Origin of the sequence: Pseudomonas sp. BBP2017 (genome assembly GCF_003024385.1) — a bacterium.
GTDB lineage: Bacteria > Pseudomonadota > Gammaproteobacteria > Pseudomonadales > Pseudomonadaceae > Aquipseudomonas.
In genome coordinates this window covers 1-56,383 of sequence record NZ_PVZN01000006.1, presented here as the reverse complement: position 1 = coordinate 56,383, position 56,383 = coordinate 1, and the positions used below count along the sequence as shown (strand labels likewise).

Annotated in this window: 56 protein-coding genes and 1 pseudogene (1 of these 57 cut by a window edge); 24 read left to right on the top strand and 33 right to left on the bottom strand. The window is 60.4% G+C overall.

Annotated features, from left to right (window positions below):
* Positions 1–427 carry the final stretch of a SulP family inorganic anion transporter gene (locus C6382_RS10075; RefSeq protein WP_107024355.1) on the top strand. The gene continues 1,106 nt to the left of window position 1, outside the view, so only the last 427 of its 1,533 coding nucleotides appear in the window; its start codon lies beyond the left edge, outside the window; it ends in the stop codon at positions 425–427.
* Between the two features lie 3 nt (positions 428–430).
* Here the strand turns inward: C6382_RS10075 and C6382_RS10070 are convergent, their stop codons facing one another.
* Complete coding sequence (locus C6382_RS10070) at positions 431–1,072, bottom strand: hypothetical protein (RefSeq protein WP_107024354.1); 642 nt, start codon at positions 1,070–1,072, stop codon at positions 431–433.
* Between the two features lie 369 nt (positions 1,073–1,441).
* On the opposite strand from C6382_RS10070, the gene coxB reads away from it, so the two are divergent.
* The 4 genes from coxB to C6382_RS10050 are packed head-to-tail and all read left to right on the top strand — an operon-like array spanning position 1,442 to position 5,705.
* Complete coding sequence (gene coxB, locus C6382_RS10065; protein ID WP_107024353.1) at positions 1,442–2,569, top strand: cytochrome c oxidase subunit II; 1,128 nt, start codon at positions 1,442–1,444, stop codon at positions 2,567–2,569.
* Positions 2,570–2,621: 52 nt separating this feature from the next.
* Complete coding sequence (gene ctaD, locus C6382_RS10060) at positions 2,622–4,211, top strand: cytochrome c oxidase subunit I (protein ID WP_107024352.1); 1,590 nt, start codon at positions 2,622–2,624, stop codon at positions 4,209–4,211.
* A gap of 24 nt (positions 4,212–4,235) precedes the next feature.
* On the top strand, positions 4,236–4,805 hold the full coding sequence (locus tag C6382_RS10055; RefSeq protein ID WP_107024351.1) for a cytochrome c oxidase assembly protein: 570 nt from the start codon (positions 4,236–4,238) through the stop codon (positions 4,803–4,805).
* A gap of 12 nt (positions 4,806–4,817) precedes the next feature.
* Complete coding sequence (locus C6382_RS10050) at positions 4,818–5,705, top strand: cytochrome c oxidase subunit 3 (protein ID WP_107024350.1); 888 nt, start codon at positions 4,818–4,820, stop codon at positions 5,703–5,705.
* A 6-nt stretch (positions 5,706–5,711) separates the two neighbouring features.
* Here the strand turns inward: C6382_RS10050 and C6382_RS10045 are convergent, their stop codons facing one another.
* A complete protein-coding gene (locus C6382_RS10045) occupies positions 5,712–5,915 on the bottom strand; it encodes a twin transmembrane helix small protein (RefSeq protein ID WP_028942629.1) in 204 nt (67 codons plus the stop codon).
* A 63-nt stretch (positions 5,916–5,978) separates the two neighbouring features.
* Here C6382_RS10045 and C6382_RS10040 point away from each other — a divergent pair, with 63 nt between their 5' ends.
* Genes C6382_RS10040 through C6382_RS10020 form a run of 5 tightly spaced genes read left to right on the top strand, consistent with a single transcriptional unit; the run spans position 5,979 to position 9,877 of the window.
* Entirely contained in the window at positions 5,979–6,719 is a 741-nt protein-coding gene (locus tag C6382_RS10040; protein ID WP_107024349.1) for an SURF1 family protein, read from the top strand.
* Positions 6,685–7,278 (top strand): hypothetical protein, encoded by a 594-nt coding sequence (locus C6382_RS10035; protein WP_107024348.1) that lies wholly within the window; start codon positions 6,685–6,687, stop codon positions 7,276–7,278. Before C6382_RS10040 ends, C6382_RS10035 begins: the two co-directional genes overlap by 35 nt.
* A 9-nt stretch (positions 7,279–7,287) precedes the next feature.
* Positions 7,288–8,364, top strand: coding sequence for a heme A synthase (locus C6382_RS10030; protein WP_107024347.1), 1,077 nt, complete (start codon positions 7,288–7,290; stop codon positions 8,362–8,364).
* The gene (gene cyoE / locus C6382_RS10025; protein WP_107024346.1) at positions 8,349–9,248 is read left to right on the top strand and encodes a heme o synthase; all 900 of its coding nucleotides are present in this window, start codon (positions 8,349–8,351) and stop codon (positions 9,246–9,248) included. Before C6382_RS10030 ends, cyoE begins: the two co-directional genes overlap by 16 nt.
* Positions 9,245–9,877 (top strand): SCO family protein, encoded by a 633-nt coding sequence (locus C6382_RS10020; RefSeq protein ID WP_107024345.1) that lies wholly within the window; start codon positions 9,245–9,247, stop codon positions 9,875–9,877. Before cyoE ends, C6382_RS10020 begins: the two co-directional genes overlap by 4 nt.
* A 64-nt stretch (positions 9,878–9,941) precedes the next feature.
* Here C6382_RS10020 and C6382_RS10015 read toward each other — a convergent pair whose 3' ends face one another.
* The 7 genes from C6382_RS10015 to zur all read right to left on the bottom strand — a co-directional run bounded on the left by C6382_RS10015 (position 9,942) and on the right by zur (position 15,540).
* On the bottom strand, positions 9,942–10,712 hold the full coding sequence (locus C6382_RS10015) for a MetQ/NlpA family ABC transporter substrate-binding protein (RefSeq protein ID WP_107024344.1): 771 nt from the start codon (positions 10,710–10,712) through the stop codon (positions 9,942–9,944).
* Positions 10,713–10,774: 62 nt separating this feature from the next.
* Positions 10,775–11,446, bottom strand: a complete 672-nt coding sequence (locus tag C6382_RS10010) for a methionine ABC transporter permease (RefSeq protein WP_038605236.1) — start codon at positions 11,444–11,446, stop codon at positions 10,775–10,777.
* Positions 11,446–12,453 carry a methionine ABC transporter ATP-binding protein gene (locus tag C6382_RS10005; RefSeq protein WP_107024343.1) on the bottom strand — a complete coding sequence of 336 codons (1,008 nt, stop codon included), beginning with the start codon at positions 12,451–12,453 and terminating at the stop codon, positions 11,446–11,448. Before C6382_RS10005 ends, C6382_RS10010 begins: the two co-directional genes overlap by 1 nt.
* 206 nt (positions 12,454–12,659) lie before the next feature.
* Positions 12,660–13,373, bottom strand: a complete 714-nt coding sequence (locus C6382_RS10000; protein ID WP_107024342.1) for a PA5502 family lipoprotein — start codon at positions 13,371–13,373, stop codon at positions 12,660–12,662.
* Positions 13,374–13,503: 130 nt separating this feature from the next.
* Positions 13,504–14,286 (bottom strand): zinc ABC transporter permease subunit ZnuB, encoded by a 783-nt coding sequence (gene znuB / locus C6382_RS09995; RefSeq protein WP_107024341.1) that lies wholly within the window; start codon positions 14,284–14,286, stop codon positions 13,504–13,506.
* On the bottom strand, positions 14,279–15,058 hold the full coding sequence (znuC, locus tag C6382_RS09990; protein WP_107024340.1) for a zinc ABC transporter ATP-binding protein ZnuC: 780 nt from the start codon (positions 15,056–15,058) through the stop codon (positions 14,279–14,281). The genes znuB and znuC overlap by 8 nt, the downstream gene beginning before the upstream one ends.
* Positions 15,058–15,540 carry a zinc uptake transcriptional repressor Zur gene (zur, locus tag C6382_RS09985; RefSeq protein WP_107024339.1) on the bottom strand — a complete coding sequence of 161 codons (483 nt, stop codon included), beginning with the start codon at positions 15,538–15,540 and terminating at the stop codon, positions 15,058–15,060. Before zur ends, znuC begins: the two co-directional genes overlap by 1 nt.
* Before the next feature lie 66 nt (positions 15,541–15,606).
* On the opposite strand from zur, the gene C6382_RS09980 reads away from it, so the two are divergent.
* Positions 15,607–16,524, top strand: coding sequence for a zinc ABC transporter substrate-binding protein (locus C6382_RS09980; protein ID WP_107024338.1), 918 nt, complete (start codon positions 15,607–15,609; stop codon positions 16,522–16,524).
* A gap of 89 nt (positions 16,525–16,613) precedes the next feature.
* Here C6382_RS09980 and C6382_RS09975 read toward each other — a convergent pair whose 3' ends face one another.
* Positions 16,614–17,564, bottom strand: coding sequence for a homoserine kinase (locus C6382_RS09975; RefSeq protein WP_107024337.1), 951 nt, complete (start codon positions 17,562–17,564; stop codon positions 16,614–16,616).
* 64 nt (positions 17,565–17,628) lie between these two features.
* Positions 17,629–17,916 carry a DUF2782 domain-containing protein gene (locus tag C6382_RS09970; RefSeq protein WP_107024336.1) on the bottom strand — a complete coding sequence of 96 codons (288 nt, stop codon included), beginning with the start codon at positions 17,914–17,916 and terminating at the stop codon, positions 17,629–17,631.
* 74 nt (positions 17,917–17,990) lie between these two features.
* Here C6382_RS09970 and polA point away from each other — a divergent pair, with 74 nt between their 5' ends.
* Complete coding sequence (gene polA, locus C6382_RS09965) at positions 17,991–20,753, top strand: DNA polymerase I (protein WP_107024335.1); 2,763 nt, start codon at positions 17,991–17,993, stop codon at positions 20,751–20,753.
* A gap of 301 nt (positions 20,754–21,054) precedes the next feature.
* Here the strand turns inward: polA and yihA are convergent, their stop codons facing one another.
* Positions 21,055–21,687 carry a ribosome biogenesis GTP-binding protein YihA/YsxC gene (gene yihA, locus C6382_RS09960; RefSeq protein ID WP_107024334.1) on the bottom strand — a complete coding sequence of 211 codons (633 nt, stop codon included), beginning with the start codon at positions 21,685–21,687 and terminating at the stop codon, positions 21,055–21,057.
* 192 nt (positions 21,688–21,879) lie between these two features.
* Here yihA and C6382_RS09955 point away from each other — a divergent pair, with 192 nt between their 5' ends.
* The 7 genes from C6382_RS09955 to C6382_RS09925 all read left to right on the top strand — a co-directional run bounded on the left by C6382_RS09955 (position 21,880) and on the right by C6382_RS09925 (position 29,074).
* On the top strand, positions 21,880–22,182 hold the full coding sequence (locus C6382_RS09955) for a cytochrome c5 family protein (RefSeq protein ID WP_038605254.1): 303 nt from the start codon (positions 21,880–21,882) through the stop codon (positions 22,180–22,182).
* A gap of 33 nt (positions 22,183–22,215) precedes the next feature.
* A complete protein-coding gene (locus tag C6382_RS09950; protein ID WP_107024333.1) occupies positions 22,216–22,833 on the top strand; it encodes a cytochrome c in 618 nt (205 codons plus the stop codon).
* Positions 22,834–23,000: 167 nt separating this feature from the next.
* Positions 23,001–23,630, top strand: coding sequence for a thiol:disulfide interchange protein DsbA (gene dsbA, locus C6382_RS09945; protein WP_107024332.1), 630 nt, complete (start codon positions 23,001–23,003; stop codon positions 23,628–23,630).
* Between the two features lie 12 nt (positions 23,631–23,642).
* Complete coding sequence (locus C6382_RS09940) at positions 23,643–24,497, top strand: endonuclease/exonuclease/phosphatase family protein (protein ID WP_107024331.1); 855 nt, start codon at positions 23,643–23,645, stop codon at positions 24,495–24,497.
* Between the two features lie 28 nt (positions 24,498–24,525).
* Positions 24,526–26,541, top strand: coding sequence for a GGDEF domain-containing protein (locus C6382_RS09935; RefSeq protein WP_107024330.1), 2,016 nt, complete (start codon positions 24,526–24,528; stop codon positions 26,539–26,541).
* A gap of 61 nt (positions 26,542–26,602) precedes the next feature.
* A complete protein-coding gene (locus C6382_RS09930) occupies positions 26,603–27,376 on the top strand; it encodes an N-acetylmuramoyl-L-alanine amidase (RefSeq protein WP_107024329.1) in 774 nt (257 codons plus the stop codon).
* A gap of 78 nt (positions 27,377–27,454) precedes the next feature.
* Complete coding sequence (locus C6382_RS09925) at positions 27,455–29,074, top strand: EAL domain-containing protein (RefSeq protein ID WP_107024328.1); 1,620 nt, start codon at positions 27,455–27,457, stop codon at positions 29,072–29,074.
* A gap of 12 nt (positions 29,075–29,086) precedes the next feature.
* Here the strand turns inward: C6382_RS09925 and C6382_RS09920 are convergent.
* Positions 29,087–29,260: pseudogene (locus C6382_RS09920) on the bottom strand (ATP-binding protein); the annotation flags it as partial.
* A 791-nt stretch (positions 29,261–30,051) separates the two neighbouring features.
* Between C6382_RS09920 and gltP the strand changes: the two are divergent.
* The gene (gltP, locus tag C6382_RS09915; protein ID WP_107024327.1) at positions 30,052–31,383 is read left to right on the top strand and encodes a glutamate/aspartate:proton symporter GltP; all 1,332 of its coding nucleotides are present in this window, start codon (positions 30,052–30,054) and stop codon (positions 31,381–31,383) included.
* A gap of 130 nt (positions 31,384–31,513) precedes the next feature.
* Complete coding sequence (locus C6382_RS09910) at positions 31,514–32,743, top strand: nucleoside recognition domain-containing protein (protein ID WP_107024326.1); 1,230 nt, start codon at positions 31,514–31,516, stop codon at positions 32,741–32,743.
* On the opposite strand, the gene C6382_RS09905 is transcribed toward C6382_RS09910, so the two are convergent.
* The 9 genes from C6382_RS09905 to C6382_RS09865 all read right to left on the bottom strand — a co-directional run bounded on the left by C6382_RS09905 (position 32,725) and on the right by C6382_RS09865 (position 42,829).
* Positions 32,725–33,360, bottom strand: a complete 636-nt coding sequence (locus tag C6382_RS09905) for an ABC-type transport auxiliary lipoprotein family protein (protein ID WP_107024325.1) — start codon at positions 33,358–33,360, stop codon at positions 32,725–32,727. The two genes, C6382_RS09910 and C6382_RS09905, sit on opposite strands and share 19 nt — an antisense overlap.
* Positions 33,357–34,295: an MlaD family protein gene (locus C6382_RS09900; RefSeq protein ID WP_107024324.1), complete on the bottom strand. Its 939-nt coding sequence runs from the start codon at positions 34,293–34,295 to the stop codon at positions 33,357–33,359. The genes C6382_RS09905 and C6382_RS09900 overlap by 4 nt, the downstream gene beginning before the upstream one ends.
* Before the next feature lies 1 nt (position 34,296).
* Entirely contained in the window at positions 34,297–35,067 is a 771-nt protein-coding gene (locus C6382_RS09895; RefSeq protein ID WP_371919593.1) for an ABC transporter ATP-binding protein, read from the bottom strand.
* 29 nt (positions 35,068–35,096) lie between these two features.
* Positions 35,097–36,239, bottom strand: coding sequence for an MlaE family lipid ABC transporter permease subunit (locus tag C6382_RS09890; protein WP_107024322.1), 1,143 nt, complete (start codon positions 36,237–36,239; stop codon positions 35,097–35,099).
* A gap of 38 nt (positions 36,240–36,277) precedes the next feature.
* Positions 36,278–37,297 carry a DUF5924 family protein gene (locus C6382_RS09885; protein ID WP_107024321.1) on the bottom strand — a complete coding sequence of 340 codons (1,020 nt, stop codon included), beginning with the start codon at positions 37,295–37,297 and terminating at the stop codon, positions 36,278–36,280.
* Between the two features lie 73 nt (positions 37,298–37,370).
* On the bottom strand, positions 37,371–38,762 hold the full coding sequence (locus C6382_RS09880; RefSeq protein WP_107024320.1) for a pitrilysin family protein: 1,392 nt from the start codon (positions 38,760–38,762) through the stop codon (positions 37,371–37,373).
* Positions 38,763–38,795: 33 nt separating this feature from the next.
* Positions 38,796–40,454, bottom strand: coding sequence for a Na/Pi cotransporter family protein (locus C6382_RS09875; protein ID WP_107024319.1), 1,659 nt, complete (start codon positions 40,452–40,454; stop codon positions 38,796–38,798).
* Positions 40,455–40,674: 220 nt separating this feature from the next.
* Positions 40,675–41,448 carry a TerC family protein gene (locus C6382_RS09870; protein ID WP_107024318.1) on the bottom strand — a complete coding sequence of 258 codons (774 nt, stop codon included), beginning with the start codon at positions 41,446–41,448 and terminating at the stop codon, positions 40,675–40,677.
* A gap of 73 nt (positions 41,449–41,521) precedes the next feature.
* Positions 41,522–42,829, bottom strand: coding sequence for a CitMHS family transporter (locus tag C6382_RS09865; protein ID WP_107024317.1), 1,308 nt, complete (start codon positions 42,827–42,829; stop codon positions 41,522–41,524).
* 303 nt (positions 42,830–43,132) lie between these two features.
* Between C6382_RS09865 and C6382_RS09860 the strand changes: the two genes are divergently transcribed.
* Positions 43,133–43,534, top strand: coding sequence for a GFA family protein (locus tag C6382_RS09860; RefSeq protein WP_107024316.1), 402 nt, complete (start codon positions 43,133–43,135; stop codon positions 43,532–43,534).
* Between the two features lie 9 nt (positions 43,535–43,543).
* Here C6382_RS09860 and C6382_RS09855 read toward each other — a convergent pair whose 3' ends face one another.
* The 10 genes from C6382_RS09855 to C6382_RS09810 all read right to left on the bottom strand — a co-directional run bounded on the left by C6382_RS09855 (position 43,544) and on the right by C6382_RS09810 (position 53,301).
* On the bottom strand, positions 43,544–45,502 hold the full coding sequence (locus C6382_RS09855; protein ID WP_107024315.1) for a DUF4105 domain-containing protein: 1,959 nt from the start codon (positions 45,500–45,502) through the stop codon (positions 43,544–43,546).
* On the bottom strand, positions 45,499–45,819 hold the full coding sequence (locus tag C6382_RS09850; RefSeq protein WP_107024314.1) for a DUF2388 domain-containing protein: 321 nt from the start codon (positions 45,817–45,819) through the stop codon (positions 45,499–45,501). Before C6382_RS09850 ends, C6382_RS09855 begins: the two co-directional genes overlap by 4 nt.
* 27 nt (positions 45,820–45,846) lie before the next feature.
* Positions 45,847–46,140 (bottom strand): DUF2388 domain-containing protein, encoded by a 294-nt coding sequence (locus tag C6382_RS09845; protein ID WP_107024313.1) that lies wholly within the window; start codon positions 46,138–46,140, stop codon positions 45,847–45,849.
* A 120-nt stretch (positions 46,141–46,260) separates the two neighbouring features.
* Complete coding sequence (locus C6382_RS09840; RefSeq protein WP_107024312.1) at positions 46,261–46,578, bottom strand: DUF2388 domain-containing protein; 318 nt, start codon at positions 46,576–46,578, stop codon at positions 46,261–46,263.
* Between the two features lie 294 nt (positions 46,579–46,872).
* A complete protein-coding gene (locus C6382_RS09835; protein WP_107024311.1) occupies positions 46,873–47,088 on the bottom strand; it encodes a DUF1127 domain-containing protein in 216 nt (71 codons plus the stop codon).
* Positions 47,089–47,406: 318 nt separating this feature from the next.
* Positions 47,407–48,900, bottom strand: coding sequence for an acetyl-CoA hydrolase/transferase family protein (locus tag C6382_RS09830; RefSeq protein ID WP_107024310.1), 1,494 nt, complete (start codon positions 48,898–48,900; stop codon positions 47,407–47,409).
* A 177-nt stretch (positions 48,901–49,077) separates the two neighbouring features.
* Positions 49,078–50,514: an NAD(P)(+) transhydrogenase (Re/Si-specific) subunit beta gene (locus C6382_RS09825; RefSeq protein ID WP_107024309.1), complete on the bottom strand. Its 1,437-nt coding sequence runs from the start codon at positions 50,512–50,514 to the stop codon at positions 49,078–49,080.
* A gap of 2 nt (positions 50,515–50,516) precedes the next feature.
* Positions 50,517–50,834, bottom strand: coding sequence for an NAD(P) transhydrogenase subunit alpha (locus tag C6382_RS09820; RefSeq protein ID WP_107024308.1), 318 nt, complete (start codon positions 50,832–50,834; stop codon positions 50,517–50,519).
* Between the two features lie 11 nt (positions 50,835–50,845).
* Entirely contained in the window at positions 50,846–51,967 is a 1,122-nt protein-coding gene (locus C6382_RS09815; RefSeq protein ID WP_107024307.1) for a Re/Si-specific NAD(P)(+) transhydrogenase subunit alpha, read from the bottom strand.
* 407 nt (positions 51,968–52,374) lie between these two features.
* Positions 52,375–53,301 (bottom strand): LysR substrate-binding domain-containing protein, encoded by a 927-nt coding sequence (locus tag C6382_RS09810; protein WP_107024306.1) that lies wholly within the window; start codon positions 53,299–53,301, stop codon positions 52,375–52,377.
* Between the two features lie 160 nt (positions 53,302–53,461).
* Here C6382_RS09810 and C6382_RS09805 point away from each other — a divergent pair, with 160 nt between their 5' ends.
* Both C6382_RS09805 and C6382_RS09800 read left to right on the top strand, forming a co-directional pair.
* Positions 53,462–54,643, top strand: a complete 1,182-nt coding sequence (locus C6382_RS09805; protein ID WP_107024305.1) for an acyl-CoA dehydrogenase — start codon at positions 53,462–53,464, stop codon at positions 54,641–54,643.
* 14 nt (positions 54,644–54,657) lie between these two features.
* A complete protein-coding gene (locus C6382_RS09800) occupies positions 54,658–55,878 on the top strand; it encodes a CaiB/BaiF CoA-transferase family protein (RefSeq protein ID WP_107024304.1) in 1,221 nt (406 codons plus the stop codon).
* A gap of 138 nt (positions 55,879–56,016) precedes the next feature.
* Here the strand turns inward: C6382_RS09800 and C6382_RS24195 are convergent.
* Positions 56,017–56,383 (bottom strand): hypothetical protein (locus C6382_RS24195; RefSeq protein WP_107024303.1); only part of this gene is annotated, 367 nt, incomplete at its 5' end.

The following is a 56,383-nucleotide window of genomic DNA, read 5'->3' as shown; positions in this document are numbered from 1 at the left end:
CCGCTATGGGCGGATGCCGATGTTTACCTATGCGGCGACAGCACTGGCGATCATCTTCACTGATCTGTTGACCGGTGTGCTGCTTGGCTTCGCCCTGACCTTGCTGAAGCTGGCGCTCAAGGCCGCACGCCTGAAGATCGGTGTGGTCAGCCTCGACGCGCCGGGGCACCTGGAGCTGCGGTTGAGCGGCGCGGCAACCTTTCTCAAGGTGCCGGCGCTGGCTCAGGTACTTGAAGGCATTCCCGCCGGTACCACGCTGCATGTGCCGCTGGCCAACCTGAGCTACATCGATCATTCCTGCCTGGAATTGCTCGAAGATTGGGGGCGGGCCAATGTCGGCAAGGGGTCGCGGTTGCTGATCGAGCAGCGTCGGCTCAAGCGCCGGGTCGAAGGGCGGGTGCGCACCACCGCTGGATTGGGCGCTTGAACCTCAAGCCGACTGATCCAGCCCCACACCCAACTGCCGCGACAGGCACGGCCAGCGCTTCCACGCGGCGCCTGTGTCCGGGCTGCTGAGTTTGTCGCGGTATTGCTCGACCGACTCCAGGGCAAAGCTCTCTTCATTGAGCATCCCATCCACCGAGTGGTGCACCACTTCATCCAGCTGGTTGGCGAATTCTTCGCCGATCAGTTGGTGGGCGATCAGGTTGGCCACGGTGGTGTCCAGCGGGATCAGCGGCTGATTGAAGTGCTTGATATACAGGTCGTTGACTTCCTCCACAAGACGGTGCGCCAGGTAGGCTTCGTCCAGCAGGCATCCCAGGCCCGGATGGGTGTTGGTGATGGCTGGCGGTTGCAGGAAATACTGTTCAGCGATTTTCAGCACCGGCTTGATCTGCGATTCGATACCGGCTTCGCGGGCCACTGCATTGGCGGCCTCGAGCATTTCCGGAACCTGTTCGATGTAGGCGGCGACGAAGCGGGTCAACGCACCTTGGGCATCGCTTTCCGGCAGTTGGATCGAGGGATGCAGGTGCGGCAGTTGTTTGATCAGTTGTTCTTTCAGTTGGCCGGTTTCGGTCTCATGTTGATGGGCACGGGTGATCTGCTCGCGCAAAGCGGCGATGTTCATGACAACTCCAGGGTAAAGACGTGACAAACGGAAGACATAAGGTAGCTCGGTTCTGCAAACCGCTAAGACGTATTTGGCATAACCCGTAACCACTTATAGTCAACGATTATATATAAATGCCATCATTGTGCTCTCACCGCAGATAAACCGGGGCCTGACGCGCAAACGTTCAACTGTGCCAGTTTGAATTCTGCTATCGCATTGCGTGGTCAAGGTCGCTGTCTATACTCCGCTTTGAAAGTGATTCGCTGATGAGGCCCGACTGCAGTTCGCAGGGGCTCGGTCGTCGAAGTTCGCAGTCTTGGCCACCGTACCCTTAGCCGTAGGTCCACGCCTCCGGGATAACAAGAACGATAAGGGGAACCCGCAATGATGCGACATCCACACGTCTGGATGGGCCTCCTGTTGTGGTCGGTATTCGGTCAGGCCAACGCCGCCTGGACCGTGAACATGGCGCCAGGGGCGACTGAAGTCAGCAACGCAGTGTTCGACTTGCACATGATCATCTTCTGGATCTGCGTGATCATCGGCCTGGTGGTCTTTGGCGCAATGTTCTGGTCGATGATCATCCACCGTCGCTCCACCGGCCAGCAGCCTGCGCATTTTCACGAGCACACCTGGGTCGAGATCATGTGGACGGTGGTGCCGTTCCTGATCCTGGTGGCGATGGCTATTCCGGCGACCAAGACCCTGATCGATATCTACGATGCCAGTGAGTCGGATGTGGATATTCAGGTCACCGGTTACCAGTGGAAGTGGCATTACAAATACCTGGGCCAGGACGTCGAGTTCTTCAGCAACCTGGCCACGCCCGCCGAGCAGATCCACAACAAAGCTCCCAAAGACGAGCATTACCTGCTCGAAGTCGATCAGCCACTGGTGTTGCCGGTGGGGGCCAAGGTGCGTTTTCTGGTGACCGCCGCCGACGTCATTCACTCCTGGTGGGTGCCGGCCTTCGCGGTCAAGCGCGATGCCATTCCCGGCTTCGTCAACGAGGCCTGGACCCGGGTCGAGAAGCCCGGCATCTACCGCGGCCAGTGCACTGAACTGTGCGGCAAGGACCATGGCTTCATGCCGGTGGTGGTCGAGGTCAAGTCCAAGGCCGATTACGACACCTGGCTTGCCGAGCGCAAGGCCGAGGCGGCCAAGCTCAAGGAACTGACCAGCAAGGACTGGACCCTGCAAGAGTTGGTCGAGCGTGGTGACAAGGTTTACCACACCGCTTGCGTAGCCTGTCACCAGGCCGAGGGCCAGGGCCTGCCACCGATGTTCCCGGCACTCAAGGGTTCGAAGATCGCCACCGGTCCCAAGGAAGATCACCTGAGCATTGTCTTCCACGGCAAGCCCGGCACGGCCATGGCCGCGTTCGGCAAGCAGCTGTCGGAAGTGGATATCGCCGCCGTGGTGACCTACGAGCGTAACGCCTGGGGCAACAACAAGGGCGACATGGTCACGCCAAAAGACGTGCTGGCGATCAAACAGGCAGAAAGCCAATGAGCCGGCCTGACAGGTATTCCCGCACCAGCCACCGGACTGCAGGAGACAGGACATGAGCGCAGTGATCGACGACCACAGCCACGGTCATGAGCACGCCCACGGACCGGCCAAGGGCCTGATGCGCTGGGTGCTGACCACCAACCACAAAGACATCGGCACTATGTACCTGTGGTTCAGCTTCATGATGTTTTTGCTCGGCGGCTCGTTCGCCATGGTGATCCGCGCCGAGCTGTTCCAGCCTGGCTTGCAGATCGTCCAGCCAGAGTTCTTCAACCAGATGACCACCATGCACGGTTTGGTGATGGTCTTTGGTGCGGTGATGCCGGCCTTCGTCGGCTTGGCCAACTGGATGATCCCGCTGATGATCGGCGCGCCGGACATGGCCTTGCCGCGAATGAACAACTTCAGCTTCTGGCTGTTACCGGCGGCCTTCCTGCTGCTGGTGTCGACCCTGTTCATGCCCGGCGGCGGACCGAACTTCGGCTGGACCTTCTATGCGCCACTGTCGACCACCTACGCGTCGGAAAGCGTGACCTTCTTTATCTTCGCCATCCACCTGATGGGTATCAGTTCGATCATGGGCGCGATCAACGTCATCGCCACCATCCTCAACCTGCGTGCCCCCGGCATGACCCTGATGAAAATGCCGCTGTTCGTCTGGACCTGGCTGATCACCGCCTTCTTGTTGATTGCGGTAATGCCGGTGCTGGCCGGTGTGGTGACCATGATGCTGATGGACATTCACTTCGGCGCCAGCTTCTTCAGTGCTGCCGGTGGCGGTGACCCGGTGTTGTTCCAGCATGTGTTCTGGTTCTTCGGTCACCCCGAGGTGTACATCATGATCCTGCCGGCGTTCGGCGCGGTCAGCTCGATCATCCCGGCGTTCTCGCGCAAACCGTTGTTCGGCTACACCTCAATGGTTTACGCCACCGGCGCAATTGCCTTCCTGTCCTTTATTGTCTGGGCGCACCACATGTTCGTGGTCGGCATTCCAGTGGTCGGCGAGCTGTTCTTCATGTACGCCACCATGCTGATCGCGGTGCCGACCGGGGTGAAGGTGTTCAACTGGGTCAGCACTATGTGGGAAGGCTCGCTGACCTTCGAGACGCCGATGCTGTTCGCTATCGCCTTCGTCATTCTTTTCACCATTGGTGGCTTCTCCGGGTTGATGCTGGCCATCGCCCCGGCGGACTTCCAGTATCACGATACCTACTTCGTGGTTGCCCACTTCCATTACGTGTTGGTGCCTGGCGCAATCTTCGGGATTTTTGCCTCAGCCTATTACTGGCTGCCAAAGTGGACCGGGCACATGTACGACGAAACCCTGGGCAAGCTGCATTTCTGGCTGTCGTTCGTCGGCATGAACATGGCCTTCTTCCCCATGCACTTCGTCGGCCTGGCCGGCATGCCGCGCAGGATTCCGGACTACAACCTGCAGTTCGCCGACTTCAACATGGTCTCCTCGATCGGTGCCTTTACCTTCGGCGCCACGCAGATCTTCTTTCTGTTCATCGTCATCAAATGCATTCGCGGCGGTGCTCCGGCACCGGCCAAACCCTGGGATGGTGCCGAGGGGCTGGAGTGGTCGGTGCCGTCACCGGCGCCCTATCACACCTTCCAGACCCCACCGGAAGTGAAATGAACGGCCAACGCCGGAGGATAAGCCATGAGTGAAGGGACCTCGCTCAAACGCCTGGTGTTGCGGCTGATGCTGCTGACCGTGGTGATGTTCGCGTTCGGCTTTGCCCTGGTGCCGATCTACGACGTGATGTGCAAGGCGTTCGGCATCAATGGCAAGACCGGCGGGCAGTATGCAGGCAGCCAGGTCAGCGATATGAACCGCAGCGTCAAGGTGCAGTTCATGTCGACCAATGCCAGCGACATGGTCTGGGAGTTCTATTCCACTGCCGATCAGATCGACGTCAATCCCGGTGCGGTCAACCAGATGGTGTTCATCGCCCGAAATCCGACGGACAAGCCGATGAGCGCTCAGGCGATTCCGAGCATCACCCCGGCGCAGGCCGCGGCGTATTTCCACAAGACCGAATGCTTCTGCTTCACCCAGCAGGTGCTGCAACCGGGAGAGCGCATCGAAATGCCGGTGCGCTTCATCGTCGACCGCGACCTGCCCAAGGATGTGAAACACCTGACGCTGGCTTACACGCTGTTCGATATCACCGCTCGCCACCCGCCGGTTGCACACCTGGCGGGCCAGGTCACACAGGGCGCCCGATAAGGAGAACACTCAATGGCTTCGCATGAGCACTATTACGTACCGGCGCAAAGCAAGTGGCCGATCATTGCCACGATCGGCATGTTCATCACGGTGTTCGGCCTGGGTACCTGGTTCAACGACCTCAAGGCCGGGCGCCCCGAATCCCATGGGCCGTGGATCTTTTTCCTGGGGGCACTGTTCCTGGCCTACATGTTCTTCGGCTGGTTTGGCGCGGTGATCAAGGAGAGCCGTGCCGGGCTTTACAGCCCGCAGCTGGACCGCTCGTTCCGTTGGGGCATGTCCTGGTTCATCTTTTCCGAGGTGATGTTCTTCATCGCCTTCTTTGGTGCGCTGTTTTATGTGCGCAACCTGGCCGGGCCCTGGTTGGGCGGTGAAGGCGCCAAGGGTGTGACGCACATGCTCTGGCCGAATTTCGAGTTTGCCTGGCCGCTGCTTAACACGCCGGATCCCAAGCTGTTTCCGCCGCCCAGAGAAGTCATCGATCCGTGGCACCTGCCGCTGATCAACACCATTTTGCTGGTCAGCTCCAGCGTCACGGTAACCATTGCCCACCACGCGCTGCGCAAGGATCACCGCGGCGCACTCAAGTTCTGGTTGGGGCTGACCATTGCGCTTGGCATCGGCTTTCTGGTGCTACAGGCCTACGAGTATCACGAGGCCTATACCGAGTTGGGCCTGACCCTGGGCTCGGGTATCTACGGTGCGACTTTTTTCATTCTCACGGGCTTCCATGGCGCCCACGTGACCATGGGTACCCTGATTCTGTTCGTGATGCTGGTGCGGATCATGCGTGGGCACTTCAACCCGGACAAACACTTCGGCTTCGAGGCGGCCAGCTGGTACTGGCACTTTGTTGATGTGGTCTGGGTGGGGCTGTTTATCTTCGTTTACGTGCTGTAGCCATGTTCAGAACGGCGCGTGGGACACCAACTGGCCGCTATAGAAGCCCCAGGTGATCAGCGCCAGAGTCAGCGCAGCCAATGTGACCCGTACGGTCAGGGCTTTGAGCAGACGCGTGGAATGTCCGTCGTCCTTGACCAGAAAGAACAGGCCACTGAACAGGCTGGCGATGGTGGCCAGCAGCATCAGGACAATCGCGGCTTTAAGCATGGCGAAACTCCGGGGGGATGCATCGATGACCTTAAGTATAGCGACCGAGCATGGGGTGACCGGGTGAAGCCATTTCGCCCAGGTTGGGTGCCGACTCTGGTGGTGCTGATGCTGTTGCCCGGGCTGGTTGCGCTGGGCTGCTGGCAGTTGGCGCGGGCGCAGGAAAAGCACGAGTTGCTTGCCAGTTATGCCGATCGCCAGGCCGGTGAAGCCTTGGGCGCCGCACAGCTGCCTCAACTGAAGGACCCGGCTTATCGCCGGGTGCACCTGTTCGGTCAGTTCGATGCCGAGCACAGCCTGTTGCTGGACAACCGCATGCGCGATGGCCAGGTCGGCGTCGAACTGCTGCAACCCTTTCTCGATCAGGCCAGCGGGCTCTGGCTGCTGGTCAATCGTGGCTGGCTGCCGTGGCCGGACCGGCGTATCCCGGTGCAGTTCAGCACCCCGGCACAGGCATTGAGCCTGGATGCCTGGGTGTACGTCGCCCCCGGGGCCACCTTCCAATTGCATGCCGATCCGCAAGGCGGCAGTTGGCCGCGTCTGTTGACAGCCATTGATGCCAGCCATCTGTGGTCGCAGTTGTCGCGTGAAGGCTTCGCTTACGAATTGCGTCTGGAGCCGGGCCCGGCCAGCTACCGGCTGGACTGGCCGGTAGTCGCCACGGGCCCGGAAAAACACCTGGGCTACGCCGTGCAGTGGTTCGCCCTGGCGCTGGCGTTGGTCCTGCTTTACCTCTACTTCGGCTGGCATAACGACAAGGAGAAACAGCATGGGAGCCGTCACGAGTCCACTCAACATGTCTGAAGGCAAGGCGCCGACCGGGCGCGCTCGCGGGCGCCTGCAACTGATCCTGATCCTGCTGGTAGTCCTCGGCCCGATGCTGCTGGCCACCGCCATGTACAAGCTGCAATTCTGGGTGCCCGAGAGTCGTAGCTATCACGGTGAAATGCTCGGCAATGGCCAGAGCCGTGCCGACCTCGGAGTCAGCGCCGATGAGCAGCGCTGGCAGCTACTGGTCAGCACCCCCAGGGACTGCGGGCTGGATTGCCAACAACTGGTGTACCTGGCACGACAGATCCAGATTGGTCTGGGGCGTGATGCCAGTCGCGCCAGCCACGCCTTGGCCATGGCACAACCGCTGGGGGCTGACTACCAGGCCCGACTCGATCGTGAATACCCACAGCTGCAACGCTATCCGCTGGACCTGAGCAAGTACGGTGACGTGAGTCAGGGCAAGCAGGATGCGCAGCTGTGGATCGTCGACCCTCACGGCAACCTGGTGCTGCGCTACGACGCCAGGGTCAAGGGCAAGGATTTGCTCAATGACCTGCGCCACCTGCTGAAACTGTCCAACATTGGGTAGGACATCACCATGGCCAGACCTGGATTTCGCCTTGCTGTGTTTGCCACCCTGCTGGCACTGGTGGTTGTCCTGCTCGGTGCCTACACCCGCCTCACCCACGCTGGCCTTGGTTGTCCGGACTGGCCGGGCTGCTACGGCTTCATCAGCGTACCCAAGACCGAAGCGCAGTTGGCGCATGCCGAGCTGCACTTCCCCGATACGCCGGTAGAGGAGCACAAGGGCCGCAACGAAATGGTCCATCGCTACTTTGCGGGCACTTTGGCCCTGGTGATCACCCTGCTCGCCTGGCAGGCCTGGCGTCGCCATGGCCGCGACGGCCAGCCGTATCGCCTGCCCTTGCTGACGCTTGGTGTGGTGTTTGCCCAGGCGGCCTTTGGCATGTGGACGGTGACCCTAAAGTTGTGGCCGCAGGTGGTTACTGCACATCTATTAGGCGGCTTTGCCACCTTGAGCCTGTTGTTCTTGTTGAGCTTGCGCCTATCGCGGGCGTTTGCTCCGCTGCCCAAGCTGCCGTTGAGTGTGCGCCGGGTGGCGGCACTGGCATTGCTGGTGGTGATCGGCCAGATCGCCCTGGGCGGTTGGGTTAGCGCCAACTACGCGGCCGTGGCCTGTATCGATCTACCCACCTGTCATGGTCAGTGGTGGCCACAAGCGGATTTCGCCAACGGCTTTCACCTTACCCAGCACATTGGTCCCAACTACCTGGGCGGGCAGCTGGACAGTGATGCACGTACCGCAATTCATCTAAGCCACCGCATGGGCGCGTTGCTGGTGACCTGTGTGCTGTTGATGCTGAGCTGGAAGTTGCATCGTCATGGATTAAGCAAACTCGCCCGTCTGGTGCTTCTGGCACTGGCGGTACAGATCGGCTTGGGCATCAGCAATGTGCTGTTCCAGCTGCCATTGCCGGTGGCCGTGGCCCATAACGCTGGGGGCGCCATGTTGTTGCTGTGCATGGTGCTGGTCAATTACCGCATTCGCCTGGTGGCCAAGGTTCGCCGGGTTAGCCAGGGCTGGCGCTTGACCCCGCTGGGCAGTGGCGGTGTCGTTCATTATCTGGGAGATAACTCATGGCGACGCTTTTAAGCGGACGCAGGCTGCAGGCGGGTTGGCGCGACTATCTGGAGCTGACCAAGCCCAAGGTTGTGGTGCTGATGCTGATCACGTCCCTGGTTGGCATGTTTCTCGCCACCCGCGCAGGTGTGCCCTGGAGCGTCTTGCTGTTCGGCAACCTGGGTATTGCCTGCTGCGCCGGTGCCGCCGCAGTGGTCAATCATGTGGTGGACCGACGTATTGATGCATTGATGGCCCGCACGCACAAACGCCCCATCGCCGAAGGCCGGGTAGCGCCCGCTGCCGCCTTGATCTTTGCTCTGCTGCTGGCGCTGCTGGGCATGGCCTTGCTGCTGGTCTTTACCAACGCCCTCACCGCCTGGCTGACCCTGGCCTCGCTGCTCGGATATGCGGTGATTTACACCGGCTTTCTCAAACGTGCCACGCCGCAAAACATCGTGATCGGCGGGCTGGCCGGCGCGGCGCCGCCGTTGCTGGGCTGGGTGGCGGTCAGTGGCCATATCAGTGCTGAGCCACTGCTGCTGGTGCTGATCATTTTCGCCTGGACCCCGCCACATTTCTGGGCCTTGGCCATTCACCGCAAGCAAGAGTACGCCAAGGCGGATATCCCGATGTTGCCGGTGACCCACGGCGAGCACTACACCAAGGTGCACATCCTGCTTTACACCCTGGTATTGCTCGCAGTCAGCCTGCTGCCCTACGTCATTCACATGAGCGGGCCGCTCTACCTGGTCTGTGCTCTGGCGCTGGGCGCGCGCTTCCTGCAATGGGCCTGGGTGTTGTACCGTGGCAGTCAGCCGCATGCGGCGATCAAGACCTTCAAGTACTCTGTCTGGTACCTGTTGCTGTTGTTCATCGCCCTGCTTGTTGATCACTACCTACTGTTGAACCTATGACTCGAACCCAGAAAACCGTCTTCATCCTCGTTGCCCTGGTCGCCGTGATCCTTGGGCTTACTGTCAACAAGGTGCTCAATGGCCGCAGTGAGGGTAACCCGACCGAACTGATCGATGCCGGCATCATTCTGCTGCCGCAGAGCCGCACGGTGCCTGCGCTGGAAATGACCGATGAGAACGGTCAACCTGTGCGGATGGATGAACTCAAGGGCAAGTGGTCGCTGCTGTTCTTCGGCTACACCTTTTGCCCGGACATCTGCCCGACCACGCTGGCGCAATTGCGTCAGGTGAAAAGCGAGTTGCCTAAAGATGCCGTGGAGCGGCTGCAGGTGGTGTTGGTCAGCGTTGACCCGAACCGCGATACACCGACCCAGCTCAAACAGTATCTGGGGTACTTCGACAAGGATTTTCGCGGCGTGACCGGTTCACTGGAAAACCTGCAGAAACTGGCCAATGCAGTGAGTATTCCGTTCATTCCGGCTGATACCAGCAAGCCGAACTATACGGTTGATCACAGCGGCAACCTGGCGCTGCTGGGGCCGGATGGCAAGCAGCGCGGGTTTATTCGTGCGCCGTTCAACAATCAGAAGCTGGTGGCTCAACTGCCTGGGTTGGTCAAGCGGGACTGAAAGCATCGCGGGGCAAGCCCGCTCCCACTGTGGGAGCGGGCTTGCCCCGCGATAGAGTGTTGAATCAGAACGCCGGCTTGACCGCGCCCTTGTACTTCTCTTCGATGAACTTCTTCACTTCCGGGGTGTGCAGGGCTGCAACCAGCTTCTTCACCGCCTCGGCATCTTTGTTGTCTTCGCGAGTGACCAGGATGTTCACATAGGGCGAGTCGCTGCCTTCGATGACCAGTGCGTCTTTCTCAGGGTTCAGCTTGGCTTCCAGCGCGTAGTTGGTGTTGATCAGCGCCAGATCGACCTGGGTCAGCACACGCGGAATGGTCGCCGCTTCCAGCTCACGGAACTTGAGGTTCTTGCCATTCTCGACGATGTCTTTGACGGTCGAGAGGATGTTGGTGTTGTCCTTGAGCTTGATCACACCGGCCTTGTCCAGCAGCAGCAAGGCGCGACCGCCGTTGGTGGCGTCGTTGGGGATTACCACGGTGGCGGTCGATGGCAGCTCATCAAGCTTCTTGTACTTACTTGAGTAGGCGCCCAGCGGCTCCAGGTGCACACCGGCAACGCTGACCAGTTTGGTGCCCTTGGCCTTGTTGAACTCATCCAGGTACGGCTGGTGCTGGAAGAAGTTGGCGTCCAGGCGTTTCTCGGCAACCTGTACGTTCGGCTGGATGTAGTCGGTGAAGACTTTCACCTTCAGGTCCACGCCTTCTTTGGCCAGGGCCGGTTTGACGAACTCGAGGATCTCGGCGTGTGGCACCGGGGTGGCAGCAATGGTCAGGGTCTCGGCCTGGGCGGAGAAGGCCGCAACGGCGGCGACAACAGCAAGCAGCTTTTTCATCAAATCACTCCTTGTGAGGGCCGATCCGGCCCCCGGTGTGTCGGCGTCGCCGACCCATGGGGTTACTTACGGGAAAAATGCACAACCAGTTTGTCGCCCACGCTCTGCAGTACTTGAACCAGGATCAGCAGCAGGACCACGGTGACCACCATCACATCGGTCTGGAAGCGTTGGTAGCCGAAGCGGATGGCCAGGTCACCAAGGCCGCCCGCGCCAACCACACCCGCCATCGCGGTGTAGGACACCAGGGTAATGGCGGTGACGGTGATGGCTGCAAAGATGCCCGGACGGGCCTCAGGCAGCAAGGCATTGGTGATGATCTGGCGGGTAGTGGCGCCCATCGACTGGGTCGCCTCGATAATGCCGCGATCAACCTCACGCAGGGCGGTTTCCACCAGGCGGGCGAAGAATGGCGTAGCCCCCACCACCAGCGGCGGAATAGCCCCGGCGACACCCAGCGAGGTGCCGGTGATCAGCACGGTGAACGGAATCATCACGATCAGCAGGATGATGAACGGCAGCGAGCGCAGCACGTTGACCACCAGCGACAGCAGCGCATACACGCCCTTCTGCTCGAACAACTGGCGCGGGCCGCAGAGAAACAGCAGCACGCCCAATGGCAGGCCAAGCAGCACGGTGAAGAACAGCGAGCCGAACAGCATGATCATGGTGTCGATGGTCGCCAGCCAGATTTCGGCCCAGTCGACGTTGGCAAAGAAACTCAAGGCGTCCATTAACGCAGTACCTCCATATGAACATCAGCCGCCGTGAAGCGGGCGAAGGCCGCCTCCATGTCGCCGCCAGTGACGGCCAGGGTCAGCTGCCCATACGGGGTGTCTTTGATACGGTCGATGCGGCCAGCGAGGATGCTGTAGTCCACGCCGGTTTCGCGGGCTACGGTGCCCAGCAGCGGTGCGTAGGTGGAATCGCCCTGGAACGTCAGGCGCACGATGCGGCCCGGTACATGGGCGAAGTCGTCGCGCTGTTCGTTCTCGTCGATCTGCTCGTCTTCCTGGACGAAGCGCTTGGTGGTCGGGTGCTGCGGATGCAGGAACACATCGGCCACCGGCCCTTGCTCGACGATCTGCCCGGCGTCCATGACCGCAACCCGATCACAGACCCGGCGGATCACGTCCATTTCATGGGTGATCAGCACGATGGTCAGCTTCAGTTCACGGTTGATCTCTGCCAGTAGTTGCAGAACCGAAGCAGTGGTCTGCGGATCGAGCGCGCTGGTGGCTTCGTCGCAGAGCAGGATTTTCGGTTTGGTGGACAAGGCTCGGGCAATGCCGACACGTTGTTTCTGACCACCGGACAACTGCGCCGGATACTTTTTCGCGTGCTCGGACAGGCCGACACGGGCCAGCAGTTCGCTGACGCGCATATCGATTTCCTTGCGCGACAGCTCGCCGGCCAGGGTCAGTGGCAGCGCGACGTTGTCGGCCACGGTCTTGGACGCCAGCAGGTTGAAGTGCTGGAAGATCATTCCGACCTGCTGGCGGAAGCGCCGCAGGTCGTTGGCGTCGAACGCGGTGACATCTTCACCGTCAACGATGATCTTGCCACCACTTGGGGCTTCCAGGCGGTTGATCAGACGCAGCAGGGTACTTTTGCCGGCACCGGAGTGGCCGATCAGCCCGAATACCTGGCCGTTTTCGACACTCAGGTTGGTCGGGTGCAGCGCGGGGATGTCCCTACCGGCGACGCGGTAGGTTTTATGCACATTTTGAAACTCGATCACGTAGCGAACCTTGTGGGGCGCATGAAATTTGGGTCAGCGGTTAGCCGGGGCGCGCATTTTAGCCTGTTCGTATAGAGGTTCTTAGCATTTATTTCGCAATTGACCAATGCTACGGGAATAACGCGATCAGTGGTCAAACCGAATGAACGCTCGCCGGGCCCGCCCTGTATCGGGCGTGTAAGCAGGTGGGAGCGCCCCCCGTTTACTCAAGGCCTGCGCGGAGTCAGAACCGCCTGGGCAGGCTGGTTGCGATGGATTTCGTGGGACTGCTGCAGGGCGAACTCGCTGTCGAGCTTATGGACGCGCTTGCTCAGCAGAGTCTTGAGCCACGGGGCGTCATCCTTGCGCGGCACCTGGAACACTACGTCGCACTGGTAATTCACCACATCAGTGGCGATGTCATCCAGTTGTCGGCGCATTTCGCGAATATTGGTGGTTTTCAATGCCACGACGGTGCTCGATGCATTCGGGTCGATAAGCTTGGCCGCAGGACGTGCTTCCGCCGCCTTGAGGGCCGCTTCGGCTTTGTCCAGTTCAGCCTTGCGGGCCTGGGCGATGGCGCCATTGACGCCACCGGTCAATGCCGGAGCCTTGGGCATCAGGGCACGGGCACGGCTCAGGGCAGTGGCGGCGGCATTGACGTCGCCCTTTTGCAGGTCGATCTGGCTGCGCTGCAGGTAGGCTTCGGCCAATTGCCGTTGGTGCTGCTCGACCCGGCTGTCATTGGGGTACTGGGCCTGCAGGGCGGCCAGCTGATCTTCGGCGGTGGCCAGCTCATTGCTGGCGATACTTTGCTCCAGCTGCTGCCAGGCATCAGCCTGGGCAGGCGTGGTGGCGTTATCGGTCGGGGCGCTGGAGCACGCAGCCAGGATCAGCGAAAACGCGGCAAGGAGCAGATAACGGGAGGCGAACGGCTTCATTCCTGCGACTCTCTATTTGCGCAAAAAGCGAGCAAGTCTACACCCAGTCCGCAGACTCGAAAATAAATCTTCAGGGCCCTGCGTGATTTAACTGTCGCAGGGTGCAACCGCCTTGGCTGCACCCTGCGGCTCAGCGCCGGGGCAAGGCCAAGCTCAGCAAGAATAGCACCGCAGCGCAGACCACGATCGACGGGCCGGCCGGGGTGTCTTTGAACCACGACAATGCCAGGCCCCCGCACACCGCGGTAACCCCCAGCAGGCTGGCGCCCAGGGCCATCTGTTCGGGCGAGCGGGCATGACGTTGCGCCGCAGCGGCCGGGATGATCAGCAGCGAGGTGATCAGCAGCACGCCGACGATCTTCATCGCCACGGCAATCACCACCGCGATCAACAGCATCAACGCCAGACGCAGCGCGGCCACCGGCAGGCCTTCGACCATCGCCAGTTCCTCATGTACGGTCACCGCCAGCAACGGGCGCCATAGCGCCACCAGCAACAGCAACACCGCGGCGCTGCCGCCAAGGATCCAGGCCAGGTCACCGGGGCTGATCGCCAGTAGATCACCGAACAGGTAAGCCATCAGGTCAATGCGCACATCGTGCATGAAGCTCAATACCACCAGGCCGAGCGACAGGGTACTCGGGGCGAGGATACCCAGCAGGGTGTCGGAGGCCAGTGGCTGGCGCTGCTGCAGGGTGACCAGCAGGATCGCCAGCAATAGACAGCCGACCGTTACCGCCAGCGCCGGGCTGATATCCAGCACGAAGCCCAGGGCTACGCCCAACAGTGCGGCATGTGAAAGGGTGTCGCCGAAATAGGCCATGCGCCGCCAGACCACGAATGATCCCAAGGGGCCGGCGACCAGGGCCAGGGCCAAACCTGCGAGCAGGGCGTAAAGCAGAAAATCAGCCATGCTTGCAGTGTTCTCCGTGTACGTGGCCGCCTTGGGCCGGGGCAACCACCGAACCATGCAGGTCGTGGGCGTGGTCGTGATGGTGATGGTAGATCGCCAGGCTTGGCGCATTGCTGCCGAACAGTTCGACGAAGGCCGGATCGCCGCTGACCTGTTCCGGGTGGCCGGAGCAGCAGACATGGCGGTTCAGGCAGACCACCTGGTCGGTGGTGCTCATTACCAGGTGCAGGTCATGGGAGACCATCAGCACGCCACAGCCATGGCGGTCACGCAAGCGCGTGATCAGGCTGTACAGCTCGGCCTGGCCGGCCACATCGACGCCTTGAACCGGCTCATCCAGCACCAGCAGCTCGGGCTCGCGCAGCAGCGCCCGGGCCAGCAGCACCCGTTGCATCTCACCGCCGGAAATACCCTGGATCGGGCTGTCGATCACCTGTTCGGCACCGACTTCGTTCAATGCGCTGAGGGCGGCGGCGCGGTCGACACCCGGAACCAGGCGCAGAAAGCGCAGGACCGACAGCGGCAAGGTGGCATCCACGTGCAGCTTTTGCGGCATGTAGCCGATGCGCAGGCGCGGCTTGCGCCAGACCTTGCCGGTGTGAGGTTTGAGCAGGCCAAGCACGGCGCGCACCAAGGTGGTTTTGCCAGCGCCGTTGGGGCCGATCAAGGTGACGATCTGTCCGGGTTCGACGGCCAGATCGATGCTGTCGAGCACGGCTTGTCCGGAGAAAGCCACGCCGACCTGTTCGAGGCGAATCAGCGCATTGCTCATCAGGCACTCCGGCAGTTGCTGCACAAACCGACCACTTCGACGGTTTGCGCTTCGACGCTGAACCCGACGTCCTTGGCACTGGCGACAATGGCGTTGCTGATGCTGGTCTGTTCCAGCTCGAGCGCCACATGGCACTCCCGGCAGATCAGGAACTGCCCTTGGTGGGCATGCTCGGGGTGACTGCAGCCGATGAACGCGTTGAGCGAGGCGATACGGTGCACCAGGCTGTTCTCCAGCAGAAAATCCAGGGCCCGGTACACAGTCGGTGGCGCCGCCCGGCGGCCGTCCTGCTCGCTCAGTACCGCCAGAATGTCGTAGGCACCCAGCGGTTTATGGCTCTGCCACACCAGCTCCAGTACACGCCGGCGCAGGGCGGTCAGGCGCAGGCCTTTGCGTGCGCACAGCACATCGGCCTCGGCCAGGGCGCTGTGGACGCAATGGGAGTGGTCGTGGGGACGATTGGCCAGCGGGGTTTTAGGCATGAGCGGCGACGCTTCTGATTAGAGACGTTATTATGTTACCTGTTCCTGCCCCTTTGAGTGGTCATCGTGTCCCGATTTTTTGCCCTTTTTGTCGCTTTTATCACCACCTTGGTGATGGCCCAGGCACAGGCCGAGGTCCGTGTCCTGACCAGCATCAAGCCCCTGCAACAGATCGCCGCAGCGGTTCAGGACGGCGTTGGCAGCCCTGAAGTGTTACTGCCGCCGGGCGCTTCCCCGCATCACTACGCACTGCGTCCCTCCGACGTACGGCGGGTGGCTGACGTCGAGCTGCTGTACTGGATTGGCCCGGACATGGAAGGTTTCCTGCCACGGGTGCTCAAGGGCCGCAGCAAACCCAGTGTGGCGGTGCAGGACCTGCCCGGCTTGCACTTGCGCCATTTTGGCGAAGATAGCCACTCGCATGATGAAGAGGGCGACGATCACGATCACGACCACCGTCCTGGCAGTCTCGATGCCCACTTGTGGCTGTCGTCGGTCAATGCCCGGGTGATTGCGGCGAAGATGGCCGCTGACCTCAGTGCTGCCGATCCGGCCAACGCGGCGCGTTATCAGCGCAATCTTAGGGTCTTTGGCGAACGCCTGGATGCCCTGGATGCACGCTTGAAAAAGCGTCTGAGCGCTATCAGTGGCAAGCCGTTCTTCGTGTTCCATGAGGCGTTCGATTATTTCGAGTCGGCTTATGGCCTCAAGCACACTGGGGTGTTCAGCGTGGCGGCCGAAGTGCAACCGGGTGCTCAACATGTGGCAGCGATGCGCAAACGCCTGCAGGAAGCGGGCAAGACCTGTGTATTCAGTGAGCCGCCATTGCGCCCGCGCCTGGCCGAGACACTGACCGCTGGATTGCCGGTGACGCTGGCTGAGCTGGATGCACTGGGTGGGGCAGCGCCGGCCAGTGCTCAGGGCTATGAGCAGTTGCTGGAGAAGCTGGGGAATGATTTGGCGGGGTGCCTGGAAAAGCTCTAGCGCTTTTTTCGCGGGGCAAGTCGAGTCGTCGCACCGCCGCTCCCACAGAGATCACCTGACCTGTGGGAGCGGGCTTGCCCCGCGATAGCTTACAAAGCAAACGGCAAGGCGATCTCCACCTGCTGACGCGCCGCCAGGCGCACTTCGAAATCGGCCGGATCGTGAATCAGTACGTCCATCCCGGCAAACGACTCGGCAGCGATCAAGCGCGACAGCCAGAAGCGCACACAGGCAATGCGCAACATTACCGGCCACAGCTGCGCCTCTGCCGAGGTGAACGGGCGCAACGCCGCATAAGCGCCCAACAAAGCCCGCGCACGCGGTCCATTGATCTGCCCGGCATCGTCACAACACCAGTCATTGAGGGTGATCGCCAGATCATAGAGCATCGGCCCTGAGCAGGCGTTGTAGAAGTCGATCAGACCGGTCAGGTGGGTGCCTTCGAACAGCACGTTGTCGCGGAACAGGTCGGCATGCAGGTTGGCGCGTGGCAGGGCCATGATTTGCGCGTGGTGGCCAGCGATCTCGTCCAGGCAAGCCTGGAGCAACTGGCGTTGCTCGGCGTTCAGGCGCGGCATCAGCTCGGCGCCGGTCTCAAGCATCCAGTCCAGGCCGCGGTCGGTCTTGCGCTCCAGGACCTTGTCGCGGGTGGCCAGGTGCAGGTGGCCGAGTAGCTCGCCGATCTGCACGCAGTGCTGATTGTTGACGTCTTTGATGTGTTTGCCGGGCAGGCGCGGCTGCAGCAGTGCCGGCTTGCCGGCCAGTTCGCGCAGGGCCACGCCGTCATTGCCACGCAAGGCGTAAGGCACCGGCAGGTCAGCCTCGTGCAGTACATCAAGCAGCTCGATGAAGAACGGCAGGTCCTGGATCGGCCCGCGTTCGACCAGTGTCAGCACGTACTCTCCCTGTTCCAGACTGACAAAGAAGTTGCTGTTCTCGGTACCGGCGGCAATGCCCTGGAAGTCCCGCAGGCGTCCCAGGCCGTATGGCGCCAGAAAGGTTTCCAGCTCAGGCCGGGTCAGGGGGGTGAAGACTGACATGATCAAAAATTGCCCATACGGGCACTTCAGCAGGGAAGTGCCAGGTTGATGTAAAGGGTACGCCTTACCACTCGAAGATTTTCCACGACGGGATCAGCATGTCTGGTTGGTCGGAGCGAATGAAATTGCCTTCCGAGCCATCAGCGCGTACCAGGAAATAAGGTTTGCCGCCTTTCGGGGTGACCTTGATTGCATACAGGAAGCCATTTTGCCGGTATTCCTGGATGGTTTTGTCGCCTTCCGTGCGAATGGTTACTTCCGGATCAGCCGATGGCGCGTCTTCCGCCGCCAGGGTAACGACCGGAGTGACTGCCAACAGGCTGAGCAGCAACAGGCGATTTAGTGCACGCATGATAACCTTGTCCCTTTGTCGTCAATGTTCCGGACATTCTAGCGCCGGGCCCGTCGAAAAGGTTGATTCTGCTCATGAGCCAAGCTCCCCTCGTCCTGGTGGACGGTTCCTCATACCTCTACCGCGCCTTTCATGCGCTGCCGCCGCTGACCACCTCCAAGGGCATGCCGACCGGTGCGGTCAAAGGCGTGCTGAACATGCTCAAGAGCCTGCGTAAGCAGTACCCGGACAGTTTGTTCGCGGTGGTGTTCGATGCCAAGGGCGGGACCTTTCGCGACGCAATGTTCGCCGAATACAAGGCCAATCGTCCAAGCATGCCGGATGACCTGCGGGTGCAGGTCGAGCCGCTGCACGCCAGCGTCCGCGCCTTGGGTTATCCACTGCTGTGCGTCGAGGGCGTTGAAGCCGACGATGTGATCGGTACCCTGGCCCGCAGCAGTGCCGCAGCCGGTCGCCCGGTGATCATCTCCACTGGCGACAAGGACATGGCGCAGTTGGTCGATGGCCACATTACGCTGGTCAACACCATGACCGGTACTGTCCTCGATGTACCTGGCGTACACGAGAAATTCGGCGTCGGTCCTGAGCACATTATCGATTTCCTCGCCCTGATGGGTGACAAGGTCGACAACATACCGGGTGTACCTGGCGTGGGTGAAAAAACCGCCATGGGCCTGCTCACCGGTATCGGAGGCGGCCTGCGCGAGCTGTATGAGAACCTCGACAAGGTTCCGGGCCTGGCCATCCGTGGCGCCAAGACCCTGCCAGCCAAGCTTGAAGAGCACCGCGATGCGGCTTTCCTCTCCTATGAACTGGCGACCATCAAGATTGATGTGCCGCTTGAGGTTGAGGTGGATGATTTGGTCTGTGGCGAACCGGACCGTGATGCGCTGCTTGAGCTGTACACCGAGATGGAGTTCAAGAGCTGGATCGAAGAGGTACAGCGCGACGCCAAGCGGGCCGGTCAGGAAATCGTCGTTGAGGCGCCTGAGGAAACGGTCGAGGCGAAATATGAAACCATCCTCGATCAGGCCCGCTTCGACGTCTGGCTGGAAAAGCTGTGTAAAGCGCCACTGTTCGCCTTCGACACCGAGACCACCGGCCTGGATGCGCAACAGGCACAGCTGGTTGGCCTGTCGTTCGCAGTGCAGGCTCATGAAGCCGCTTATGTGCCGTTGACCCACTCGTACATGGGCGCACCTGAGCAACTGGACCGCGACACGGTACTGCTGGCGCTCAAACCGTTGCTCGAAGACCCGAAAAAGCTCAAGGTCGGGCAAAACGCCAAGTACGACATGAACATCCTCGCCAACTGCGCCGTCGGCGGTGATATCGCCAACGGCATCCTGATGCAGGGCGTGGCCTATGACACCATGCTTGAGTCCTATGTGCTCGACTCGACGGCTACCCGTCACGATATGGACAGCCTGGCGCTCAAGTACCTGAACCACACCACCATCGGTTTCACCGACATTGCTGGCAAAGGCGCCAAACAGCTGACCTTCGACCAGATCAGCCTTGAGCAGGCCGGCCCCTACGCCGCGGAAGACGCCGACGTGACCCTGCGCCTGCACCAGGCGCTGCAACAGAGGCTGGCCAAGACCCCAAGCGTGCTGCCCGTGTTGACCGATATCGAGATGCCGCTGGTGCCGGTACTGGCGAAGATCGAGCGCCAGGGCGCGCTGGTCGATGCCAACTTGCTCGGCATCCAGAGTGTCGAACTGGGCGAGAAGCTGGTGCAACTGGAACGTGAGGCCTTCGACATTGCCGGCGAGGAGTTCAACCTCGGCTCGCCCAAGCAACTGGGGGTGATCCTCTACGAAAAGCTTGGCATGCCGGTGCTCAGCAAGACGGCCAAGGGTCAGGCTTCAACTGCCGAAGCGGTGCTGGCCGAATTGGCCGAGATGGACTTCCCGCTGCCCAAGGTGCTGATGCAGTACCGCTCCCTGAGCAAGCTCAAAAGCACCTACACCGACCGTTTGCCGGAGCAGATCAACCCGCGCACCGGGCGCATCCACACCTCCTACCAGCAGGCGGTGGCGGCCACCGGTCGTTTGTCGTCCAGTGACCCGAACCTGCAGAATATTCCGATCCGTACCGCCGAAGGCCGGCGGATCCGCCAGGCCTTCATCGCCGCTCCGGGCTACAAGCTGTTGGCGGCCGACTATTCGCAGATCGAACTGCGGATCATGGCGCACCTGGCCAAGGACGAGGGTCTGCTGCACGCCTTCCGCAACGACCTGGACGTGCACCGGGCAACGGCGGCCGAGGTGTTCGGGGTCGACCTGGCCGATGTCACTATCGACCAGCGGCGCAGTGCCAAGGCGATCAACTTCGGCCTGATCTATGGCATGAGTGCCTTTGGTCTGGCCAAGCAGATCGGCGTCGACCGCAAGCAGTCGCAGGCCTACATCGATCGCTATTTCGCCCGATATCCCGGGGTACTGGCGTACATGGAGCGCACCCGGGCACAAGCCGCCGAACAAGGTTTTGTCGAAACCCTGTTCGGTCGTCGCCTGTACCTGCCAGAGATCAACGCGAAGAACCCGGCCTTGCGCAAAGGTGCGGAACGCACGGCGATCAACGCGCCGATGCAAGGCACGGCGGCAGACATCATCAAACGCGCCATGGTGGCTGTGGATAACTGGCTGACCGATTCGGGCCTGGACGCCCGGGTGATCCTGCAGGTGCACGATGAACTGGTGTTAGAGGTACGCGAGGACTTGGTTGAGCAGGTGCGTGAACAGATTCGTCCATACATGAGCAATGCCGCAGCACTCGATGTACCGCTGCTGGTTGAGGTTGGTGTGGGGGCAAACTGGGACGAAGCGCATTAAAAATGCGGCCAAATGCGGAGAAAAGCTGCGGCATATCGTCGCGGCTTTTTGACGGTCAGTGGCAGCGGTAGTAAAAAATTCATGCCCTATCGCAAATAGTTTTTAAACCTTCGGAACTAAACCGGTGAACCACGACTCAGAGTAACTGAATGGCTGGTGAAGCCCTTCGATGCTCCTATGTTGTGTTAAGTGTTGGCAGATATCTGGACCCCGCCCTAGCGGTCCGGAACTTGAACCCCGAACTTCCCCCTCCCCATACGAAGTCCGGGGTTTTTTTTGCCCGGTGTTTGCCGGGCAGCCCTTATTCTGTGGGCTTGTCCGCCAGCTCCATCCAGTTTGCCAACACCCCGTAGGCTTCTTCCAGACCCTGGCGCTTGGGCGCCGAGAACAGCTGGATGGTCACCGTATCGCCCCAACCCTTGCGGATTTCCGACTGCACTTTGAGCAGGGTGTTCTTGGCTGCACCGAAGGTCAGTTTGTCGGCCTTGGTCAGCAGGATGTGCATCGGCATGCCGGCGGCCTGGGACCAGTCGAGCATCATCTTGTCGAAGTCGGTCATCGGATGGCGCACGTCCATCATCAGGATCAGGCCCTTGAGGCACTCGCGGCTGCCCAGATAGGCCTCCAGGTGCTTCTGCCAGTGCTGCTTGAGCGGAATCGGCACTTTTGCATAACCGTAGCCCGGCAAGTCGACCAAACGCCGTTCATCGTCCAGACTGAAGAAATTCAACAGCTGGGTGCGCCCCGGGGTTTTCGAGGTGCGGGCCAGGCTGGCGTGGGTCAGGGTATTCAGGGCGCTGGACTTGCCGGCGTTGGAGCGGCCGGCGAAGGCCACTTCATAGCCTTGGTCGTCCGGGCACTGGTCGACCTTGGCTGCGCTGAGGGCGAATTTGGCCTGTTGGCAGAGACCGAGGATGGGGTTTTTGACTTGCATGGTTTATCCGGTTGGGCGTTGCGCGAGGGGGTCTCGGCAAGCGGTGTCGTTTCCGTTTCAGTAACGGGAGTATATAATGCCCCAGTTTTTGTGTGCGCATTATCCCGGCGTAGGAGGATGTGCACGGGGGCGGTTGATTCAAGCTAGCGCAGTAGAACGCAGTGCAACCCCCAACCCTGAAAGGTCGTTCGTATGACGAAATGGCTGCTTGCTGCAGGTGTCTTGATACCGTTGTTCAGCGCTCAGGCTACACAGGATCCCCAGGCAGTGTACAAGCGAGCATGTGCCGCTTGCCATGCCGGACAGCTGCCGCAGGCACCGCAACCGGGTGACCGGGCAGCATGGGAGCCACGGCTGGCGCAGGGGATGGAGACGCTGGTGAAGCATGTCACACAGGGTTTCAAGGCTATGCCGCCGCGTGGATTGTGCATGGACTGCAGTGCCGAGGACTACCAGGCGATCATCCAGTGGATGAGCCGGAGTCCCGATACATAACTCTTTCACCCTTAGCCGTAGTTGGATTAGCTGATGAACAAACTACTCGTGAGTCTGCTGTTGACCTTGGGCGTCACCGGTGCAGCCAATGCCGCAGAGCCTGTCAAAGGGGATGCCGCTGCTGGTCAGGCCAAAACTGCTGTATGTGGCGCGTGTCACAATCCGGACGGCAACAGCCTGGCGCCGAACTTCCCGAAACTTGCAGGCCAGGGTGAGAAGTACCTGGAAAAACAATTGCACGACATCAAGTCGGGCAAGCGCACCGTGCTGGAAATGACCGGCATGCTCGCTGCCTTCAACGATCAGGACATGGCTGACATCGCCGCCTACTTCGCCAGCCAGAAAGGCAGCGTCGGTGCTGCTGATCCTAAGCTGGTCGAGCGCGGCCGCGCCCTGTTCAACGGTGGTGAAATCGAGAAAGGCCTGCCGGCCTGCACCGGTTGCCACTCGCCGAACGGCGCAGGTCTGGCCCTGGCCGGCTTCCCGCACCTGGGTGGCCAGCATTCGCAGTATGTGGCCAAGCAACTGACCGACTTCCGCGAAGGCAACCGCACCAATGATGGCGATGCCTCGACCATGCGTACCATTGCCGCCAAGCTGAGCAACAAGGACATCGAAGCGCTGTCCAGCTACATCCAAGGGCTGCACTGATCCGCGCTTTAACGCTGGGTTAATACTGCGGCGTAAAGATGAAAAGGGTGGCTTCGGCCGCCCTTTTTTGTGCCCGCTGCCGTTACACTAACGAACTCGGGCCCGCTTCGACCTGTCTTACGGCAGGTCGCGTCGAGGCGACCAAATAGATTGCTCAGGAGTGAAGCATGCGTAATTTGATTCTCAGCGCCACGCTGGTCGCCGCCAGTGTATTCGCTATGACTGCCCAAGCTGCAGAGCCGGTAGAGGGTAAGGAGTACATCCAGCTAAGCAACTCGGTAGCAGTGTCAGAGCCAGGCAAGATCGAAGTTGTGGAGCTGTTCTGGTACGGCTGCCCGCACTGCTACAGCTTCGAGCCGGTGGTTAACCCATGGGCCGAGCAACTGCCAGAAGACGTCAACTTCAAGCGTGTTCCGGCCATGTTCGGCGGCCCATGGGATGCTCACGGCCAGATGTTCCTGACCCTTGAAGCCATGGGTGTCGAGAACAAGGTTCACGCTGCGGTGTTCGAGGCTATTCAGGTTCAGCGCAAGCACCTGACCAAGCCTGAAGAAATGGCCGAATTCCTGGCGACCCAAGGCGTCGACAAGGACAAGTTCCTGGCCACTTTTAACTCCTTCGCCATCAAAGGTCAGGTTAAGCAGGCCAAAGAGCTGGCCAAGAAGTATGAGATTACTGGCGTTCCAAGCATGGTCGTCAACGGCAAGTACCGCTTTGACCTCGGTACTGCCCAAGGTCCTGCAGGCGTCCTCAATGTCGCCGACTACTTGATCCAGAAGGAGCGCGCCGCCAAGTAAGCGGCGCCCACTATGCGCCGCTGGAGAACTGAGCGAGGCGTTGGCCTGCACGATCCGCGGGTCAACGAACATCACCTGCAGGCTAACGGCCTGCCAGAGGATGGGCGACTGCGCCTGCTCAGTTTCAATATCCAGGTGGGCATCAGCACCGAACGTTACCGGCATTACCTGACCAAGAGCTGGCAGCACCTGCTGCCGCACACCGGGCGTGCCGGCAACCTGCAGAAGATTGGTGAGCTGCTCGGTGACTTCGATCTCGTAGCGCTGCAGGAAGCCGACGGCGGCAGCCTGCGCTCCGGCTACGTCAATCAGGTCGAACACCTGGCCCAGTTGGGTGCCTTCCCTTATTGGTATCAGCAGCTCAACCGTAACCTCGGGCGCTTTGCCCAGCACAGCAATGGCGTGCTCAGCCGCCTCAAGCCGCAACTGCTTGAAGACCACCCTCTGCCCGGTCCGGCCGGACGTGGGGCGATACTGGTGCGCTTCGGCGAGGGCGAAGATGCGTTGGTGGTGGTCATGATGCACCTGGCACTGGGCTCCAAGACCCGTGCCCTGCAGTTGGCCTACATCCGCGAACTGATTGGCGGTTATCGTCATCAGGTACTGATGGGCGACATGAACACCCACGCCAATGACCTGCTTGAACACTCGCCCCTGCGCGATCTGGGGCTGGTAGCGCCCCAGGTGCAAGCTACTTTCCCCAGCTGGCGCCCGCAACGCTGCCTTGATCATATTCTGCTCAGCCCGAGCCTGACGCTGGAACGGGTCGAGGTGCTGGCCCAGCCTATTTCCGATCATCTTCCGGTCGCGGTTGAGATTCGTTTGCCTGATGCCCTCGCTGTGGATACGCTGCCCGCTTTGAGCTAATTGCCATCACCCCTCTGTGGACCCAGGCATGACCGACGAAGCCCAGCGCTGGAAAGAAAAGTACCTCAAGAGTATCGAACAGCAAGAGAAGCTCGAGCGCCGTTGGGAAGCCCGCCTCGACCTGTTGCGCCGTGGTCTGGTGCGCAGCACCCTGGCCGCCGAAGGCAGCGATCGGGCAGTGGACCAGTGCATGAAGGAAATGCGCGAAGTCATCCGCACCGACAACATGGACGCCGCCCTCGCCGGGCTGATCCCGCGCCTGGAAAAGGCCGTGCTCGATTCCGAGCAACGCCGCGAGACCCGCATCGCTCAGGTCAGCACCGCCCTTACCTCGCTGGTTACCCAGTTGCAGACCTTGCCGTTGCCCAGTGACGTCAGTCGGCCGTTGAAAAAGTTCGCCAAACAGGTCGAGGCCCGCGCTAGCCAGTCCCGTGAGGTGCCGCTGCTACTAGGCGAGTTGAGTGGCTTGCAAGGCCAGGCACTGTCTGCGCTTGAGCGCCCTGAAGAGGCACAGCGTCCAGGGTTGTTGCAGCGCCTGTTCGGTGGCCGCGAAGCTGAAGCGCAAGTGCTGCAACCGGCCTTGGCGGGAACTGTAGCGGTGGCGTCAGAGGCTATCGAGCCGCCTGTGCCGGTATTGCATGCCCATCGAGACGTTGAGCCGCAGGACAAGGCTGTTGCCGATATCGACGAGCTGCAACCGCTGGAGGTGGCCCAGGAGGTTGTTACCGAAACGTTGGAGCCAACACCGGTCGAAGCCGTAGTCAGCGCAGCAACGCAAGCCGAGCCGGGCCCGGCTGCCGATTTGCCAATGGTTGCAGTGCTTGCTGCCGAAGCACCGGCACTGTTCGAACTACCCCCTGCCGCGAATGAGCCCGAACTGCCGGCATTGCCCGAGCTACCCGAGCAAAGCCCGGACGAACCTGAGGATGATCAGCCTGAAGTCACCCACGCGCTCGATCAGGACCCTAACTACGCCCTGCCCGACGGCACCGAGCCGACCTACAGCTCGGTCGCCGCGCATATCGAGGAAACCCTGCTGGGCCTGCTTGATGACCTGAGCCTGCCCGAGCGCCACAAGGCTCAGGCGCAATCGATGCGCGAACGCCTGGAGCATGGCCTAAACTGGTACGAGTTGTTGCCAGTGCTCGATGACCTGGCCGTGCTGATGCTGGCAATCAACGACAGTGGCCAGCATGAGTTCGAAGTTTATCTGCAACAACTCAACGAGCGCCTGGAGTCGTTCCAGAGCCACCTGCATGAAGCCAGCGAAGGCCACGCCGACAACTCCTCTGCGGCACGTGACCTGGATAGCCAGCTGCGTGAACAGGTCGATGGCCTGCAAAGTAGTGTGCAGGGTGCTGCTGATCTGGACAGCCTCAAGCACATCCTGGAAAACCGCCTTGAAGGCTTGCTCGGCACCATGGACGAGCATCAGCAGCAGCGTGACCAGCGCGAGCAGGACATGGCTAGCCGCCTGCAAGGCCTGGCTGAGCGCGTCGCAAGCATGGAACAGGAAGCCATGGGTTACCGCGAGCACCTGGAAGAACAGCGCCAGAAAGCCCTGATCGACCCTCTCACTGGTCTACCCAACCGGGCCGCGTGGTCAGAGCGGGTGGATCAGGAAGTGCTGGAATGGCAGGAAAACGGTGGTCATCTGCTGATGGCGATCCTCGATCTTGATCACTTCAAGCGCATTAACGACAGCTACGGGCACCTGGCCGGCGACAAGGTCCTGAAGATTGTTGCCAACGTGTTGCGCAAACACCTGCGCAGCCGGGATTTCATCGCCCGCTTCGGTGGTGAAGAGTTCGTCCTGCTGATCCCGCAGACTGCCATGCCAATCGGTTACCAGCTGGCGGAAAGCCTGCGTGCGGCCATTGAAGCCTGCCCGTTTCATTTCAAGGGCGAGCGAGTGACCATTACCTTGTCGATTGGCATCAGCGCGTTTCGCAGTGGCGAGCGCAGCGAGGTAGTCCTCAAGCGCGCCGACGAAGCGCTGTACCGGGCGAAACATCTGGGTAGAAATCGAGTCGAACAGGGGTAAGTGGCAGTAGCGCGGATACGTTATGCTATTGCATTGCAGATCATCACATGTGCCCTTCCCCATGAAAGCCATCATTACCGCGCTCCTGCTGTTGACCCTGGCAGGTTGCAGCAGTGGTTTGCGCATCGACCGCAGCCATACCTCCGTCAACCAGGACGGCCGTATTCAATTCGTCGTGCTGCACTACACCAACGCTCCGCTGGAGCGTTCGCTCGAATTGTTGACCCATGGTGAAGTCAGCAGCCATTACCTGGTCGGTGACTCACCGGCGACCGTCTATCAGCTGGTCGATGAAAGCCGTCGCGCTTGGCATGCCGGCGACAGTCAGTGGGATGGCCGGACCTGGCTCAACTCCAGCTCCATTGGTATCGAAATCGTCAACCCGGGCTTTACCGATACTCCGACCGGACGGGTCTGGCAGCCGTATACCGAGGCGCAGATCGAAGCACTGATCGCCTTGCTCAAAGATATCGTCAAACGCAACAACATCCAGCCCCGCTATATCATTGGTCACAGTGACATTGCGCCGTTGCGCAAACTGGATCCTGGCCCGCTGTTTCCCTGGAAGCGTCTGGCCGATGCCGGTCTGGGTGTGTGGCCGGATGCGCGGGCGGTGGCTCAGCAGCAGGCACGGTTTAGCGTCAATCCACCGAGTATCAGCTGGTATCAGCAGCAATTGGCGCGCTTTGGTTATGCCATCGAACAGACTGGCGTCTACGACGTCAGTACCAAGCATGTGCTTGCGGCATTCCAGATGCGCTTCCGCCCCCAGCGTTTTGATGGCGTGGCGGACGCTCAAACGGCAGCGATGTTGCAGGTGCTCAACAGCCGCTGAGTACCGGTACCGCCAAACGGCCAGGCTGACTTGGCCGGCAGTTGCTATACCTCTTGGTATTCAACTGGATATCTCTTGATGTCAGCTGCCCTGTCCGTGCTGCGCCACTTGCTCTACCGTCCCTGGTTACTGGCCACACTTGCGGCTTCGGCCAGCGCAGTGCTGTTGCTGGTCGCCAGCATCGGTGTAGCCATGCACCAGATGCAGCAAAGCGAAAGTGAGCAGATGAACGCCAAGGGCGAGCGTTTCCTTGAGCGTCTGGAGCAGATTTTCGGGCAGTTGCGCGAAGGCGTCGATGAGCTCCAGGCACAACCTCTGCGCGGCTGTGATGCGGCGATGTTGGGCGTCCTGCGGCAGGTCGGTTTCCGTTACCGCTTCGTCTATGAAGCGGCCTATGTTGATGGCACCGTTGCCTGTTCCAACCGCATTGGCAAACGCACCATCAATCCGTTGCGGCCTCCGGACATTCAGGGGCCGACCTACAGTTACTGGCTCAATACCACTACCGAACCGGACGACAACCTCGCCGCATTGATGCTCGGTCGCGGCAAGTTTCTGGTCGCGACCTCCCGTGGGCATTTGACGGATGTGGTCGATTTGCCGCCAGAAGGCAGTTTGCTGGTGGTACTGGATAACGGTACACGTGCAGTGCCGGTGCTAGGCCCGCCCCAGACCTGGCCGCCCTCGACCGATTGGCCGCCGAATTCCATGGATGCCCTGCTAGAATTGCCCGACCGCTTGATCTACCGCATGCCGACCAAATCGCCGGACTATCAGTTGGTTTTGATTGCCCCGCGTGCCAGTTTGCCGTTGAAGATGAATGGCGTGCTCTGGTTGTTGTTTCCCGGCAGTCTGGTGCTGGCTTGGTCCCTGGGTTGGCTAGTGCTGCAACTGATGCGGCAACGTCGCTCGATGAGTTCCGAATTGCAGGGGGCGTTGCGTCGCGGCGAGTTGCAGGTGTTGTACCAACCCATCTTCGAACTCAACAGCCGCCGTTGTGTCGGAGCTGAAGCCCTGGTGCGCTGGCGTCGACCGGACGGCACCCTGACCAGTCCTGATCTGTTTATCCCTTTGGCGGAAAATACCGGCCAGATCCGGCAGATTACTGACTTCGTCCTGCAGCGAGTGCTCGAGCAACTGGGGCAGCTGTTGCGGGCCAATCGACAACTTTATGTATCGATCAACCTGGCTGCCTGCGATGTCATGGTGCCGCGGATTGGTCGGGTGGCGGCGCGCTTGCTGGCGTTGCATCATGTCTCGGCCAGCCAGATCGCATTTGAGGTCACCGAGCGCGGGCTGATTGACGTGGTGGTTGCCCGCGACAATCTGCAAGCCTTGCGCGCAGTGGGCCACCAGGTATTGATCGATGACTTTGGTACCGGTTATTGCAGCCTGGCGTACTTGCAGACCCTGCCGGTGGACTGTCTGAAAATCGACAAGGCGTTTATCGACGCCCTGGGTCACGATGCAGCCAGTAGCGGTGTGGCGCCACATATCATCCGCATGGCGCATGCCCTGCAGTTGCGGGTCATTGCTGAAGGAATCGAGTATGAAGACCAGGCCATGTTACTCAACAGCGAAGGGGTGAATTATGGTCAGGGATGGCTGTTTGCGCATCCGCTCAGTGCCCGCCAGTTCGTTGAGCTGATTACCCGTGGCCGACGCACGGGCCCGCGGCGGATCGATGATGAAGCTTGATACAGCGAGGCTTCAGACCGGCAGGGCCAGGTAGAACTGAGTACCTTGTCCGGGGCGTGAATAAACTCCCATGCGCCCGCCATGCAACTGGACGATTTCCTTGCACAATGCGAGCCCCAGTCCAGCCCCGCCTTTCTTGCGTCCGACCTGGACGAACGGTTAGAAGATCCGTCCCTGCTGGCTGTAGCGTCACCGGGGGGAGCTCTTTCAACAACGGTAGGGAGAATCACCATGTTGAGTTGGGCTATCACCTTTCTGATTATCGCCATTGTCGCCGCCGTGCCAGGCTTCTATGTTGTGCCCGCCTGAGGAAGGCCGGCACACGACCAAGGAGCCGGGCTGCTCTGATTGTTTCAGAGTCGGAGGGGCCTAGGGGTACAAGGAGTGCCTCCGATGAGGGCCGGGTCGGGTGATGCGGTGGCGGAGGTTCCAGGTCTGGTGGTTTCTTTCAGAGGGAAACACTTGATCTGACTCCCGCCTCGCTGTGTCAATCGTTCGCTTCCTACCTTTTCTTTCGGGATTGTCTGACAGACGCGCCGACGCATATTTCTGCGCGACCGTACATCGATATTTTTTCACCCTGCCAAGGTGTTCGAGTCGAGGCGATTTTACGCATTCGGATTGGCGAACAATGGCCTTGTGCACTCAGCTTGATACGTCCAAATCTGCCGAAATGTGGCGCTTTGGCCATCGTCGGAATTCCGAACGGTCGTCGAATAACCCATTGTGGCGTACATTTTGGCCGATAAGCCTCATGCCGATTCGGCATAGGGCAGTCGTTTACGGCATTAGACGGAGTCCCCCCGCGTCGGAATAGTTGCGCCTTTTTCGCTGGTCTGAGCGTTCCTACGCTCGCTTGCGGCGACCTGTTACGGTGTCACCGGTGGATAGCCAAAAACGATACGGATCGCTGGAAACAGCTCTGGGTCGCGGTTTTCAGCCTGGTGACCGTTTCCACTAGAAGAAAAGGTAACGACATGAAGAAGGCAAAGCTGAGCCTCGCCTGGCAGATCCTCATCGGTCTGGTACTGGGGATTGCAATCGGCGCTTTACTGAACCATTTCAGTGCAGAAAAGGCATGGTGGATCAGCAACGTCCTGCAACCTGCTGGTGATATCTTCATTCGCCTGATCAAGATGATCGTTATCCCGATAGTGATTTCGTCGCTGATCGTGGGTATCGCCGGGGTTGGCGATGCGAAAAAACTCGGCAGTATCGGCCTGAAGACCATCATCTACTTCGAGGTGGTCACCACCGTCGCGATCGTAGTCGGTCTGGTGCTGGCCAACCTGTTCCATCCGGGTGCCGGTATCGACATGAGTACCCTGGGTACAGTCGATATCTCCAAGTATCAGGCCACCGCGGCTGAGGTTCAGCATGAACACGCGTTCATCGAAACCATCCTCAACCTGATCCCGTCGAACATCTTCGCAGCGCTGATGCGTGGCGAAATGCTGCCGATCATTTTCTTCTCGGTACTGTTCGGCCTGGGCCTGTCGAGCCTGCAGGCAGATATTCGTGATCCGTTGGTGAAAACCTTCCAGGGCGTCTCCGAAGCCATGTTCAAGGTCACTCACATGATCATGAACTACGCGCCAATCGGTGTGTTCGCGCTGATCGCCGTGACCGTTGCCAACTTCGGTTTCGCTTCGCTGTTGCCGCTGGCCAAGCTGGTCCTGCTGGTTTACTTCGCCATCGCCTTCTTCGGCTTCATGGTGCTGGGCCTGATCGCACGCCTGTTTGGTTTCTCGATCCTGAAGCTGATGCGTATCTTCAAGGACGAGCTGGTCCTGGCTTACTCCACCGCCAGCTCCGAAACCGTGCTGCCGCGCGTGATCGAGAAAATGGAAGCCTATGGTGCGCCGAAAGCCATCTGCAGCTTCGTGGTACCGACCGGTTACTCGTTCAACCTTGACGGTTCGACCCTGTACCAGAGCATCGCGGCCATCTTCATTGCCCAGCTGTATGGTATTGACCTGTCGATCAGCCAACAGCTGCTGCTGGTGCTGACCCTGATGGTGACCTCCAAGGGTATTGCCGGTGTTCCGGGCGTGTCCTTCGTGGTTCTGCTGGCCACTCTGGGCAGCGTTGGTATCCCGCTGGAAGGTCTGGCCTTCATCGCTGGTGTCGACCGCATCATGGATATGGCCCGTACTGCCCTGAATGTTGTCGGCAACGCCTTGGCAGTGCTGGTCATCGCTCGCTGGGAAGGCATGTACGACGATGCCAAAGGCCAGCGCTACTGGAACTCGCTGCCGCACTGGCGCAGCAAAGAGGCTGTTCCCGCTGGCAAGACTGCCAACCACTAAGGTGCAGTCCGGCTGAACGAAAAAGCCCCGACCTGGTCGGGGCTTTTTCGTTTCAGTTGTACACAGAGTGGCGGTGCAATGCCTGGCCCGGCCCGCTATCATTCGTCGCAACTTTGTGGGGGAACAACGGATGCTCAACGGCCTTTGGCTTGGTTTTTTCTTGGTCGCGGCCGTCTCCGCGCTGGCGCAATGGCTGGTAGGCGGCAATGCCGGGATCTTTGCCGCGATGGTCGAGAGCATCTTCGCCATGGCCAAGCTGTCGGTCGAGGTGATGATCTTGCTGTTCGGCACCCTGACCCTCTGGCTGGGCTTTCTGAAGATCGCTGAAAAGGCCGGTATCGTTGAATGGCTGGCCAAGGTGCTCGGCCCGCTCTTCGCCCGCCTGATGCCGGAAGTCCCACCCGGCCACCCGGCTCTTGGCCTGATCACCCTGAACTTCGCCGCCAACGGCCTGGGCCTGGACAACGCCGCCACGCCCATTGGCTTGAAGGCTATGCGCGCCCTGCAGGAGCTGAACCCCAGCTCGACCACCGCCAGTAATGCGCAGATCCTGTTCCTGGTGCTGAACGCTTCGTCATTGACCCTACTGCCGGTGACTATCTTCATGTACCGCGCCCAACAAGGCGCAATGGACCCGACCCTGGTGTTCCTGCCGATCCTGCTCGCCACCAGTGCCTCGACCCTGGTCGGCCTGCTGTCGGTTGCGGTGATGCAGCGCCTGCGCCTGTGGGATCCGGTAGTCCTTGCTTACCTGGTGCCGGGTGCACTGCTGCTGGGCGGCTTCATGGCGTTTCTGGGCACGCTCTCGGCAACGGCTCTGGCCGGGTTGTCGTCGATTCTGGGCAACCTGACCCTGTTCGGCCTGATTATCCTGTTCCTGGTGATCGGCGCGTTCAAGCAGGTGAAGGTCTATGAAACCTTCGTAGAGGGCGCCAAGGAGGGTTTTGACGTTGCCAAGAGTCTGTTGCCGTATCTGGTCGCCATGCTCTGCGCAGTCGGCGTGTTGCGTGCCTCAGGAGCCCTGGAGCTGAGCCTGGACGGTATCCGCCATGTGGTGGAATGGCTGGGGATGGATACGCGCTTCGTCGAAGGGCTGCCTACTGCACTGGTCAAACCGTTCTCGGGCAGCGCGGCACGGGCGATGCTGATCGAAACCATGCAGACTCACGGCGTCGACAGCTTCCCGGCGCTGGTGGCAGCGACCATTCAGGGCAGCACCGAAACCACCTTCTACGTCCTGGCGGTCTATTTCGGTGCTGTCGGTATTCAGCGCGCCCGCCATGCAGTGGGCTGCGCCCTGCTCGCTGAGCTGTCCGGGGTGATCGCGGCCATCTGCGTCTGCTACTGGTTCTTTGCCTGAACCTGCGCCTGGTTGGCCTGGGCCAGGGTCCAGGCCACCAGTTGCGCCATCAGTTGGTCGCTGGCGCTGCCGAAACCGTTGACCACTGCTGGCACTTGCGTGTCACGTAGCGGCTGACGCACTTCAAAGCGGCGGCTGGCGAGGATGCGTTGGCTGCGCCCTTGCACCAGACGTGCGTCATAGCGGATCACCACGGCCAGGCCGTCGGCGCTGTACTCGCTCTGAAACGCCTGTAGCTCGCCTGCCAGCTCATAGTCAGCCTGCAGGTTGCTGTCATCGGCACTGAGCCGGGGTACCCGGCCATCGCGCTGGAAGGCATCGAGCATGCGGTTACGCAGCAGCAAGGGTACTGGATCGCTCCAGCGTGCGCCTTTGTAGTTACTGATCAGGTTGCCTTGAGGGACCACGGCAATTTTCGGGCTGTTAAGGGCATCGCTGGCTAACGGCTTGTTCAGCCGCAGCGACCAACTGGCCACAGTGCTCGCAGATGTGACCTGGCTGGCATGCGCCGCAGGCAGGCGATAGACATCAGCAGGTTCGGCCTGTGGCAGGATCGAGCAGGCACTGCTCAGGCCCAGCGTCACAGCCAGGGCCAGGTAGCGGTAGGTGCGACTCATGGCGTGAACTCCTTGTTTGTGTCACGGCCGAGCAGGTAGCCGCTGGGGTTGGCTTCCAGGCGCTGGGAAATCGCCTTCAGCGAGTTGAGGGTCTCGCGCAGCTCACGGATGGCCGGGGCCAGCTGGTTCAGGCCTTGGGCGCCACCGTCGAGGGCTTCGCGGTTGTCGTTGAGCAGGCTATTGATGGTGGCTGTACTCTGCGCCAGCGACTGCATGGCCTGTTCGGCGCTGCCGAAGGCTTGCTTGCCCTGGTTGTTGAGCAGGCCATTGGCGTTGCGCATCAATTCGCTGGTCTGTTCGAGCATGGAACTGGCCTGATTACCGACCTGGGCCAGTTGCTGGATCGCAGTACGTATATCCCCGCGTTGCTCGCTGAACGCTGCCGAGGTCTGCTCCAGATGGTTGAGGGTGTTGCTCAGGCTCTTGGCGTTGTCTTCGGAGAACAGCTGGTTGGCGTTATGCACCAGCATGTTGATGTTGGTCAGCAGGTCGCTGCCGTTATCGAGCAGACGGGCAATCGGCGAAGGCGAGGCGACGATCACTGGCAGCTTGCCGTCTTTGCCCTTGAGCTCCGGGCTTTGCGGCGTGCCGCCACTGAGCTGGATGAACGAGGTACCGGTGATGCCGGTCAACGTCAGTTTGGCGCGGGTGTCTTCCTTGACCGGGGTATCGGCGCTCAGGCGCACCTGGGCCAGGACCCGGCGCGGGTCCTTGGGGTCCAGGCGCAGGCTGGTGACGTCACCCACCTTGATGCCGTTGTATTGCACCGAGCTGCCCCGGGACAAGCCGGAGACTGCTTCGTTGAACACGACTTGGTAGTCCTTGAAGGTGCTGTCGACGCTGGACTTGGTCAGCCACAGGCCGAACAGCATGGCACCGGTGACCACAATGACCGTGACCAGGCCGATCAGCACATGATGTGCACGGGTTTCCATCTCAGAGCTCCTTTGCCGCTGTGGCGGCCTGATACGCCGCACGGCCACGCGGGCCATGAAAGTATTCGTGAATCCAGGCGTCGTCGGTGTCTTCGACCTGGGCGATCGGGCCTGCCACCAGGACTTTCTTCTGCGACAGCACTGCTACCCGGTCGGTGATGGTGTAGAGGGTGTCGAGGTCGTGGGTGATCAGGAACACGCTCAGGCCCAAGGCATCGCGCAGGGTCAGAATCAACTGGTCGAAGGCTGCCGCACCGATCGGGTCGAGGCCCGCAGTGGGCTCATCGAGAAACAGAATGTCCGGGTCCAGGGCCAGGGCTCGGGCCAGCGCGGCGCGTTTGATCATGCCGCCGGACAGCGATGAGGGGTATTTGTCGGCGGCGGAAATCGGCAAGCCGGCCAGGGCCAGCTTGACTCCGGCCAAGTGCTCGGCGTCGGCGCGGGACAGGCCGGCATGTTCGATCAGCGGCAAGGCGACGTTCTCGGTAACAGTGAGCGAAGAGAACAGCGCGCCTTTCTGGAACAGCACGCCAAAGCGCCGTTCAACCTTCGAGCGCTGCTCGTCGTTCAGGCCACTGAGGTCCTGGCCGAAGACCTTGACCTGACCTTCGTTCGGCCGCCGCAGGCCGACGATACTGCGCAGCAACACCGATTTACCGCTGCCTGAGCCACCCACCACGGCGAGAATTTCGCCGCGGTACAGGTCCAGGTCCAGCTGGTCGTGCACGCTCTGGGGGCCGAAGCGGTTGCAGATGCCGCGCGCTTCGATCACCGCCTCGCGGTGTTCGGGGGGTGTCTGGCTCACCAGCCCATCTCCATGAAGAACAACGCAGCCACCGCATCAAGGACGATCACCACGAAAATCGATTGCACCACGCTGGAGGTGGTGTGGGCCCCCACCGACTCGGCGCTGCCGCTGACTTTGAAGCCTTCCAGGCAGCCAATGGCCGCGATCAGGAAGGCAAAGAACGGCGCCTTGGCCAGGCCGACGAGGAAATGCTGCACACCAATGTCGCTGTGCAGCAATGACAGGAACATCGCCGGGGAAATGTCCAGCGACAGGGCGCAGACCACACCCCCACCGATGATGCCGCAGAGCATCGCGACGAACGTCAGTAACGGCAGTGCGATCAGCAATGCGAGCACTCGGGGCACCACCAGAAGCTCTACCGGGTCTAGCCCCAGGGTACGGATGGCATCGATCTCTTCATTGGCTTTCATCGAACCGATCTGCGCGGTAAAGGCACTAGCGGTGCGGCCGGCCATGAGAATGGCGGTCAGCAGAACGCCGAATTCGCGCAGGAAGGAGAACGCAACCAGGTCAACGGTGAAGATACTGGCGCCAAACCCGGCCAGCACAGTGGCGCCGAGAAAGGCCACCACTGCCCCGACCAGGAAGGTCAGCAAGGCGACAATGGGCGCTGCATCCAGGCCGGTCTGTTCGATGTGCGCGACGACCGCTGTGACCCGCCAGCGTCGTGGCTGGAACAGGCGCAGTACCAGGGTTTGCAGGATCAGGCCGACAAAACCCAGGATCTGCAGGGTGTCTTTGCGGACGGTGTCGACCGCGCAGCCGATGCGGCTGAGCAGCTGGATCAGTACCGACTTCTCGGGCTGTTTTTCCGGGATGCAGAAGTCCTGCACCGAGCGGTACACCGTCTGCAGCAGTGCCCGACTGGCCTCGGGCAGTTGTGCGGTCTCGGTCAGGCGCGACAAACGCTCGGCACCGAGCACTTCAGCCAGCAGCGAAGCACCGGCGGTATCCAGCTGACCAAGCTGCTCGAGATCGACCTCGGTGTTCTGGTCGTAGTGGCCGGTCAGGCGCTCGCTGTTGCGCTTGAGGCTGGCATAGTTGGCCAGGGTCCAGTCACCGGCAATCCGCAGGCGCGCCGGGTTGCTCGTGGTGTCCAGGGTTGCGCTGGCTTGTGTAGTCATAGGCTCCATGCAGTCGACCGACAGTTTCGCAGCTTCAGAGCATAGCGTTACACGGCCTTGGGCGCTTGACCATCGTCAATCACCCGGAAACGCAATACACCGATGACCTGGCCGTCTTCGGTCAGCACCCGCACCTGCCAGCGGCCCACCGGGTTGCCGGGGAAATTCTGCTTGTGCGTCCAGGCCCTATAGCCTTCCTTGCGACCACCATGGATGTCCAGGGCAATGCGGTCGACTTCTTTGCCGTTGAACTGCCAGACGTGATAAATCCGCTCGTTCAGCCCGCGCGGCGCTTTGATAGCGGTAAAGGCATAGAGCCCGGCGCGAATCTCGCTGGCCTTGATCTCACTCAGGCTCTTGCCTGGCGTGCGGTTCTCCAGCTGGGAGCTGACGGCGACGTCAGTCATCCATAACGTCGCCGGTGGTACCCAGGAACGCAGCATCCAGCCGCTGGCGCCGACGGCAAGCGTCAGCACCACCAGCATGACCCCGCGTCGCCAGTGCTGAATGGGGAAGCTGCTGGCCAGGCTTGGGAATGACAGCAGCATGGCGATCACCAGGGCCAGCTTGAAGCTCTGTGAGGTGGTCAGGTGCAAAATGATCGGTAGCGCGGTGAGCAACGCCGCGAACAGGGTCAGAGTATGCAGCGCGAGGAACAGCCAGCGCCGCGGGGCCAGCCATTTGTAGTACAGGGGGTCGATGATCGATATCAGCCCGGCGGCGCCCAACAGGCCGGTGAACACGAGTTGGCCACTGTTCCAGGTGGTGGTGATGAAAAAGAACGGCAGGACAAAGAACAGGCTTTCCTGATGGATCATCTGCGTGGCATAGCGCAGCAGCGGCTGCGGGATCTCGCGCTTGAACACCTTGGTGAACAACTGGGTGAAGGTGTTTTCCAGCATCAGCCAGATCCAGCTGATCAGCATCACGATGGCAATCCAGCTGGCCAGGCTTTCCTGGCGGTCGACCAACATAAAGCTGGCGATACCGGAAATAAAACCGCCGAGGGCGATGACACCGGGGTAGCGCTTGACCAGTTCGATCAGCCGCTGGAGGTAGTGAGGCATGAAGGTGTTCGCAGGGTGAGGTTAAAACCGGTACAGGATACCGTGCTTTGTACTGGCCAGCTGCCTTGTCTTGCTATTTCGCCGGGGCCGTTTTGTGTCGGCGTCGGCTCCAGATCAATCCACCGGCCAAAATCCCTCCCAACCCCAGTGCCACTAACCCATACAACGCGTCATAACTGATCAACGGCTGCTCGACTCGCACAAACCCGGGCTCGGCGAGCAATTGCCGCAATGCCTGATTGGCATCATCCAGGCTGACCCGGCGCAGGGTGTGCGCCGGGTCGGCAAAGCGGCCGTCGAGGTAATCATTCAACGCGCCCCAGTAGTAGTCCGCCAGTGCCGCGTTGCCCTGAGTGGTCCAGGCCTCGCGATCGATTGCCGCCTGCTTGACCCGCTCGAAGGTGACCGGGTCCAAGCCGTTCTTGCGCAATTGCTCAAGCATGTCGCCCAAGGCCTGCTCGGCTTCCTTGATGTCGGCGCGGTCGAGGTCGGCATTGAGGCTCATCACGCCGCTGTCGCCGAAGCTTTCGCGTTGGCTGGAAGGCCCGTACGACAGCCCGTGCTTGAGCCGCAACTGCTCATACAATGCCCAGTCCAGATAGCGCTGCAGCAGGTCGTAGGTCTGGCCGTGATCGTTGTCCAGCACCGGTTCGAGGAACAACCAGTGCAGCCGAGCACTGTCACCGAGCCAGCCGCGGATCAGTTCACGGCGGGCTTCGGCCCTGTGGGTAACGCCTTCAAGTGCGCGACGCTTGCCGGGTTCGGCTGGCTCCAGTTCGCCATAGGTGCGTTCCAGGTAAGCCGGCAACAGGCGATCGAGGCCGCCGACCACAATCAGGCTCATGTTGTTGGCCGCGTACCAGTGCTGGCGTACATCATTGACCTGTTCCACGGTCATGTCGGCCAGCGCCGAACGTTCGGCGCATTTAAGCCCCAGCTCCACCGCCAGCTGGTCGCTTGCGCGATGACCGAGGTCCTGGCGGTCAAGCCAGCGTTGCAGGTGGGAATAGTGTCCGCCATCTTCGCGCTCGACGATCTTCTTCGACAGCGCCAGGGCCTTCTCGTCGATCTCGGTGTCCTTGATCACCGCCAGCAGCAGGTCGAGTGCCTTGCGCTGGTTACGGGCCGGGGCCTCGATGACAAAAGTGGTGTCGGCACCGCTGGTGTAGGCGTTCCACTCACCGCCCAACGCCTGCATGCGCGCTTCCAGCCCGCCTTCGCCACTGTCGTCGATGCCACTGAACAGCACATGCTCGAGCAAGTGCGGCAGCGCCTGCTGCTCACAGGGAAAGTCGTCGAAGCCAACCCCGACCACCAGGCGTATCGACACATGATTGCGCTCATAGCCCGACTTGAGCAGCACCTGCAAACCATTGGGCAACAGGTAGCCTTCGACTTGCGAGCGGTCGAGGGCAAAGCCGGGCATGGCCCCCAGCAGCAGGCACAGGAACATCAGGCAACGCATGGCGAGCTTCCTTGCGGGGGGCTGCGGTAGCGGTCACGGTGAATGGGCATTGTCCGGCACACTGTCGAGCAACAAACCGCCGGTATCGGAGCCACCCAATACTACATAGGCACTGCTGCAGAACAAGGAGTTCAGTCGTTTCATATCGGCAATCAGTTCCAGGTGCAAGGCGCTGGTTTCGATACTTTGCACCACTTTACGTTGCAGTCGGCTGACATGGGCATGGGCCAGGCGCCGCTCCTGAGCGCGAAAGCGGCGTTTTTCCCGCAGCAACTGACGGGCGCTTTCGGGGTCGGCGCTGAGAAAGACGGACAGTCCCAGGCGCAAGTTGGCAAGTAACTGGGCGTGCAGGCCAGTCAGTTCTTCCAGACCGACGTCAGAGAACTCACGGCGTTGCGAGGTCTTCTGCTGCTGCACCTTGCGCAGCATGCGTTCGATCAGGTCGCTGGCCAGCTTGAGGTTGATCGCCAGCTCGATGATTTCTGCCCAGCGCTTGCTGTCCTGATCGCTCAAGTCCTCGCGGGGCATCTGCGCCAGGTACAGTTTGATCGCGGTGTTCAGCGCTTCGACGTCTTCACCCAGGCTGCGGACCTGCTGCGTCATTGCCGTATGGGTTCCCAGCAGCACGCCGTGCATGGCGTCGAGCATGTTGTCGATCAGATCGCCCACGCGCAGGGTCTCACGTACGGCGTTGGCCAGCGCCAGGCTCGGGGTGCTCAGCGCCGCCGGATCCAGGTGCCGCGGTCGGGCCCGGCCATTGGCCTCTGCCCGCTCCGGTAGCAGCCAGCTGCAGACGCGGGCCATGGGTTTGACTGTTGGCAGCATGATCAGGCAGCGCAAACTGTTGTAGAGCAGGTGGAAACCGATCACCAGCTCCTGGGCACTGAACGTCAGGCTGTCCATCCAGCGCACCAGCGGGTCGAGCACCGGGATGATCAGGATCAGGCCGATCAGCTTGTACAGCAGGCTACCCAGGGCCACTTGGCGCCCGGCGGCGTTCTGCATACTGGTGCTGAGGAAGGCCAGCAGGCCGCTGCCGATGTTGGCGCCAATGACCAGGCCGATGGCTACCGGCAGACTGATCAGCTCGGCGCCGGCCAGGGTCGCGGTGAGCAGTACGGCGGCCAGGCTCGAATAGGAAATCAGCGCAAACAGCGCTCCGACCAGGGCGTCGAGGAGGATGTCGCCGGTCAGTGAGGCGAACAGCACTTTCACACCCTGGGCCTGGGTAATCGGTGCGGCGGCTTCGACGATCAATTGCAAGGCTAGGATGATCAGGCCCAGGCCGATACCGACGCGGCCCAGCTGTCCGGCACGGGTCTGTTTGCGCGATAGAAAAAAGATCACCCCGAGGAAGATCAACAGCGGCGACAGCCACGACAGGTCGAAGGTCAACACCCGTGCCATCAGCGCGGTACCGACATCGGCGCCGAGCATGATGGCCAGCGCCGGAGTCAAGGACATCAGCCCCTGACCAACAAAGGAGGTCACCAGCATCGCCGTCGCGTTGCTGCTCTGGACCATGGCCGTCACCAGGATCCCGGCAAGGAAGGCCAGTGGGCGCCTGGACATGTTCTGGCTCAGCACGCGCCGCAAGTTGGAGCCGTACACCCGCAGGATACCGGTACGCACGATATGTGTGCCCCAGATCAGCAGCGCCACGGCGGAAAGCAGATTGAGCAGGGTCAGCATAAAACAGGCCCCCTGTTGATCGTGCCCCAGTGGGGCAAACGGATAGTGCCGTGAGCCTGGCCTGATCGCAGGCGGTTCTTTCCTGTGCTCACTTCAGCTGTAGTCGGCTCAAGGGCTTGGCGCCAGCATCGCATAGCCAGCGCGAGCTTTGAAACAAAACTGTTATGAAAACAAATGAAAAAGGGCCCTGCGCAGGGCCCTTTTAGCAGATGCTCCAGGTTTACTGACCTGGAATATCCTTGCGAAGTTTCACCGGTTCGCCTTGTTCCTGGTTTCTCTTGCGGGCCATGGCGGTGCGCATCTTGATGTTGATGGCTTCTACCGCCAGGGAGAAGGCCATGGCGAAGTAGACGTAGCCCTTGGGCACATGCACTTCAAAGGCTTCGGCGATCAGTACGGTGCCCACCACGATCAGGAACGACAGGGCGAGCATCTTCAGCGAAGGATGCTTGTCGATGAAGTTACTGATAGCACCGGCGCAAAGCATCATCACCAGTACGGCGACAACGATCGCTGCGATCATCACCGGAACGTGGGAGACCATGCCGACAGCGGTGATCACCGAGTCAAGGGAGAACACGATGTCGATGATGGCAATCTGGATGATGGTGTAGAGGAACTTGCCGCCCTTACCGGAAGGCTCGTCGAGGGTTTCATCCTCGCCTTCCAGGCCGTGGTAGATCTCCTGCGAGCTTTTCCACAGCAGGAACAGGCCACCGAAGAACAGGATCAGGTCGCGACCGGAAATACCCTGGTCAAGCACCACGAACAGGTCGGCCGTCAGGCGCATGACCCAGGTGATCGACAGCAGCAGCAGAATACGGGTAACCATGGCCAGGGCCAGGCCGAAAATCCGGGTGCGTTGCTGCATGTGCTTGGGCATGCGGCTAACCAGGATTGAGATCATGATGATGTTGTCGATGCCGAGAACGATCTCAAGAGCCGTCAGGGTAAAAAAGGCAACCCAGATTTCTGGGCTGGTCAGCCATTCCATGTGTATTCCTTCGTGCGATAAATGCAGGGCGCCCGGGCAAGGGGCGCCGCTGCGGTTGTATGAGACTGTTGTCTTACAGGCTGCTGAACAGTGGGAAAATTCCCATGAGCAGCGCGGCGAGCATTATGCACAGACAGACCAGCACTGCCCACTTCAGGGTGAAGCGCTGATGATCGCCGAAGTCGATACCGGCCAGAGCCACCAACAGATAGGTAGAGGGTACCAGCGGGCTGAGCAGGTGCACGGGTTGGCCGACGATCGACGCGCGGGCCATTTCCACTGGCGAGATACCATAGTGGCTGGCGGCTTCGGAGAGTACCGGTAGCACCCCGTAGTAGAAGGCGTCGTTAGACATGAAGAAAGTGAACGGCATGCTCACGATCGCAGTGATCACCGCCAGGTAAGGGCCCAGTACGTCAGGGATTACGGCCAGCAGGCTTTTCGACATGGCTTCGACCATGCCGGTACCCGACAGGATTCCAGTGAAGATGCCTGCAGCGAAGATCAGCCCTACCACCGCAAGCACACTGCCGGAATGAGCGGCAACGCGGTCTTTCTGCATTTGCAGGCAGGGGTAGTTGACGATCATGGCGATACTGAAGGCGACCATGAACAGCACCGGCAGTGGCAACAGACCAGCGACCAGGGCAACCATCAGCGCTGCGGTCAGGGCACCGTTGAACCAGATCATTTTCGGCCGGCGAGCATCGGGGAACTGCGAAACGCTGATTTCGCTGTGGTCGATTTCGTCACCTGGCAGGTGCAATTCGCCCAGGCGGGCACGTTCACGCTTACCGTACATGTAGGCAATCGCAAGGATCGCCACCACCCCTGCCAGCATGGCCGGGATCATCGGTACGAAGATGTCCGAAGGGTCGACATGCAGGGCGCTGGCCGCACGCGCGGTCGGGCCGCCCCACGGGGTCATGTTCATCACCCCGCCGGCGAGAATGATCAGGCCTGCCATGATCCGTGGGCTCATGCCCAGGCGGCTGTACAGCGGCAGCATGGCCGCCACGCAGATCATGTAGGTGGTGGCGCCGTCGCCGTCCATCGACACGACCAGGGCCAGCACAGCGGTGCCCACCGAGACTTTCAGTGGGTCACCTTTGACCATCTTGAGAATCTTGCGCACGGCAGGATCGAACAGACCGGAATCGATCATCAGGCCGAAATACAGGATGGCGAACATCAGCATCACCCCGGTCGGGGCCAGTTTGGTGATGCCTTGCAGCATCATCGGGCCGATATCGCCGGAGAAGCCGCCGAACAGGGCGAAAATGATCGGTACCAGGATCAGGGCGATCAAGGCCGACAGGCGCTTGGTCATGATCAGGTACATGAAGGTAATGACCATGGCAAAGCCGAGGAAGGTCAGCATAGGAGTACTCCAGGCGTATCGCGTCGAAAAGGAACGAGTCGGGCGGATCAGCGCACAGGGCGCAGCGCATGGAATAACGGAGGGCGTGCAGCGGGGAGGCGGTTGTAAGCAAACATCAGAATCACCATTGTTGTTGTTAATTGGGCCGGGCGCTGCACACGAAGTCAGGTGCCCTGGCTGACCGGTCTGTGCCGGTAGTGGAGGCAATCCTAAGTCGGCAAGCTTTCAGCCAGCTTTCGCTGGCCCAAAGGCGACGGGAGGTGCATTGTTGGGGTTAAACCAGCAGAGCGGGAGGGGCAAGCGATGGGCGATACATTTCAAGGTGGCTGCCATTGCGGCGCCTTGCGCTATCGGGTTCGAGGGCCGTTGACGGATGTTGCCCACTGTCATTGCTCGGTGTGTCGACGGGTCAGTGGCGGGCTGCTGGTGACCTGGGCGACCCTGCCCTGCGCAGATTTCCAGTGGCAGAGCGGTACGCCGCAACGTTACGACTCTTCTCCCAGCTGCGTGCGCTACTTCTGTAGCCGATGCGGGGCGCATGTGGCGCTGACCACCGACCTGAGCCCGGAAACCATCGACATCACCATCACCACTCTGGATCAGCCTGAGCTGGCCCGGCCCCAACGGCATATCTGGACCTGTAGCCGCCTGCCCTGGCTGCATCTGGACGAGCATCTGCCAGGTGAGCCCGAAGAAACCCTTTAGGTGTGCTGCTCAGGGCAGTTGCAAGCCACCTGCGGCCTTATGCAAGACGCGCAAGTGTTCGCCGACCTGCTTGATGTTGGCTTCGACTGCGGCAATTTCCGCAGCCCTGGCTGGGTCTAGCAGCGCACGTACTTCCTTGTCCAGATCGGCACTGAGCGTTTGTAATTGCTTTTGCCGCTGGCTGGACTCGCTGATCAGTTGCTTGCGTTCCCCTCCCTGTGGCAAGCCATAGCCGTTGCTGCCCAGCAGTTCCGCTGGGCGGCTGAGAAAACCACTGTTGGCGAGAATCTGCTGCAGCGTGGCATTGGCCTTGGTCACGCTGGCATCATTGGCTTCTCGACCGGTCAGGTAGCGCTGTTTAACCTCGTCCTGGGCCAGCAGCAGCTGCTTGCGCAAGCTGGCCTGCTCAAGCAGGAGCAGTGCTGCACTGGTGCGTAGATCAGCTTGTGTAAACCATTGCTGGCGTTGCTGGGCAGACTGATCCAGCCAGGCTTCGACACTGTCCTGGCGGATGGGCAGTTGCTGCTTAAGCACCAGGAACATCGCTTGATAGCGGTCGCGGTAGGAATCGAAGCGATAGCCAAGGCGCAGCGCCTCGCGCGGATCATCGAGGACACTGACATCGGCCAGCCCGCGTCCTTGCAGCACTTCCAGCAAGCCGTTGGGCACGATGCTGTCCAGATCGGCCAGGCGCGGGTTGGCGGTGCCGCTACGCAACAGCTTGAGGGTTTCCACCGCACAATTGTTGGACAGGAAATAGTAGTTGCCGTCGTAACTCCAGTGCATCTCGGCGGCCTGGCGCACCAGGTTTTCCAGCTCGTTGCGCTCAAACTTGAGGGGGATCGAGGCGAGACTGCGCAGTTCGGTCTTGGTGTACTCGTCGATGACCTGGGCCAGGGGCAGGACGAACAGGCGTGAAGGATAGGCCCCGGTCAGGCCGTCCCAGCTCGATAGTTGCACGTCATTGACGAAGGCGCGGTACGACAGCACCAGATGCTGGTCAAGGTCTAGTCGGCAATCAGGCCCACGCGGGCGACCGGGCGCGCAGATGACCAGACGCAGCATGCTATGGCCCCAGCGGCTGACCCAGTTCTGGTTGGCTTCGGCCAACAGGTAGTCCACGGCGTATACGCGCTCCGGGTCGATCTCGCCCAGTGGCGCCTTGGCAAAATCATTACCGGCATTGAGAAACGGCAGCGCTTGCGGGCAGGCCGGATGTTCCGGCGCCCAGTCGAAGTGCTTTTTCAGATAGTTCTGCAGTGCTGGCCGGCGGCAGGCGAAGCTCGGGTCAATCAGGAAGTACTCCATGTTGACCGCGATGAACTCCTTGGGGCTGCTCAACTCGTAGCTGTCGGGGCTACGCGCCATCTGGCGGTTATGCTGCTCGCGCTCCCCTCGCCTGCCGACATATTGTGGCCAGCCGGCCAGGTCGAGCAGGCGCGGATCATCGCTGAGGGTGAAGCGCCGTTCGGTTTGCCCGCGGCACTGTTCGGGCAGGCCAACCTTGCCCTGACTGCTCACGTGCCGGGCACACTGGTTGATCAGGCGCCGTTCGCTGCCCTGCCAGAGGCGGGCGCGATCATAGATATGCGTCAGCTCATGCAGCACAGTGGCCAGTAACTCCTGGCGCACAGTACCGTGGGGACGGCCAGTCTGGCGTGTGGCTGCGCTGCCATCGGTGAGGCCGGGCAGCAGTCGGCGATTGAGCTCGAGTGTTGATACCAGTGATGCCTGGCCGTAGGCATCTTCAGGCATCTTCGTGCTCCAGCTGACCCGAACACGGCGGTCCAGTCGCGCCTTGAAACCGGGCGGCAGCGCCTGCATGGCTTCATCCAGCAGCGCCTGGCTGGCGCGCTGTTGTGCTGGCTCAAGACCTTCAGTCTGCAGTTGCAACTGCAGGTCGGCCAGGGCTGGGCTGCCCAGTAGTGTCAGCAGGCCACCCAGCAGCCAGGCGCGCAGGGTGTTCACAGGGCGAGAATGGCTTCAGCCAGGGCCTGATCGCTGGCCTGGCGTGCTTCAGGTACACGCTGGCGCAGGGTATCGAAGGCGGCTTCCAGTTGAGCACCACGGATTTCACCGCGGCTGGCGATGTAGCTGGCCGCATCGTCACGGGCTTCACGCACGACTTTGGAATCACGGATCGAGGTGGTGGTATCAGAGGTGAAGTCGATCGAACGGCCGAATGCACGCACGATGATGTTGCTGGTGGCCACCAGGGTTTGTGCCTGGGCTACATCAGCCAGCAACAGAAGGCCAAGAGTGGCGGCAATCAGCGGGTTACGCATGGAACATCTCCGGAAAAACGAGGGTAATCATTGGACGAGAATTGCCTGCGCCAGTTCAAGGTCCGCAACCACAACTTCGGGGTTGGCCTGGCGCAACCGGATCAACACGGCTTGCAAGCGGGCGCCGCGTATCCGGCCGTCGCTGGCGACAAACGCGGCGGCATCATCCTGGGCATTGAGCAGCAGTTTGCGATCGAAGGGCGCCGAGGTCACCTTGCTGGTGACGTAACCGCTGACGACAAGATTGTTGGTGGTGAGGTCCAGGGCCTGGGCAGTACTGGTCCAGCAGCACACAAGCAACAGCAATGACAGATAACGCATGGGTCTCGTAAGGCTGGCGAATCAGACGGCAAAGGCTATCCCAATGCGCTGGCAAGGACCAGCGCAGGGTATCCGGCTTCATTGCATGTTGTTACATGATGAAGCCAGAAACAGACGAACTCAGAGCGCCAGGATGGCCTGTGCCAGTTGCGTGTCGCTGGCTTGCAGGCTTGGTGCCTGCTGACGGATGTGGGCGAAGGCACTTTCGAGCTTCACGCCGCGGATCTCACCGTGGCTGGCAACGAAGCTGGCAGCGTCGTCACGGGCGGCGCGCACGATTTTGTCGTCACGCAACGACGAGGACACGTCGGAGGTGGCATCAGTGGACGCCGCGACGCCACGAACGATAGTGTCGGTGGTTACGACGAAGCTGGTGGCGTTGGCAGTAGAAGCCAGAGCCAGTACCAGCGCGGCGCCAAACAAGCGTGAACGGAACATGGTCAATCTCCTGAATTTAGGCAGGTTCTTTGTGTCAGACGCACGCTCAGCCGGTTGCGCTACTTTTCACCAGGCTGGGTGCCCTAAGGGTATCACGCGATCAGCGTCTGCGAATTGGACAAGGTCGCGGCAAGATTTATCAACTGTACCTTTCAGAATAAATTTTTAGAAAACTGTACCCGTCTCATCCGTAGCCGCTCTATCTCGTGGCTTCAGAACGAAAAAACCCGTCAGCAGTCACCTGCGACGGGTTTTTGGAATTCGAGGTGCCGACCGTGGCCGGCGAGCCCTGCATCAACGCCAGAACGGCTTGCTCAGCTCTTCGTAGCGCTGTGCTTCGCTGATCCCTGCGTCGGCCAGCAGGCGCGAATCCAGACGGGCCAACTGGTGACGGCTGGCGATGCGGCGTTGCCACAGCATCAGGTTGGCCAGCAGGCGCAGTGGCAGCGCGGCCTTGGATTGTTCGTTGGTGCGTTCGAAAACCAGATCGGAACTGAGGGTACGTTCCATGATGTCATCCTTCCGCTTGTGGCGGCATTAGGTAGTGATTTAACTGATGCCAATGATCCTCCTCTGTCGTCGATAACAGTAGATACAGTTCACCTACATTGTGATGGGCCAGTTAACTGTTTTAGAGCGCTGTTGCACTCGGAATAGGCGCAACTGTACTGGTCCGCACTAAAGTGGTGCAATTTTGCTTGAGGGTAGAGTGCGGAGAGGGAAAGCGGGGGCGAAAAGACCGGTACAGTAGAACAGTTTATGTTAGCTAATGGTTGCCAACTGTTCAGCCGGTGAGCATTGCGCACCACCGGCTGAAAACGGTGAGGTTTAGCTGGCGAGCATGCGCCCGGTTTCTTCCAGGTTTTCGTGCCAGGCCAGGGCTTCACGCAAGATGTGCGGAGTATGACCGCCGCGCTCGCAAGCCCGGGTGAAGTAGTCATTCAGCGCATCGCGATAGTCGGGGTGCACACAGTTGTCGATGATCACCCGTGCACGCTCGCGTGGCGCCAGGCCACGCAGATCGGCCAGACCTTGCTCGGTGACGAGGATATCGACGTCATGCTCGGTATGGTCCACATGGCTGACCATTGGCACCACGCTGGAGATCGCACCGCCTTTGGCAATCGACTTGGTGACGAAGATCGCCAGGTGAGCGTTGCGGGCGAAGTCACCCGAGCCGCCGATGCCGTTCATCATCCGCGTGCCGCAGACGTGCGTGGAGTTGACGTTGCCGTACAGGTCGAACTCAAGGGCGGTGTTGATGCCGATGATACCCAGGCGGCGCACCACTTCAGGGTGGTTGGAGATTTCCTGAGGGCGCAGGACCAGTTTGTCCTTATAGCGTTCCAGGTTACCGAACACATCGGCGTTGCGACGGCTCGACAGGGTGATGGAGCTGCCCGAGGCAAAGCTCAGCTTGCCGGCGTCGATCAGGTCGAAGGTCGAGTCCTGCAGTACTTCGGAGTACATGGTCAGGTCTTCGAATGGCGAATCGATCAGGCCGCACATCACCGCGTTGGCGATGCTGCCGATACCCGCCTGCAGCGGGCCGAGCTTGTTGGTCATGCGCCCTGCTGCCACTTCCTGTTTGAAGAAGTTGATCAGGTGGTTGGCGATGCCCTGCGTTTCATCATCTGGCGGCAGTACGGTGGATGGCGAGTCCGGTTGCTCGGTGATGACAATGCCGACAATCTTGGCCGGGTCGATCGGGATCGCGGTGCTGCCAATGCGGTCATCGACTTTGACCAGCGGGATCGGTGTGCGGGTTGGCCGGTAGGTCGGGATATAGATGTCGTGCAGGCCTTCCAGGTTGGCGTTGTGGGCCATGTTGATCTCGACGATCACCTGTTTGGCGAAGATTGCGAAGCTGGCCGAGTTACCCACCGAGGTGGTCGGTACGATGTGGCCTTGTTCGGTGATGGCAACTGCTTCAATGACCGCAATGTCCGGCAGCTTCAGTTGCTGGTTGCGCAGCTGTTCCACGGTTTCCGACAGGTGCTGGTCAATGAACATGACCTTGCCATCGTTGATGGCCTTGCGCAGTGTGCTATCGACCTGGAATGGCATACGGCGGGCCAGAACACCGGCTTCGGTCAGTTCCTTGTCCAGGTCGTTGCCCAGACTGGCACCGGTCATCAGGCTGATTTGCAGCGGAGATTGCTTGGCACGTTCGGCCAGTGCATGCGGCACCGCCTTGGCTTCGCCGGCGCGGGTAAAGCCGCTCATGCCGACGGTCATGCCGTCCTCGATCAGGCCAGCGGCATCAGCCGCACTCATTACCTTGCTGTGCAGGGAGGACAAGCGGATACGATCACGGTACATGGATTGTTATCTCAGGCTACTAAAGCTAGATGCGCAGTCTAGAGACTTAGCAGCCCGGCGTCCCACGACCAAGGTCGAATGCGAAGCCATGAAATAGAGCCTTCTGTCGGTGGGCCGGGCATTAAAAAGCCCCAGCCGGTACCGCGCTGGGGCTAATTGTCACAGCCTGCCAACGACTTAGTCGACAGCTTTGACCATGTCTTCGATGACCTTCTTGGCGTCGCCGAAAACCATCATGGTTTTGTCCAGATAGAACAGTTCGTTATCAAGTCCTGCATAGCCACTGGCCATGGAGCGCTTGTTGACGATGATGGTCTTGGCCTTGAATGCCTCAAGAATCGGCATGCCGGCGATTGGCGACTTCGGATCGTTCTTCGCCGCCGGGTTGACCACGTCGTTGGCACCGAGTACCAGCACCACGTCGGCCTGGCCGAACTCGGAGTTGATGTCTTCCATCTCGAACACCTGGTCGTACGGTACTTCAGCTTCGGCCAGCAGTACGTTCATGTGGCCGGGCATACGCCCTGCCACCGGGTGAATTGCATACTTCACGGTGACGCCGTTGTGGGTCAGCTTTTCGGTCAGTTCCTTGAGCGCGTGTTGGGCACGGGCCACCGCCAGGCCGTAGCCAGGAACGATGATCACGGTGTCGGCGTTGCTCAGCAGGAAGGTGGCGTCGTCGGCCGAACCGGACTTCACCGGACGGGCTTCCTGGGCACCGGCTGGACCACCAGCGTCTGCAGCGCCGCCGAAGCCGCCGAGAATCACATTGAAGAACGAACGGTTCATCGCCTTGCACATGATGTACGAGAGGATGGCACCTGACGAACCTACCAGCGAGCCGGCAATGATCAACATCGAGTTGTTCAGCGAGAAGCCGATACCGGCAGCCGCCCAGCCCGAGTAGCTGTTGAGCATCGACACCACCACCGGCATGTCGGCACCGCCAATCGGGATGATGATCAGCACGCCCATGATGAACGCCAGGATCAGCATCAGGGCGAAGGCGCTGTAGCTACCGGTGAAGGTGAAGACCAGGCCCAGGCCAATGGTTGCCAGGCCCAGAACCAGGTTCAGCTTGTGTTGGCCCGTGAACTGTACCGGTGCGCCCTGGAACAGGCGGAACTTGTACTTGCCGGAGAGCTTGCCGAAGGCAATCACCGAACCGGAGAAGGTGATTGCACCAATGGCGGCACCGAGGAACAGCTCCAGGCGGTTACCGGTCGGGATCGGGTCGCTGATGCTGGAGACGATCCCTAGCGACTGTGGCTCGACCACTGCGGCAATGGCAATGAACACCGCGGCCAGACCGATCATGCTGTGCATGAAGGCAACCAGCTCAGGCATCTTGGTCATTTCAACGCGCTTGGCCATGATCGAACCGGCGGTGCCGCCGACCAGCAGGCCGACAATCACATAGCCGATACCGTCGGTGGCCAGCTCCGCGCCGAGCTTATAGATCAGGCCGACGGTGGTGACGATCGCCAGGGCCATACCGAGCATGCCGAACAGGTTGCCGCGCCGCGAGGTGGTCGGGTGCGACAGGCCCTTGAGCGCCTGGATGAAGCATACCGAGGCGACAAGGTAGAGAAGTGTTACCAGGTTCATGCTCATGTTTACTGCTTCCCCTCAGCCTTTGCGGCTTTCTTCTTGAACATCTCCAGCATGCGCCGGGTGACCAAAAAACCACCGAATACGTTGACCGCTGCCAGGGCCACCGCCAGGGTGCCCATGATTTTGCCCAGCGGCGTCACGGTCAGCGCAGCGGCCAGCATGGCGCCGACGATGACGATGGCGGAAATGGCGTTGGTAACCGCCATCAGAGGAGTATGCAGGGCCGGGGTGACGTTCCACACCACGTGGTAACCGACATAGATCGCCAGCACGAAAATGATCAGGTTATAGACGCCGTGAGAGATCAGCATGTCTTCCATTGTCTGGCTCCTTATCCGTTCTTGCGGATGATCTGGCCGTCGCGGCACATCAGGCACGCGGCGACGATATCGTCTTCGAGGTTGATCACAAGCTGATTGTCCTTGTCGAACAGCAGCTTCATGAAGTCGAGCAGGTTGCGGGCATACAGGGCCGAAGCATCGGCACCCACTTGCGCGGGCAGGTTGGTCGGGCCGACGATAGTCACGCCCTGCGCTACCACCACCTGGTCGGCGACAGTCAGCGGGCAGTTGCCTCCCTGGGCTGCCGCCAGGTCAATGACCACCGACCCCGGCTTCATTTGCGCAACGGTCTCGGCGCTGAGCAGGGTCGGTGCCTTGCGGCCGGGGATCAGCGCGGTGGTAATGACGATGTCAGCCTGTTTTGCGCGCTCGTGCACGGCCAGGGCCTGACGCTGCATCCAGCTGGCTGGCATTGGCCGGGCATAGCCGCCGACACCTTCGGCGCATTCGCGTTCTTCATCGGTCTCGTACGGGACGTCGATGAACTTGGCACCCAACGATTCGATCTGCTCTTTCACCGCCGGACGCACGTCCGAGGCTTCGATTACCGCACCCAGGCGCTTGGCCGTGGCGATGGCCTGCAGCCCGGCCACGCCTGCACCGAGAATCAACACGCGAGCGGCTTTTACGGTTCCCGCTGCGGTCATCAGCATCGGCATGAAGCGCGGATAGTGATGAGCCGCCAGCAGCACCGCTTTGTAACCGGCAATGTTGGCCTGCGAAGACAGCACATCGAGGCTCTGTGCCCGTGAGGTGCGCGGCGCTGCTTCGAGGGCGAAGGCGGTAATACCGCGTTCGGCCATCTTGGCGATGATGTCGTTGTTGAACGGGTTGAGCATACCCACCAGTACGGTGCCGCTCTTGATCTGGGCCAGTTCGCTATCGTCGGGAGCCACAACTTTCAGAACAAGCTGTGCACCAAACGCATCGGCAGCGCTGCCAATAGTGGCGCCTGCTGCTTCATAGGCACTGTCCGGAACGCTGGCGTTGATGCCGGCGCCGCTCTGGACGGTGACCTGATGCCCCTGACCAATCAGTTTCTTGATGGTTTCCGGGGTTGCAGCAACCCGTGTTTCGCCCGTCTGCGTTTCGAGAGGAACACCAATGTGCACGTCAAATCTCCTGCGTGATCTTTTGTAGGTAAACCAGTGCACTGCGGATGGTGCTTCTGGGGCGGCCGATCAGCACGATCCCGCCGAATTCTGGCGGGGCGCGGCATTTTGCAGTTGATTCCTGAATTGCTTCAACCAGTTTTGAAGGGTGACGCTAATCAAGCTACAAGTCACCCTGTGACCGAATGTCGCAAGAACAGGCCTGGAGCCCGCAAACTATGGGCTTCAGGGAGATTACGGTAAATTTTGAAAAAATTCCGCCGAATTCTCTGGATGCGTTAATCAAAACGCGATTTATGCAGTGAAGGCCGCATAAACAGCAGGGTTAAGAGGTGTTGGAGGGGGTGGAGAAACAGTTGTGCAAATTGCGACATTTACGTACATCTGTAGGGTTCAATTTTTGCTGACTACGGGGTCAGGTTGTGGCTTTCGTCCTTGTGTGCGAGGGCATAGCGCTCGGCTTCAACTACCAGCCAATCGCGGAAAGCGCGCAGCGAGGCGGACTCGACCTTACGTTCCGGGATCATCAGGTAATACGCCTTGATGCTCGAAAGCCCATGTCGGTTGGCCACGACCAGGCGCCCTTCTGCCAGTTCGCGCTGGATCAGGAACGGTGGAATCAGCGCAACACCCATCTCATGCATGGCGGCCTGTGCCAACATCGAGAATAGCTCATAGCGCGGGCCAGTCATGTCGCGCGCAATGTTCATCTCCAGGCTGTTGAACCATTGGCGCCAGGCGTAGGGGCGTGTGGTTTGCTGAAGCAGGGGCAGTTGGGCGATCTGTTCGCCCTCCAGCTGTCCGGCTCCGCCTAGCAAGTTCGGACTGCAGACCGGCACCGGATTCTCGCCCATCAGTCGATGGGAATGAGTACCGGACCAATCGGCATCACCGAAATAGATGGCTGCATCGAAGGGGGTGTCGGCAAAGAGGAAAGGCCGGGTGCGGTTGGTCAGGTTGACCGTGACTTCCGGGTGGCGCTGCTGGAAGTCCTTGAGCCTGGGCAGCAGCCATTGCGTGCCGAAGGTCGGAACCACGGCGAGCTCGATGACGTTGGCGCCCTGCTGGCCCATCACTGACAAGGTATCGCGTTCCACTGCATCCAGCTGCGTGGCTACCCGGCGGCTGTAGGAGAGCCCGGCTTCGGTGAGCTTCACCCCGCGACGTGAACGGCGAAACAGTTCGACATTGAGGAACTCCTCCAGCCCGGCAATTTGCCGACATACGGCACCCTGCGTGAGGGACAGCTCTTGCGAGGCCTTGGTGAAGCTCTCATGGCGGGCGGCTGCTTCGAAGCAGACCAGGGCCGCAGTGCTGGGGATCTTCCGTCGCATGTACGTCAATCTCACTAATTATGCGTAGAGATGGGCTTTATGATCGTTACGGAGTGAGAAATTATCACAAGACTATGCGCATTCCTCGTTTGTCTCGTCAGCTGATCAGGCCTAGGATCAATGCACAACAACTCTGGTCCCATTTTTCGAGGATTCGCTCATGGCCGGTAAAGCAAGCTTCAACTGGATCGACCCGCTGTTGCTGGACCAACAGCTCACTGAAGAAGAGCGCATGGTGCGTGACAGCGCTTATCAGTTCGCCCAGGACAAGCTGGCCCCGCGCGTGCTGGAAGCCTTCCGTCATGAGCGGACCGACCCTGCGATCTTTCGCGAAATGGGCGAGATCGGCCTGCTCGGCGCGACCATCCCTGAGCAGTACGGTGGCAGCGGCCTGAACTATGTGTGCTACGGCTTGATTGCCCGTGAAGTGGAGCGTATCGACTCGGGCTACCGTTCGATGATGAGTGTGCAGTCCTCGCTGGTGATGGTGCCAATCAACGAGTTCGGTTCTGAAGCAACCAAGCAGAAGTACCTGCCCAAGCTTGCCAGTGGTGAGTGGATCGGTTGCTTCGGCCTGACCGAGCCTGATCATGGTTCTGACCCGGGTTCGATGATTACCCGGGCGAAGAAAGTCGACGGTGGTTATCGCCTGACCGGCAGCAAGATGTGGATCACCAACAGCCCGATTGCCGATGTCTTCGTGGTCTGGGCCAAGGACGATGCTGGCGATATCCGCGGCTTCGTCCTGGAGAAAGGCTGGCAGGGTCTGAGCGCCCCAGCGATTCACGGTAAGGTCGGCCTGCGCGCTTCGATCACCGGTGAAATCGTCATGGACAACGTCTTCGTGCCGGAAGAGAACATTTTCCCGGATGTGCGTGGTCTGAAGGGTCCGTTCACCTGCCTGAACTCGGCTCGCTATGGTATCTCCTGGGGCGCGCTGGGTGCCGCTGAGGCCTGCTGGCACACCGCCCGCCAGTACACCCTGGATCGCAAACAATTCGGTCGCCCACTGGCAGCCAACCAACTGATCCAGAAGAAACTGGCCGATATGCAGACCGAGATTACCCTGGCCCTGCAAGGCTGCCTGCGTCTGGGGCGGATGAAGGATGAGGGCACAGCCGCAGTCGAAATCACTTCGATCATGAAGCGCAATTCCTGCGGCAAGGCTCTGGATATCGCGCGTATGGCTCGCGACATGCTCGGCGGCAACGGCATCTCCGACGAGTTCGGCGTAGCCCGCCACCTGGTCAACCTGGAGGTGGTCAACACCTATGAAGGTACCCACGACGTGCATGCGCTGATCCTCGGTCGTGCACAAACCGGCATCCAGGCCTTCTATTAATAAGGAACCAGCCCATGGGCGCGCTATCTCATCTGCGGGTGCTGGATTTGTCGCGAGTGCTGGCCGGGCCATGGTCCGGGCAGATTCTCGCCGACCTTGGGGCCGAAGTGATCAAGGTCGAGCGCCCGGGAACCGGCGACGATACGCGAGCCTGGGGGCCACCCTTCCTCAAGGACGCCTATGGTGAGAACACCACTGAGGCTGCTTACTATCTGTCGGCCAACCGTAACAAGCGCTCGGTGACCATCGACTTCACCCAACCTGAAGGCCAGCGCCTGGTGCGTGAGTTGGCAGCAAAGTCCGATGTGGTTATCGAGAACTTCAAGGTCGGTGGCCTGGCCGCCTATGGTTTGGACTATGAAAGCCTGAAGGCCATCAACCCGCAGCTCATTTATTGCTCGATCACTGGCTTCGGTCAGACCGGGCCGTATGCCAAGCGTGCCGGTTACGACTTCATGATCCAGGGGCTTGGTGGGCTGATGAGCCTGACCGGGCGCCCGGAGGGTGAGGAAGGTGCCGGGCCGGTGAAGGTGGGTGTGGCATTGACCGACATCCTTACCGGTCTGTACTCCACCGTGGCGATTCTGGCCGCCCTCGCCCATCGCGACCATGATGGAGGTGGGCAGCATATCGACATGGCGTTGCTCGACGTCCAGGTGGCCTGCCTGGCCAACCAGGCCATGAACTACCTGACTACCGGCACGCCTCCCCGGCGTTTGGGTAATGCCCATCCCAATATCGTGCCTTATCAGGACTTCCCCACTGCCGACGGTGACTTCATTCTTACCGTGGGCAACGACGGGCAGTTCCGAAAGTTCGCTGAAGTGGCTGGGCAGCCGCAGTGGGCGGACGACCCGCGCTTTGCTACCAACAAGCAGCGGGTAGCCAACCGTGCCGAGTTGATTCCGCTGATCCGCCAGGCCACGGTGTTCAAGACTACCGCTGAATGGGTGGTGCAGCTGGAGAAGGCGGGCGTGCCTTGCGGGCCGATCAACGATCTGGCGCAGATGTTTGCCGACCCTCAGGTCAAGGCTCGCGGCCTGGCTATCGAGATCCCGCATCCGTTGGCTGGCAAGGTGCCGCAGGTAGCAAGCCCTATTCGTCTTTCCGAGACGCCTGTGGAGTACCGCAATGCGCCGCCACTGCTGGGTGAGCATACCGAGCAGGTCCTGGGTGAGGTGTTGGGGTTGGCTGCGGCGGAAATCGAACGGTTGCGTAGTGTCAGCGTGCTGTAAGAAGCCTTTCCTTCTATATAGAAACGGCGACTCAGGGGCTTATTGTCATAAGTTTGAAATAAGTCCTTGACGCCCCGTTTAATCTCTCTATAATTCGCCCCACTTCCGGCGTAGTCGGAACGGAAAACTCCTTGAAATTCAACGAGTTAGATGTTCCAGGTAGTGTCGGAAGGGCTTCGATCGAAAGATCGGCAGCGGTGAAAAAGGTGGTTGACAGCGGATTGAAACGCTGTAGAATTCGCCTCCCGCTGACGAGAGATCGCAGCGAGTTAAGCGCTTGAAGTTGAAAGAGAAATTCTGAAAGACTTCAAAATAAACGCTTGACAGGCCCTGAGGAAAGCGTAGAATGCGCGCCTCGGTTGAAGCGAAAGACTTCAGCCACCGCTCTTTAACAATCGAATCAAGCAATTCGTGTGGGTGCTTGTGACTCAGACTGATAGTCAAAAAGATTATCAGCATCACAAGTGACTGCACGAGAAGTCGAAAGACTTCGAATAAGTCATTT

Coding starts and splice junctions, on each gene's coding strand:
- C6382_RS10070 (WP_107024354.1), bottom strand. CDS start 1,072: ATGAACATCGCCGCTTTGCGCGAGCAGATCACCCGTGCCCATCAACAT.
- coxB (WP_107024353.1), top strand. CDS start 1,442: ATGATGCGACATCCACACGTCTGGATGGGCCTCCTGTTGTGGTCGGTA.
- ctaD (WP_107024352.1), top strand. CDS start 2,622: ATGAGCGCAGTGATCGACGACCACAGCCACGGTCATGAGCACGCCCAC.
- C6382_RS10055 (WP_107024351.1), top strand. CDS start 4,236: ATGAGTGAAGGGACCTCGCTCAAACGCCTGGTGTTGCGGCTGATGCTG.
- C6382_RS10050 (WP_107024350.1), top strand. CDS start 4,818: ATGGCTTCGCATGAGCACTATTACGTACCGGCGCAAAGCAAGTGGCCG.
- C6382_RS10045 (WP_028942629.1), bottom strand. CDS start 5,915: ATGCTTAAAGCCGCGATTGTCCTGATGCTGCTGGCCACCATCGCCAGC.
- C6382_RS10035 (WP_107024348.1), top strand. CDS start 6,685: ATGGGAGCCGTCACGAGTCCACTCAACATGTCTGAAGGCAAGGCGCCG.
- C6382_RS10030 (WP_107024347.1), top strand. CDS start 7,288: ATGGCCAGACCTGGATTTCGCCTTGCTGTGTTTGCCACCCTGCTGGCA.
- cyoE (WP_107024346.1), top strand. CDS start 8,349: ATGGCGACGCTTTTAAGCGGACGCAGGCTGCAGGCGGGTTGGCGCGAC.
- C6382_RS10020 (WP_107024345.1), top strand. CDS start 9,245: ATGACTCGAACCCAGAAAACCGTCTTCATCCTCGTTGCCCTGGTCGCC.
- C6382_RS10015 (WP_107024344.1), bottom strand. CDS start 10,712: ATGAAAAAGCTGCTTGCTGTTGTCGCCGCCGTTGCGGCCTTCTCCGCC.
- C6382_RS10010 (WP_038605236.1), bottom strand. CDS start 11,446: ATGGACGCCTTGAGTTTCTTTGCCAACGTCGACTGGGCCGAAATCTGG.
- C6382_RS10000 (WP_107024342.1), bottom strand. CDS start 13,373: ATGAAGCCGTTCGCCTCCCGTTATCTGCTCCTTGCCGCGTTTTCGCTG.
- znuB (WP_107024341.1), bottom strand. CDS start 14,286: ATGGCTGATTTTCTGCTTTACGCCCTGCTCGCAGGTTTGGCCCTGGCC.
- znuC (WP_107024340.1), bottom strand. CDS start 15,058: ATGAGCAATGCGCTGATTCGCCTCGAACAGGTCGGCGTGGCTTTCTCC.
- zur (WP_107024339.1), bottom strand. CDS start 15,540: ATGCCTAAAACCCCGCTGGCCAATCGTCCCCACGACCACTCCCATTGC.
- C6382_RS09975 (WP_107024337.1), bottom strand. CDS start 17,564: ATGTCAGTCTTCACCCCCCTGACCCGGCCTGAGCTGGAAACCTTTCTG.
- C6382_RS09970 (WP_107024336.1), bottom strand. CDS start 17,916: ATGCGTGCACTAAATCGCCTGTTGCTGCTCAGCCTGTTGGCAGTCACT.
- polA (WP_107024335.1), top strand. CDS start 17,991: ATGAGCCAAGCTCCCCTCGTCCTGGTGGACGGTTCCTCATACCTCTAC.
- yihA (WP_107024334.1), bottom strand. CDS start 21,687: ATGCAAGTCAAAAACCCCATCCTCGGTCTCTGCCAACAGGCCAAATTC.
- C6382_RS09955 (WP_038605254.1), top strand. CDS start 21,880: ATGACGAAATGGCTGCTTGCTGCAGGTGTCTTGATACCGTTGTTCAGC.
- C6382_RS09950 (WP_107024333.1), top strand. CDS start 22,216: ATGAACAAACTACTCGTGAGTCTGCTGTTGACCTTGGGCGTCACCGGT.
- dsbA (WP_107024332.1), top strand. CDS start 23,001: ATGCGTAATTTGATTCTCAGCGCCACGCTGGTCGCCGCCAGTGTATTC.
- C6382_RS09940 (WP_107024331.1), top strand. CDS start 23,643: ATGCGCCGCTGGAGAACTGAGCGAGGCGTTGGCCTGCACGATCCGCGG.
- C6382_RS09935 (WP_107024330.1), top strand. CDS start 24,526: ATGACCGACGAAGCCCAGCGCTGGAAAGAAAAGTACCTCAAGAGTATC.
- C6382_RS09930 (WP_107024329.1), top strand. CDS start 26,603: ATGAAAGCCATCATTACCGCGCTCCTGCTGTTGACCCTGGCAGGTTGC.
- C6382_RS09925 (WP_107024328.1), top strand. CDS start 27,455: ATGTCAGCTGCCCTGTCCGTGCTGCGCCACTTGCTCTACCGTCCCTGG.
- gltP (WP_107024327.1), top strand. CDS start 30,052: ATGAAGAAGGCAAAGCTGAGCCTCGCCTGGCAGATCCTCATCGGTCTG.
- C6382_RS09910 (WP_107024326.1), top strand. CDS start 31,514: ATGCTCAACGGCCTTTGGCTTGGTTTTTTCTTGGTCGCGGCCGTCTCC.
- C6382_RS09905 (WP_107024325.1), bottom strand. CDS start 33,360: ATGAGTCGCACCTACCGCTACCTGGCCCTGGCTGTGACGCTGGGCCTG.
- C6382_RS09900 (WP_107024324.1), bottom strand. CDS start 34,295: ATGGAAACCCGTGCACATCATGTGCTGATCGGCCTGGTCACGGTCATT.
- C6382_RS09890 (WP_107024322.1), bottom strand. CDS start 36,239: ATGGAGCCTATGACTACACAAGCCAGCGCAACCCTGGACACCACGAGC.
- C6382_RS09885 (WP_107024321.1), bottom strand. CDS start 37,297: ATGCCTCACTACCTCCAGCGGCTGATCGAACTGGTCAAGCGCTACCCC.
- C6382_RS09880 (WP_107024320.1), bottom strand. CDS start 38,762: ATGCGTTGCCTGATGTTCCTGTGCCTGCTGCTGGGGGCCATGCCCGGC.
- C6382_RS09875 (WP_107024319.1), bottom strand. CDS start 40,454: ATGCTGACCCTGCTCAATCTGCTTTCCGCCGTGGCGCTGCTGATCTGG.
- C6382_RS09870 (WP_107024318.1), bottom strand. CDS start 41,448: ATGGAATGGCTGACCAGCCCAGAAATCTGGGTTGCCTTTTTTACCCTG.
- C6382_RS09865 (WP_107024317.1), bottom strand. CDS start 42,829: ATGCTGACCTTCCTCGGCTTTGCCATGGTCATTACCTTCATGTACCTG.
- C6382_RS09860 (WP_107024316.1), top strand. CDS start 43,133: ATGGGCGATACATTTCAAGGTGGCTGCCATTGCGGCGCCTTGCGCTAT.
- C6382_RS09850 (WP_107024314.1), bottom strand. CDS start 45,819: ATGCGTAACCCGCTGATTGCCGCCACTCTTGGCCTTCTGTTGCTGGCT.
- C6382_RS09845 (WP_107024313.1), bottom strand. CDS start 46,140: ATGCGTTATCTGTCATTGCTGTTGCTTGTGTGCTGCTGGACCAGTACT.
- C6382_RS09840 (WP_107024312.1), bottom strand. CDS start 46,578: ATGTTCCGTTCACGCTTGTTTGGCGCCGCGCTGGTACTGGCTCTGGCT.
- C6382_RS09835 (WP_107024311.1), bottom strand. CDS start 47,088: ATGGAACGTACCCTCAGTTCCGATCTGGTTTTCGAACGCACCAACGAA.
- C6382_RS09830 (WP_107024310.1), bottom strand. CDS start 48,900: ATGTACCGTGATCGTATCCGCTTGTCCTCCCTGCACAGCAAGGTAATG.
- C6382_RS09825 (WP_107024309.1), bottom strand. CDS start 50,514: ATGAGCATGAACCTGGTAACACTTCTCTACCTTGTCGCCTCGGTATGC.
- C6382_RS09820 (WP_107024308.1), bottom strand. CDS start 50,834: ATGGAAGACATGCTGATCTCTCACGGCGTCTATAACCTGATCATTTTC.
- C6382_RS09810 (WP_107024306.1), bottom strand. CDS start 53,301: ATGCGACGGAAGATCCCCAGCACTGCGGCCCTGGTCTGCTTCGAAGCA.
- C6382_RS09805 (WP_107024305.1), top strand. CDS start 53,462: ATGGCCGGTAAAGCAAGCTTCAACTGGATCGACCCGCTGTTGCTGGAC.
- C6382_RS09800 (WP_107024304.1), top strand. CDS start 54,658: ATGGGCGCGCTATCTCATCTGCGGGTGCTGGATTTGTCGCGAGTGCTG.